Annotated in this window: 49 protein-coding genes and 3 pseudogenes (2 of these 52 running past the window's edge); 22 read left to right on the top strand and 30 right to left on the bottom strand. The window is 71.3% G+C overall.

Annotated elements, in window-relative coordinates; all coding sequences use genetic code 11:
- The 3 genes in view from ACZ60Q_RS23455 to ACZ60Q_RS23465 are tightly spaced (at most 51 nt apart) and all read right to left on the bottom strand, a layout consistent with a single transcriptional unit that may run on beyond the window.
- A protein-coding gene (locus tag ACZ60Q_RS23455) for a 3-oxoacyl-ACP reductase (RefSeq protein ID WP_469637886.1) crosses the window boundary here: on the bottom strand, window positions 1–105 show its 5' portion. 681 nt of this gene lie to the left of the window's left edge; the window shows 105 of its 786 coding nt (coding positions 1–105); it begins with the start codon at window positions 103–105; its stop codon lies beyond the left edge, outside the window.
- Window positions 106–110: 5 nt separating this feature from the next.
- Window positions 111–1,493, bottom strand: coding sequence for an aldehyde dehydrogenase family protein (locus tag ACZ60Q_RS23460; RefSeq protein ID WP_469637889.1), 1,383 nt, complete (start codon window positions 1,491–1,493; stop codon window positions 111–113).
- A 51-nt stretch (window positions 1,494–1,544) separates the two neighbouring features.
- Window positions 1,545–2,909 (bottom strand): glutamine synthetase family protein, encoded by a 1,365-nt coding sequence (locus ACZ60Q_RS23465; protein ID WP_469637892.1) that lies wholly within the window; start codon window positions 2,907–2,909, stop codon window positions 1,545–1,547.
- Window positions 2,910–3,192: 283 nt separating this feature from the next.
- On the opposite strand from ACZ60Q_RS23465, the gene ACZ60Q_RS23470 reads away from it, so the two are divergent.
- The 3 genes from ACZ60Q_RS23470 to ACZ60Q_RS23480 all read left to right on the top strand — a co-directional run bounded on the left by ACZ60Q_RS23470 (window position 3,193) and on the right by ACZ60Q_RS23480 (window position 6,379).
- Window positions 3,193–3,882, top strand: coding sequence for a FadR/GntR family transcriptional regulator (locus ACZ60Q_RS23470; protein WP_469638319.1), 690 nt, complete (start codon window positions 3,193–3,195; stop codon window positions 3,880–3,882).
- A gap of 182 nt (window positions 3,883–4,064) precedes the next feature.
- Window positions 4,065–5,534 (top strand): ethanolamine permease, encoded by a 1,470-nt coding sequence (gene eat / locus ACZ60Q_RS23475; protein WP_469637895.1) that lies wholly within the window; start codon window positions 4,065–4,067, stop codon window positions 5,532–5,534.
- Window positions 5,535–5,635: 101 nt separating this feature from the next.
- A complete protein-coding gene (locus tag ACZ60Q_RS23480; protein ID WP_469637898.1) occupies window positions 5,636–6,379 on the top strand; it encodes a gamma-glutamyl-gamma-aminobutyrate hydrolase family protein in 744 nt (247 codons plus the stop codon).
- Between the two features lie 54 nt (window positions 6,380–6,433).
- Here the strand turns inward: ACZ60Q_RS23480 and ACZ60Q_RS23485 are convergent, their stop codons facing one another.
- The 3 genes from ACZ60Q_RS23485 to ACZ60Q_RS23495 form a co-directional block, all read right to left on the bottom strand.
- The gene (locus tag ACZ60Q_RS23485) at window positions 6,434–7,204 is read right to left on the bottom strand and encodes a hypothetical protein (protein ID WP_469637901.1); all 771 of its coding nucleotides are present in this window, start codon (window positions 7,202–7,204) and stop codon (window positions 6,434–6,436) included.
- Window positions 7,205–7,343: 139 nt separating this feature from the next.
- Window positions 7,344–7,925: a TerD family protein gene (locus ACZ60Q_RS23490; protein WP_469637904.1), complete on the bottom strand. Its 582-nt coding sequence runs from the start codon at window positions 7,923–7,925 to the stop codon at window positions 7,344–7,346.
- A 70-nt stretch (window positions 7,926–7,995) separates the two neighbouring features.
- The gene (locus tag ACZ60Q_RS23495) at window positions 7,996–8,571 is read right to left on the bottom strand and encodes a TerD family protein (RefSeq protein ID WP_032792079.1); all 576 of its coding nucleotides are present in this window, start codon (window positions 8,569–8,571) and stop codon (window positions 7,996–7,998) included.
- Between the two features lie 261 nt (window positions 8,572–8,832).
- Here ACZ60Q_RS23495 and ACZ60Q_RS23500 point away from each other — a divergent pair, with 261 nt between their 5' ends.
- From ACZ60Q_RS23500 to ACZ60Q_RS23515, 4 genes are all read left to right on the top strand, one after another.
- Window positions 8,833–9,264 carry a BlaI/MecI/CopY family transcriptional regulator gene (locus ACZ60Q_RS23500; protein ID WP_469637907.1) on the top strand — a complete coding sequence of 144 codons (432 nt, stop codon included), beginning with the start codon at window positions 8,833–8,835 and terminating at the stop codon, window positions 9,262–9,264.
- 2 nt (window positions 9,265–9,266) lie between these two features.
- On the top strand, window positions 9,267–10,199 hold the full coding sequence (locus ACZ60Q_RS23505; protein WP_469637910.1) for a M56 family metallopeptidase: 933 nt from the start codon (window positions 9,267–9,269) through the stop codon (window positions 10,197–10,199).
- Between the two features lie 330 nt (window positions 10,200–10,529).
- On the top strand, window positions 10,530–11,969 hold the full coding sequence (locus tag ACZ60Q_RS23510) for a hemolysin family protein (protein ID WP_469637913.1): 1,440 nt from the start codon (window positions 10,530–10,532) through the stop codon (window positions 11,967–11,969).
- Window positions 11,966–13,000: a hemolysin family protein gene (locus tag ACZ60Q_RS23515; protein WP_469637916.1), complete on the top strand. Its 1,035-nt coding sequence runs from the start codon at window positions 11,966–11,968 to the stop codon at window positions 12,998–13,000. Before ACZ60Q_RS23510 ends, ACZ60Q_RS23515 begins: the two co-directional genes overlap by 4 nt.
- On the opposite strand, the gene ACZ60Q_RS23520 is transcribed toward ACZ60Q_RS23515, so the two are convergent.
- Complete coding sequence (locus ACZ60Q_RS23520) at window positions 12,997–13,230, bottom strand: twin-arginine translocase TatA/TatE family subunit (protein ID WP_469637919.1); 234 nt, start codon at window positions 13,228–13,230, stop codon at window positions 12,997–12,999. The two genes, ACZ60Q_RS23515 and ACZ60Q_RS23520, sit on opposite strands and share 4 nt — an antisense overlap.
- A gap of 460 nt (window positions 13,231–13,690) precedes the next feature.
- On the bottom strand, window positions 13,691–15,124 hold the full coding sequence (locus tag ACZ60Q_RS23525; protein ID WP_469637922.1) for a geranylgeranyl reductase family protein: 1,434 nt from the start codon (window positions 15,122–15,124) through the stop codon (window positions 13,691–13,693).
- A gap of 400 nt (window positions 15,125–15,524) precedes the next feature.
- On the opposite strand from ACZ60Q_RS23525, the gene ACZ60Q_RS23530 reads away from it, so the two are divergent.
- Complete coding sequence (locus ACZ60Q_RS23530; RefSeq protein ID WP_469637925.1) at window positions 15,525–15,710, top strand: hypothetical protein; 186 nt, start codon at window positions 15,525–15,527, stop codon at window positions 15,708–15,710.
- 33 nt (window positions 15,711–15,743) lie between these two features.
- Here the strand turns inward: ACZ60Q_RS23530 and ACZ60Q_RS23535 are convergent, their stop codons facing one another.
- Window positions 15,744–16,442, bottom strand: a complete 699-nt coding sequence (locus tag ACZ60Q_RS23535) for a DNA polymerase ligase N-terminal domain-containing protein (protein ID WP_469637930.1) — start codon at window positions 16,440–16,442, stop codon at window positions 15,744–15,746.
- Here ACZ60Q_RS23535 and ACZ60Q_RS23540 point away from each other — a divergent pair.
- Window positions 16,402–16,506, top strand: a pseudogene (locus ACZ60Q_RS23540) (aldo/keto reductase); the annotation flags it as partial. The gene ACZ60Q_RS23535 and the pseudogene ACZ60Q_RS23540 overlap by 41 nt on opposite strands.
- Before the next feature lie 42 nt (window positions 16,507–16,548).
- Here the strand turns inward: ACZ60Q_RS23540 and ACZ60Q_RS23545 are convergent.
- The 4 genes and pseudogenes from ACZ60Q_RS23545 to ACZ60Q_RS23560 all read right to left on the bottom strand — a co-directional run bounded on the left by ACZ60Q_RS23545 (window position 16,549) and on the right by ACZ60Q_RS23560 (window position 19,258).
- Window positions 16,549–17,733 (bottom strand): serine/threonine-protein kinase, encoded by a 1,185-nt coding sequence (locus ACZ60Q_RS23545; protein WP_469637933.1) that lies wholly within the window; start codon window positions 17,731–17,733, stop codon window positions 16,549–16,551.
- Window positions 17,734–17,998: 265 nt separating this feature from the next.
- Window positions 17,999–18,323, bottom strand: a pseudogene (locus ACZ60Q_RS23550) (HAD-IA family hydrolase); the annotation flags it as partial.
- Window positions 18,324–18,339: 16 nt separating this feature from the next.
- Complete coding sequence (locus ACZ60Q_RS23555) at window positions 18,340–18,843, bottom strand: Lrp/AsnC family transcriptional regulator (protein WP_469637935.1); 504 nt, start codon at window positions 18,841–18,843, stop codon at window positions 18,340–18,342.
- 91 nt (window positions 18,844–18,934) lie between these two features.
- A complete protein-coding gene (locus ACZ60Q_RS23560; protein WP_469637938.1) occupies window positions 18,935–19,258 on the bottom strand; it encodes a hypothetical protein in 324 nt (107 codons plus the stop codon).
- Window positions 19,259–19,566: 308 nt separating this feature from the next.
- Between ACZ60Q_RS23560 and ACZ60Q_RS23565 the strand changes: the two genes are divergently transcribed.
- From ACZ60Q_RS23565 to ACZ60Q_RS23615, 11 genes and pseudogenes are all read left to right on the top strand, one after another.
- On the top strand, window positions 19,567–21,072 hold the full coding sequence (locus ACZ60Q_RS23565) for an FUSC family protein (protein ID WP_469637940.1): 1,506 nt from the start codon (window positions 19,567–19,569) through the stop codon (window positions 21,070–21,072).
- A gap of 412 nt (window positions 21,073–21,484) precedes the next feature.
- Window positions 21,485–23,278: an acyl-CoA dehydrogenase family protein gene (locus ACZ60Q_RS23570; RefSeq protein WP_469637942.1), complete on the top strand. Its 1,794-nt coding sequence runs from the start codon at window positions 21,485–21,487 to the stop codon at window positions 23,276–23,278.
- Between the two features lie 210 nt (window positions 23,279–23,488).
- A pseudogene (locus ACZ60Q_RS23575) lies at window positions 23,489–23,809 on the top strand (3-hydroxyacyl-CoA dehydrogenase family protein); the annotation flags it as partial.
- 114 nt (window positions 23,810–23,923) lie between these two features.
- Entirely contained in the window at window positions 23,924–25,246 is a 1,323-nt protein-coding gene (locus ACZ60Q_RS23580) for an MFS transporter (RefSeq protein WP_469637945.1), read from the top strand.
- Window positions 25,247–25,425: 179 nt separating this feature from the next.
- Entirely contained in the window at window positions 25,426–26,613 is a 1,188-nt protein-coding gene (locus tag ACZ60Q_RS23585; RefSeq protein ID WP_469637948.1) for a lipid-transfer protein, read from the top strand.
- Window positions 26,614–26,616: 3 nt separating this feature from the next.
- On the top strand, window positions 26,617–27,072 hold the full coding sequence (locus tag ACZ60Q_RS23590; protein WP_469637951.1) for a MaoC family dehydratase N-terminal domain-containing protein: 456 nt from the start codon (window positions 26,617–26,619) through the stop codon (window positions 27,070–27,072).
- Complete coding sequence (locus ACZ60Q_RS23595) at window positions 27,069–27,464, top strand: MaoC/PaaZ C-terminal domain-containing protein (RefSeq protein WP_469637954.1); 396 nt, start codon at window positions 27,069–27,071, stop codon at window positions 27,462–27,464. The genes ACZ60Q_RS23590 and ACZ60Q_RS23595 overlap by 4 nt, the downstream gene beginning before the upstream one ends.
- 26 nt (window positions 27,465–27,490) lie before the next feature.
- Window positions 27,491–28,294: an SDR family NAD(P)-dependent oxidoreductase gene (locus ACZ60Q_RS23600; protein WP_469637957.1), complete on the top strand. Its 804-nt coding sequence runs from the start codon at window positions 27,491–27,493 to the stop codon at window positions 28,292–28,294.
- Between the two features lie 37 nt (window positions 28,295–28,331).
- Complete coding sequence (locus ACZ60Q_RS23605) at window positions 28,332–29,489, top strand: acyl-CoA dehydrogenase family protein (protein WP_469637960.1); 1,158 nt, start codon at window positions 28,332–28,334, stop codon at window positions 29,487–29,489.
- A 93-nt stretch (window positions 29,490–29,582) separates the two neighbouring features.
- Window positions 29,583–30,731, top strand: a complete 1,149-nt coding sequence (locus ACZ60Q_RS23610; RefSeq protein WP_469637963.1) for a CaiB/BaiF CoA transferase family protein — start codon at window positions 29,583–29,585, stop codon at window positions 30,729–30,731.
- Window positions 30,732–31,004: 273 nt separating this feature from the next.
- Window positions 31,005–31,808 (top strand): SDR family NAD(P)-dependent oxidoreductase, encoded by an 804-nt coding sequence (locus ACZ60Q_RS23615; RefSeq protein WP_469637966.1) that lies wholly within the window; start codon window positions 31,005–31,007, stop codon window positions 31,806–31,808.
- 86 nt (window positions 31,809–31,894) lie between these two features.
- Here ACZ60Q_RS23615 and ACZ60Q_RS23620 read toward each other — a convergent pair whose 3' ends face one another.
- The 14 genes from ACZ60Q_RS23620 to ACZ60Q_RS23685 form a co-directional block, all read right to left on the bottom strand.
- Window positions 31,895–32,806, bottom strand: a complete 912-nt coding sequence (locus tag ACZ60Q_RS23620; protein WP_469637969.1) for an acyl-CoA thioesterase — start codon at window positions 32,804–32,806, stop codon at window positions 31,895–31,897.
- Between the two features lie 16 nt (window positions 32,807–32,822).
- The gene (locus ACZ60Q_RS23625; protein WP_469637972.1) at window positions 32,823–33,989 is read right to left on the bottom strand and encodes a thiolase family protein; all 1,167 of its coding nucleotides are present in this window, start codon (window positions 33,987–33,989) and stop codon (window positions 32,823–32,825) included.
- Window positions 33,990–34,016: 27 nt separating this feature from the next.
- Window positions 34,017–35,174: an acyl-CoA dehydrogenase family protein gene (locus tag ACZ60Q_RS23630; RefSeq protein WP_469637975.1), complete on the bottom strand. Its 1,158-nt coding sequence runs from the start codon at window positions 35,172–35,174 to the stop codon at window positions 34,017–34,019.
- 58 nt (window positions 35,175–35,232) lie between these two features.
- A complete protein-coding gene (locus ACZ60Q_RS23635) occupies window positions 35,233–36,309 on the bottom strand; it encodes an alcohol dehydrogenase catalytic domain-containing protein (RefSeq protein ID WP_469637978.1) in 1,077 nt (358 codons plus the stop codon).
- Window positions 36,310–36,340: 31 nt separating this feature from the next.
- On the bottom strand, window positions 36,341–37,807 hold the full coding sequence (locus ACZ60Q_RS23640) for an aldehyde dehydrogenase (RefSeq protein ID WP_469637980.1): 1,467 nt from the start codon (window positions 37,805–37,807) through the stop codon (window positions 36,341–36,343).
- A gap of 50 nt (window positions 37,808–37,857) precedes the next feature.
- Window positions 37,858–39,723 carry an alkyl/aryl-sulfatase gene (locus ACZ60Q_RS23645; RefSeq protein ID WP_469637983.1) on the bottom strand — a complete coding sequence of 622 codons (1,866 nt, stop codon included), beginning with the start codon at window positions 39,721–39,723 and terminating at the stop codon, window positions 37,858–37,860.
- A gap of 46 nt (window positions 39,724–39,769) precedes the next feature.
- The gene (locus ACZ60Q_RS23650; protein ID WP_469637986.1) at window positions 39,770–40,909 is read right to left on the bottom strand and encodes an acyl-CoA dehydrogenase family protein; all 1,140 of its coding nucleotides are present in this window, start codon (window positions 40,907–40,909) and stop codon (window positions 39,770–39,772) included.
- 47 nt (window positions 40,910–40,956) lie between these two features.
- Entirely contained in the window at window positions 40,957–42,657 is a 1,701-nt protein-coding gene (locus tag ACZ60Q_RS23655; RefSeq protein ID WP_469637989.1) for a class I adenylate-forming enzyme family protein, read from the bottom strand.
- 185 nt (window positions 42,658–42,842) lie between these two features.
- Window positions 42,843–44,081 carry an MmgE/PrpD family protein gene (locus ACZ60Q_RS23660; protein WP_469637991.1) on the bottom strand — a complete coding sequence of 413 codons (1,239 nt, stop codon included), beginning with the start codon at window positions 44,079–44,081 and terminating at the stop codon, window positions 42,843–42,845.
- A 14-nt stretch (window positions 44,082–44,095) separates the two neighbouring features.
- Entirely contained in the window at window positions 44,096–44,869 is a 774-nt protein-coding gene (locus ACZ60Q_RS23665; protein WP_469637994.1) for a citryl-CoA lyase, read from the bottom strand.
- A 23-nt stretch (window positions 44,870–44,892) separates the two neighbouring features.
- The gene (locus ACZ60Q_RS23670; RefSeq protein WP_469637997.1) at window positions 44,893–45,792 is read right to left on the bottom strand and encodes an SDR family oxidoreductase; all 900 of its coding nucleotides are present in this window, start codon (window positions 45,790–45,792) and stop codon (window positions 44,893–44,895) included.
- Window positions 45,793–45,818: 26 nt separating this feature from the next.
- Window positions 45,819–47,081, bottom strand: a complete 1,263-nt coding sequence (locus ACZ60Q_RS23675) for a CaiB/BaiF CoA transferase family protein (RefSeq protein WP_469638000.1) — start codon at window positions 47,079–47,081, stop codon at window positions 45,819–45,821.
- Complete coding sequence (locus ACZ60Q_RS23680; RefSeq protein WP_469638003.1) at window positions 47,078–48,253, bottom strand: acyl-CoA dehydrogenase family protein; 1,176 nt, start codon at window positions 48,251–48,253, stop codon at window positions 47,078–47,080. Before ACZ60Q_RS23680 ends, ACZ60Q_RS23675 begins: the two co-directional genes overlap by 4 nt.
- A 96-nt stretch (window positions 48,254–48,349) precedes the next feature.
- Window positions 48,350–49,093, bottom strand: coding sequence for an IclR family transcriptional regulator (locus tag ACZ60Q_RS23685; protein WP_469638006.1), 744 nt, complete (start codon window positions 49,091–49,093; stop codon window positions 48,350–48,352).
- Between the two features lie 101 nt (window positions 49,094–49,194).
- Between ACZ60Q_RS23685 and ACZ60Q_RS23690 the strand changes: the two genes are divergently transcribed.
- Window positions 49,195–50,115, top strand: coding sequence for a LysR family transcriptional regulator (locus ACZ60Q_RS23690; RefSeq protein WP_469638009.1), 921 nt, complete (start codon window positions 49,195–49,197; stop codon window positions 50,113–50,115).
- Between the two features lie 118 nt (window positions 50,116–50,233).
- Window positions 50,234–51,394: a TetR/AcrR family transcriptional regulator gene (locus ACZ60Q_RS23695; protein WP_469638012.1), complete on the top strand. Its 1,161-nt coding sequence runs from the start codon at window positions 50,234–50,236 to the stop codon at window positions 51,392–51,394.
- A 456-nt stretch (window positions 51,395–51,850) separates the two neighbouring features.
- Here ACZ60Q_RS23695 and ACZ60Q_RS23700 read toward each other — a convergent pair whose 3' ends face one another.
- The 3 genes from ACZ60Q_RS23700 to ACZ60Q_RS23710 form a co-directional block, all read right to left on the bottom strand.
- Complete coding sequence (locus ACZ60Q_RS23700; RefSeq protein WP_469638015.1) at window positions 51,851–52,114, bottom strand: hypothetical protein; 264 nt, start codon at window positions 52,112–52,114, stop codon at window positions 51,851–51,853.
- A 14-nt stretch (window positions 52,115–52,128) separates the two neighbouring features.
- Window positions 52,129–56,151 (bottom strand): coiled-coil domain-containing protein, encoded by a 4,023-nt coding sequence (locus ACZ60Q_RS23705; RefSeq protein WP_469638018.1) that lies wholly within the window; start codon window positions 56,149–56,151, stop codon window positions 52,129–52,131.
- 215 nt (window positions 56,152–56,366) lie between these two features.
- Window positions 56,367–56,877 carry the final stretch of a hypothetical protein gene (locus ACZ60Q_RS23710; protein WP_469638021.1) on the bottom strand. 560 nt of this gene lie beyond the right edge of the window, so 511 of the gene's 1,071 nt are visible here — the last part of the coding sequence; the start codon falls outside the window, past its right edge; the stop codon is at window positions 56,367–56,369.

Raw genomic sequence — 56,877 nt, forward strand, 5'->3', positions numbered from 1 at the left:
GGCGGCCAGCCGCCGGGCGGTGGCCAGGCCGATGCCGCTGCCGGCCCCGGTGACGACGGCGGTGCGGCCGACCAGGCGGCGGCAGACGAAAGAAGTGTCGGTCATGGTGCTCAGGCCTCCGTGCTGATGAAGACGTTCTTGGTCTCGGTGAAGGCGGCCAGGGCGTCCGGGCCCAGCTCGCGGCCCAGCCCCGACTGCTTGTAGCCGCCGAAGGGTGTCGAATAGCGCACGCTGGAGTGCGAGTTGACGGAGAGGTTGCCCGCCCGAAGACCCTGGCCCACGCGCAGCGCGCGGCCGACGTCCCGGGTCCAGACCGAGCCCGCGAGTCCGTAGTCGGTGGCGTTGGCGAGGCGCAGCGCGTCCTGTTCGTCCTCGAACGGCAGGACCACCGCGACGGGCCCGAAGACCTCCTCGACCGCCACCGGCGCCTCGGGCGAGACCCCGGTGAGGACGGTCGGCGGATACCAGAACCCGGGGCCCTCGGGAGCCGTTCCGAGGAATGCCCGGACGCCGCCGGCTTCCCGGCCGCCGTTGACGAGCCCCCGGACCCGGTCCCGCTGGACGGCCGAGATCAGCGGCCCCATCTGGGTCTTCTCGTCGGCCGGGTCGCCCACCACGACGGCGGACACGGCCGGGACGAGCAGGTCGAGGAAGCGGTCGTACACGGACCGCTCGACCAGGATCCGGGTGCGGGCGCAGCAGTCCTGCCCGGCGTTGTCCAGGAAGGACATCGGCGCGGCCGCCGCGGCGGCCTCCACATCGGCGTCGGCGAAGACGACGTTGGGGCTCTTGCCGCCCAGCTCCAGGGTGAGCCGCTTCACCCGCTCCGCGCAGCGGGTCATGATCTGCTTGCCGGTCCGGGTGGAGCCGGTGAACACGATCTTCGCGACGCCCGGATGCTCGACCAGGGCGCTCCCGGCCACCGGCCCCTCGCCGGGCAGTACCTGGAACAGCCCTTCGGGAAGACCTGCCTCCAGGGCGAGCCCGGCCAGCCGGAGAGCGGTCAGCGGTGTCGTCTCGGCGGGCTTGAGGAGGACGGCGTTGCCCGCCGCGAGGGCCGGGGCAAGACCCCAGGCGGCGATCGGCATCGGGAAGTTCCATGGGGCGATGACCCCGACGACGCCCAGGGGCTCCAGGACCGTGAAGTCGATGCCGCCCGCCACCGGGATCTGCCGGCCCAGGAGCCGTTCGGCCCCGCCCGCGCTGTAGTCGAGGAGATCGCGTACGTTCCCGGCCTCCCACCGGGCGTTGCCGATGGTGTGTCCGGCCTCGCGGACCTCCAACCTGGCCAGTTCCTCGATGTGTTCGTCGACGACGACGGCGAAGCGCCGCAGCAGACGCGCCCGGTCGGCGGGCGCGGCGGCGGCCCAGCGTCGCTGGGCCGCGGCGGCACGGCTGACGGCGGCGTCCACATCGGCGGCGGAGGCCGCGGGGACGGTGGCGACGACCTCGGCGGTCGCCGGGTCGAGAACGTCCAGGGTGGGTGGTGACACGTACGGACCCCGATCACGGAAGCTGGTGGTGGTGCGGAGATGTTCTGGCTGTCAGAGGCGTTCGAAGGAGCGGCGCAGCTCCCAGTCGGTCACCGCGGAGTCGTACGCGGTCAGTTCGACGCGGGCCATGTTCAGGTAGTGCGCGACGACCTCCTCGCCGAACGCCTCCTTGGCGATGGGGCTGGCCTCCCACAGCTCGGCGGCCTCGCGCAGGGTCGTCGGCACCTGGTCGTAGTCCCCGGTGTAGGCGTTGCCTGTACAGGCCTCGGGCAGCGGCAGCCGCTGCTCGACCCCGTACAGTCCGGCGGCGACCAGTCCGGCGACGGCCAGATGCGGGTTGACGTCGCCGCCGGGCAGTCGGTTCTCGAAGCGCATCGAGCGCCCGTGGCCGACGACCCGCAGGGCGCAGGTGCGGTTGTCGACGCCCCAAGCCACGGCGGTGGGGGCGAAGGAGCCGGGCTGGAAGCGTTTGTAGGAGTTGATGGTGGGCGCGTAGAGGAGGGAGAAGTCCCGCAGCGCGACGAGCTGGCCGGCCAGGAAGTGCCGCATCAGCTCGGACATGCCGTCCGGGCCCTCGCCCGCCATCATGTTCGCGCCGTCGGCGTCGGTCAGCGAGAGGTGGATGTGGCAGGAGTTGCCCTCGCGCTCGTCGTACTTGGCCATGAACGTCAGTGAGACGCCCTCCTGGGCCGCGATCTCCTTGGAGCCCGTCTTGTAGACGGCGTGCTGGTCGCAGGTGGTGAGCGCCTCGTCGTAGCGGAAGACGATCTCGTGCTGGCCGGGGTTGCACTCGCCCTTGGCGGACTCGACGGTCAGCCCGGCCTCCTGCATCTCGTTGCGGATCCGGCGCAGCAGCGGCTCGATGCGGCCGGTGCCGAGGATCGAGTAGTCGATGTTGTACTGGTTGGCCGGGGTCAGCCCGCGGTAGTCGCGGTCCCAGGCCTCCTCGTAACTGTCCCGGAAGACGATGAACTCCAGCTCCGTGCCCACCTGTGCCGTGCAGCCGAGCTCCGCCAGCCGGTCGAGCTGGCGGCGCAGGATCTGACGCGGGGCCGCCACGACCGGACTGCCGTCGTGCCACGCGAGATCCGCGATCAGCAGGGCGGTTCCCCGGTGCCAGGGGATGGGGCGCAGGGTGGCGGTATCGGGGATCATGCCGAAGTCGCCGTAGCCGTTCTCCCACGAGGACATCGCGTAGCCGTCGACGGTCCGCATCTCGGTGTCCACGGCCAGGAGGTAGTTGCAGCCCTCGGTGCCGTGCTCCAGCACCTCGTCGAGGAAGAACCCGGCCGCGAACCGCTTCCCCTGGAGCCGGCCCTGCATGTCCGGGAAGGCCAGCACCACGGTGTCGATCGACCCGTCCGCGACCCGTGTGCGGAGCTCGTCGACGCCGAGCGGGGGTGTGCGGTCTGCCACGGGATGCCTCCTTGGGTGAACCGGGAGGCATAAGGTATGACAGAGAACCATTGCTTGGGAAGGGGATCCGCCAGTGGCCACGAGGGGAAGAGCGGACGACACCCGTTCGGCGGCAGGAACGGCAGGAACGGCAGGAACGGCAGGAACGGCAGGAACGGCAGGAACGGCAGGAACGGCAGGAACGGCAGGAACGGCAGGAACGGGGGGAGTGGCCGTGGCCGACAGGGCGGCGGCCGACGCGGCCGGGGGCGGGAGCGAAGCGGCGACCGGCCGGCTGGACTCCATGCTGCGGCCCGTCCGCGCGGGCAACGGATTCGAGGAGGCGCTGGAACAGCTCCTCCAGCTCCTGCGCCTGGGTCTGGTCCCGCCCGGCGAACGGCTGCCCTCCGAACGTGAGTTGTCCCAGCATCTGAGGATCAGCAGGGTGACCCTGCGCGAGGTTCTCAAGGTCCTCCAGGACCAGCACATGGTCGAGAGCCGCCGAGGCCGCTACGGAGGAACGTTCGTCCTGCCGCGCACCGCGGCCCCCGACGGCAGCGACGGGCTGCGCCGCCGCATCGCCGCCGTCGACGTGGAGGACACCCTGCTCTTCCGCGAGGTGCTGGAGGCCGGAGCGGTGGGCCTGTGTGCCGAAAGGCTCCCGGCGGACGGCGGGGCCAGGCTGCGGGCCGCGCTCGACGCGACGCGGGGCGCCCGGCTGGAGGACTACCGCCGCCAGGACACCCTGCTCCACCTCACGCTCGCCGAACTCTCCGGATCCCGCACGCTCGCCGCGCGGTACGCCGCGGTCCGGGCCACCCTCAATGAACTGCTCGACTGCATCCCGCTGCTGGTGCGCAACCTGGAGCACTCCCAGCAGCAGCACGCTGCCGTGGTCGAGGCGGTGCTCGACCGGGACGCGGACGCGGCCCGCGAGATGATGCGCGAGCACTGCGGAGGCACGGCGGCCCTGCTGCGCGGCTTCCTCGCCTGAGCCGGACCCTGATCGACGCGACGTCCCCGGACGGGTGTCGGTGTCCGGCGCCGAAACGCATCCGTAACCTCTCTTCAACGCACGCCCCTTGCCATGTGCTCTCCTGTTCCACAAAGGTGTGCCGACGAACCTTTGATCGAAGCAGTTCCAACGATGACGTAGACACACATCTGGAGCGCCTCATGGCTCAGGGAACCGAAACATCCGCCGGCCCACCCGGTGACGCGAGCCCGGGGGTGTCCGGCACGGACGCGTATCTGCACCGCAGGACCCTGCGCCGGGGCAGCGCGGGCTGGCTGCTGCTGACCGGCCTCGGCGTCGCCTACGTCGTCTCCGGCGACTTCTCCGGCTGGAACATCGGCCTGTCCAAGGGCGGCTTCGGCGGACTCGCCGCCGCCATGGTCCTGATGGGCGTCATGTACGCGTGTCTGGTCTTCGCGCTGGCCGAACTCTCCGCCATCCTGCCCACGGCGGGCGGCGGTTACGGTTTCGCCCGGCGGGCGCTCGGCACCTGGGGCGGCTTCCTCACCGGCACGGCCATCCTCATCGAGTACATCCTCGCGCCCACCGCGATCGCGCTGTTCATCGGCGACTACGTCGAATCGCTCGGCCTGTTCGGCCTCACCTCCGGCTGGCCCGTCTACCTCGCCTGCTTCGTGATCTTCATCGGTATCCACCTGTGGGGAGTCGGCGAGGCGCTCCGCTTCAGCCTGGTGGTGACCGCCATCGCGGTGGCCGCGCTGCTGATCTTCGCCGTCGGCGCGTTCACCGAGTTCGACGCGAACCGCCTCAACGACATCCCGGCGGACACCTCGGCCTTCGGCTCCTCCTCCTGGCTGCCGTTCGGACTCCTCGGGATCTGGGCGGCCTTCCCCTTCGGCATGTGGTTCTTCCTCGGGGTGGAGGGCGTGCCGCTCGCCGCCGAGGAGGCCAAGGACCCGGTCCGCTCGATGCCGAGGGCCCTGGCCATCTCGCTCGTCGTGCTGGTCTTCCTGGCCGTCATCACCTTCATCTCCGCCACCGGCGCCCAAGGAGCCAACGCCATCAAGGAGGCGGGGAACCCGCTCGTGGTGGCCCTGCAGGGCGCCGGCGAGCCGACCGCCCTGAGCCGCTTCGTCAACTACGCGGGCCTCGCCGGACTGGTGGCCTCGTTCTTCTCCCTGATCTTCGCCGGATCCCGCCAGCTGTTCGCCCTCTCCCGGGCCGGCTACCTGCCGCGCTTCCTGTCGCTGACCAACCGCCGCAAGTCCCCCTACCTCGGGCTGCTGATCCCCGGGATCATCGGATTCACGCTGGCCGCCTGGAGCGGCAACGGCGGCCGGATGCTGAACGTCGCCGTCTTCGGCGCCACGATCAGCTACGCCCTCATGGCGCTCTCCCACCTGGTGCTGCGCCGCCGCGAACCGGAACTGCCGCGCCCCTACCGCACCCCCGGCGGCGCGCTCACCTCGTCCGTGGCCTTCGTTCTGGCATGCTCGGCCCTGGTGGCGACCTTCCTGGTGGACCGCGACGCGGCGTTCATCGCCCTCGGCGTGTACGCGGTGGCGCTGGCCTACTTCGCCTTCTACAGCCGTCACCGGCTGGTCGCGGGAGCCCCGGAGGAGGAGTTCGCCGCACTGGCGGCGGCCGAGGCCGAACTCGCCCGCGACTGAGCCGGCCCGGGCGAGGGGCTCCCGCCTCCGCAGGCGTAGGGAGCGGGAGTCCGCCCCTGACAGCGACCATGTGATCACCCCGACCCGAAGGAGCCCGTTCCATGTCCCGGCCCGTCATCGGCATCAGCACCTACCAGGACCCGGCCCGCTGGGGTGTGTGGGAGATGCCCGCGGTGCTGCTGCCCGCCGGCTATCCCCGTCTCGTCCGTGCGGCGGGCGGGCTTGCCGTGCTGCTGCCGCCGGACGACGCGCGGGACGCGGCCCGGGACACCGTCGCCGCCCTGGACGGGCTGGTGATCGCCGGGGGAGCGGACGTCGAACCGGCGCGCTACGGGGCGGTCGCCGATCCCCGTACCGGCCCCCCTGCCCGCGAACGCGACTCCTGGGAGCTGGCGTTGATCCGGGCGGCGATCGAACGGGAGGTCCCGCTGCTCGGTATCTGCCGGGGCATGCAGCTGCTGAACGTCGCCCTCGGCGGCACCCTGCACCAGCACCTGGACGACCACACCGGCGGCCTCGGGGTCTTCGGCAGCCACCCGGTGACCCCGGTGCCCGGCACCGCGTACGCGGACGCCGTTCCGGAGACCGCCGTGGTGCCCGCCTACCACCACCAGGCGGTCGACCGCCTCGGCAGCGGCCTGGTGGCCTCCGCCCACGCCCCCGACGGGACCGTGGAGGCCCTGGAACTCCTCGGGCACGGGAGCCTGGTGCTTGGTGTGCAGTGGCACCCGGAGATGGGCGAGGACACCCGGGTCATGGCCGCCCTGGTCCGGGCCGCCCTGGTCCGGGCCGGCCAGGGCGACGCCTTGGCCGCCGCCGAAGAGCCCGTACGCGCCCTGCCCTGACCGCCGTGTTCCGGCCCGGTGGGGGCGGACAGCCTCGCGGAGGCCGTCCGCCCGTCAGCGGCGCGGGTCGGAGCCCCCCGGATCGGGCCTGCCGGAGCCATCGAGGCCGGGACCGGAGAAGTCGGGGCCGGAGAAGTCGGGCCCCGCGAACGCCGGCGAGCTGAACCGGGAGCCCTGCCCGTCGTCCGGGTCGGACGGGGGCGCCGCCGCCTTGATGAGCTGCTGGAGGAGGAACGGCCTGATCCCGCGGTCACGCAGCGCCGTGAGCCATGCCTCACGGGCATCCTCCAGAGCGGGCGACCGGTCGGGCACGGCTGTCGTGCCGTCCGCCGAAGGCTTCGCCGCCGTGCGGTAGAGGGCGACGACGCTGACCAGGGCTGCGACCGCCGCGACCACCAGACTGATCCAGCCGACACCGACGAGGGTGCCTGCCAGGGCGGGCAGCGCCTCGGCGAGCCGCAGACCGTAGCCCAGTAGCAGGAACGTCGCCGCGGCCGAGGCGGCGAGCACCGGCGTCAGCACCCCGAGGACCGCCAGTACCCCGGCCCCCGGCCGTTCCTGATCGCCCGGCCCGGAGAGCGGAGGCATCCCGGCGTCCTGCCGCCCGCCCCGGGACCGCCGCCGCAGGGCCGCGTACCGCCGGTACTCGGCGTCGGCGGCGGGAGTCGTGCGTGCCACGGCCGCCAGGCCCAGGACGCGCAGTCGGCCGCCGACAACTCCCGAGCGTTCGAGCAGGCGTTGGATCTCCGGGGAGGCGATCACCTCCTCGAGTGCGCGTCCGTAGTCGGATCTGTCCTCGTCCCCGAGCCGGGAAGGTCTGCCCATGCTGTCCCTCGGTCGACACAGGTGTGCCGACACCTGTGTGGTGGGTTGTCCGCCCGCCGCGCCGCGGGGGTGCGCATGTGCCGCGTGCGCACCCCCGCGGCTGTCCGGGGAGGCGTTCGAGACGTACTCGAAGGGTTCTCTAGAGGTGCTGCGTGACCGCGGGCATGAGGTCCTGGAAGGTCCGCCCGTCCGCCGCCGCGCCGATCGCGGTCATCTGCCAGCCCGATCCGGACCGCTGGACCTTGGCCATGATCTGGGCGGTGTGCCGCCCGCCGCCGGTCAGGGTGTACCGGGCCAGCTCCTGGCCGTTGCTCTCGTCGACCAGACGGCAGAAGGCCGCCTCGACCTCCTCGAAGGTCTGGCCGGTGAACGAGTTCACCGTGAAGACGATCTGGTCCACATGGACCGGCACGCGTCGCAGGTCGACGACGATGGACTCGTCGTCACCGCCCTGGCCCGCCCCGCCGACCCGGTTGTCCCCGGTGTGTTGGACCGAACCGTCGTCACTGGTCAGGTGCTGGAAGAAGACCACGTCCTGCGGGGCCTGGCCCGCGAAGAGCACCGCCGAGGCGTCCAGGTCGATCTCGCGGGCGGTCAGCCGCGCCAGGAATCCCTTACGGGGAGCGGACTTCCAGCCCAGACCCATGCGTACGAGGCCGAGTTCGCCGCCGCCGGACTTGGTGAGGCTGACCTGCTGGCCCTTGGTGAGGTTGATCGTCATCGTTCCGCCTTCGGTGACTGGGTGCCTGGGGTGACTTCGGTAGGGGCGTGCGCGTCCGGATCCCGGCGGCTCAGAGGCTGACGCCGAAGTCGGCGACGATGCCGCTCAGGCCGGATGCGTAACCCTGCCCGACCGCGCGGAACTTCCACTCGGCGCCGTGCCGGTACAGCTCGCCGAAGACCATCGCGGTCTCGGTGGAGGCGTCCTCGCTCAGGTCGTAGCGCGCGATCTCCGCGCCGCCCGCCTGGTTCACCACCCGGATGTACGCGTTGCGCACCTGGCCGAAGCTCTGACCCCGGCTCTCCGCGTCGTGGATCGAGACCGGGAACACGATCTTCGCGACGGTCGCGGGCACCGAGGCGAGGTCGACCTTGACGATCTCGTCATCGCCCTCGCCCTCACCGGTGAGGTTGTCGCCGGTGTGCTCGACCGACCCGTCGGGGCTCTTGAGGTTGTTGTAGAAGATGAAGTGCTCGTTGGACAGCACCTTGCCCGCCTCGTCGCAGAGCAGCGCGCTCGCGTCCAGGTCGTAGTCGGTGCCGGTGGTCGTGCGGACGTCCCAGCCGAGACCGACGAGGATCGCGGTCAGCCCCGGGGCCTCCTTGCTCAGCGAGACGTTTCCGCCCTTGGCGAGGCTCACGCCCATGATGTTCTCCCTTGTGCGGTGACGGGTGTTCACGTGGTGGCGGCCACGCCACGGGTGACGGCGCGGACACTCTGGCGACCACAAGAAAATCTACAGCACTGTAGATTTTCGGGGCCAGGGGGCGGGCGGCCCGGCCCCGGCCGGTGGGCGGTACCTCCGCCGGCTGGATACGATTTCCCGACACCCGGCAGGCGAAACGCCACCGCCGGGCGGCCGAACGGAGAAAGCCGGGCGGACGGACAGGGAGAGAGGGGTCGGGCCGTGGACGCCGAAGGAGCCGGTGGCGAGCGGGAATCGCCCGCCCGCAGGCGTGGCCAGGGCGAGCTGGAGGCCCAGGTGCTGTCGGTACTGGGCGGGGCGAACGAGCCGGTGACCGCCGCCTGGGTGCTGGAGCGGCTCGGCGCGGGCCTGTCGTACAGCACCGTGATCACGATCCTGACACGTCTGCACGCCAAGCAGGCGGTCACACGCACCGGACGGGGCCGCCCCGTCCTGTGGGAGCCGGTGGCGGACGAGGCGGGGCTCGCCGCGCTGCGGATGCGCCGGCTCCTCGACAAGCAGAGCGACCGCGACGCGGTGCTCTCCAGCTTCGTCTCCGTCCTCTCCTCGCACGACGAGGACCTGCTGCGGGCCCTGCTCGCCGAGAGCGGTCCCGACGGCACCGGCACGTCCTCGGACCGGCCGGAGCGCTGACGATGGGCGTCTTCGTCTACCTGCCCCTCGTGCTGCCCCTGACCGCGTTGCCGATCGCGCGCCTGGCCGAACAGCACCTGCACCCCCGCAGGGCCGCCCGGCTGCTGACCACCGTCGCCGTGATCCTCGCCTCCTGCAGCCTGGTGTGCCTCGGTCTGCTGGTGGTGGTGGGCACGGCCCAGCTGCCCGGCAACCCGCTGCCCGACGGCTGGTCCGACGCCGAGGTCCGCGAGGCCGTGCCGCACGACGCGTTCGCGGGCAAGGCGTCCATCCTCGCGCTCGTCGTCGTGACGGCGGCCTGCGGACTCACCGTCCACCGTCACTACCGCTTCCGGGCACGGGCCCACCGGGCGCTCGCGGGCCTGCCGGGCGGCGATGTCGCCGTACTGCCCGACGACGTCCCGTACGCCTACGCGCTCCCCGGCTCCCCGGGGCGGGTGATGGTCTCCACAGCTCTCCTCGCCTCCCTCGAACCGGCCGAACACCGGGCGCTGTTCGCCCATGAACGCGCCCATCTGGCGGGCCGCCACCACCGGTTGCTGCTCGCGACCCGGCTGGCCGGATGTGTCAACCCGCTGCTGTGGCCGCTGCTCGGGGCCCTGGTCTACAGCACGGAGCGCTGGGCGGACGAGGAGGCGGCCCGGGTCACCGGCGACCGCCGGCTGACCGCACGCGCGGTCGGCAAGGCGGCGCTCGTCTCCCGCCCGGTGCCCGGCGGCGCGGCCTTCGCCGCCTTCGCCGCGGCGGGGCCGGTACCGCGACGGGTGGCGGCGCTGCTGGGCCCGGTACCGCCGGACCGGGGCTGGCCCCCCGCCCTCACCCCGGCCGGAGTCGCCGCGCTCGTCGCCGCGGCGGGCACGACCGTCTCCGCGCTGTCCGCGCTGAACGCGGCCGTCGCGCTGTTCCTCGTCCTGGAGGCGGCGACACCGCTGTAGCCCACGGCCCGGGCGCCCCTCGGGCGAGCATCCGGTCCGCGTGGCGAAGATCCGCCCGACGCCTGTCGCTACAGGGCTGTAGAGTTCATCAGCCGCGGAACGCGGGCCCCGTCGACGGCGTTTCTCCACCCGCCCGGCATGCAGAATCATGCCCGGGTGCTCACCTCCCGCCGGAGTGCGTCCCACTCGATTCCATGGCTGGAGAACCCAGCCGGACAGGAGCCACGCGTTGTCCGCCAGTCCGGGCCCCTCAGGGCCTGACCCCCACCGTCACCGACCCGCGGCCCCCGGCGGGGCCGCCCGCCGCCTCCCGCGCGGGGCGGGTGGCCGATGACCTCCGCCCTGCTCGGTCTGCTGGCCGTGTTCGTCCTCACCGCCGGGACCGGCTACTTCGTGGCCCAGGAGTTCGCGTACGTCTCCGCGGACCGGCTGACCCTAGGCCGGGAGGCCGCGGCCGGGGACAAGAGGGCCGCCCGCGCGGTGAGGGTGCTGGAGCGGCTCTCCTTCATGCTGTCCGGCGCGCAGCTCGGCATCACCGTCACGGGACTCGTCGTCGGCTTCCTCGCGGAACCGTCCGTCTCCGCCCTCCTGCGGCCCGCCCTGAGTGGCACGGGCCTGACCGACGGACTGGTCTCGGGTATCTCCGTGGTGCTGTCGTTCGTGGTGGCGACCGTCATCCAGATGGTCCTCGGCGAACTCGCCCCCAAGAACCTCGCCCTGGCCGTGCCCGAGTCCATGGCGAAGTCCCTCGCTTCCTCCACTCTCATCTATCTGCGGATCGTTGGCCCCGTGGTCCACGTCTTCGACGGCGTCGCCAACCGGCTGCTGCGCCGCATCGGCATCGAACCGGTCGAGGAGCTCCACCACGGCGCGACCCTGGAGGAGCTGGGCCACCTCATCGGCGAATCCCGCGAACAGGGCGAACTCCCGGCCGCCACGGCCGAACTCATGGACCACGCGCTGGAGTTCTCCGAACGGAACCTCGGCGAGGTGATGATCCCGCGCGCCGACGTGGCGTTCGTCCGCAGGGACGCCCTCGCCGCCGAGGCCGTCGAGCTGATCGCCCGGCACGGGCACTCCAACTACCCGGTGCTCGGCGACCACCCGGACGACCCCGCCGGAGTCCTGGGCGTGCGGGAGCTCATGCGGCTGCCCGCCGACGACGTCGGGCGCACCACCGTCGGCTCCCTGGCCCGCCGCCCCCTCCTGCTGCCGGAGCTCCTCAGGCTTCCGGCGGCGGTCGCGCAGATGCGCGAGCGCGACGACGAGTTCGCCGTCGTCCTGGACGAGCACGGCGGCCTGGCCGGGATCGTCACGTACGAGGACATCGCCGAGGAACTCGTCGGGGACATCGCCGACGAGTCCGACACCGTCGTCGAACTCGCGGTCGCCGACGGCTCCGGCTGGATCGTGGACGCGGGCCGCCGCCTCGACGAGGTCGAGGAGGCCACCGGCGTCGTCCTGCCCCAGGAGAGCGACGACTACGACACCTTGGCCGGACTGATCATCGACCGGCTCGGACGCTTCCCCACCGTGGGCGACCGGCTCACCGTCGGCGCGGTCCGGATCGAGGTCCGCACCCTCGACCGGCACGTCGCCGAGTACGTCCGCATCGAACCCACGGGACCTACCGGGCCCGCCGGACCCACGGGACCTATCGGGCCCGCCGGCCCCTCTGAGCCCGCCGGCCCCACTGAACGCACCGGACACACCGAACGCACCGGACCCGGCGAACGCACCGGACCCACCGAACAGGAGCCGCAGGCATGAGCTTCCCCATGGCGCTCTTCGTGACGGTCCTGCTTCTCATCGGCAGCGGATTCTTCGTCGCCGCCGAATTCGCCCTGGTCGCCTCCAAACGGCACCGCATGGAACAGGCCGCCGCCCGGGGGCAGCGCGGGGCCAGGGCCGCGCTCGACGGGATGCGCGAGCTGTCGCTGATGCTCGCGGGGGCCCAGCTCGGCATCACCATCTGCACCCTGGGCCTGGGCTCCGTGTCCAAGCCCGCGATCTCCCACGAACTGGACCCGCTGCTGGAGCGGCTCGGACTGCCCGAGGCCCTCAGTTACGGCATCGCCTTCGCGCTGGCGATGATCGTCGTCGTCTTCCTGCACATGGTGATCGGAGAGATGGCCCCGAAATCCTGGGCCATCGCCCACCCGGAGCGCTCCGCGATGCTGCTGAGCCCGGCTTTCCGTGCCGTGGTGGGCGCCGTACGCCCGCTGATCCGGCTGCTGAACGCGATCAGCAACGCCCTTGTGCGGCTGTGCCGGGTCGCCCCGCGCGACGAACTCGCCTCGGTGCACAACCGCGACCAGCTCACCCATCTGATCGAGGAGTCCGAGCGCCTCGGGCTGATCAGCAAGGGCGACTCCGGACTGATGACCCGGTCCCTGACCGAGCCGGGGACTCCGGTCTCCACCCTCCGGACCCCCGTGGAGCGCATCGCGACGGTCCCGGCGGACGCCGGCCTCGAACAGATCCTGGCCACCGCCGCCGAGGCAGACCGCACCCGTCTGCTGGTACGGGACGGGGAGGAGATCCTCGGATCGGTGCACGCCCGGGACGCCCTCGTGGCCCGCGCCGGAGGCCGGAACGTCCTCGCCCGCGACCTGGCCCGTCCCGTTCCGGAACTGGCCCCGGACGCTACCGCGGCACACGCGGTGGAGCAGTTGCGCGAACGGCGTTCCACGATCGCCGTCGTACGCGACGCGGAGGGCGGGCTCACCGGACTGGTCAGCCTGGACGACCTGCTCGCCCGGCTGCTGCACCCGCCGACGCCCCCCGAGGACGCCCTTTAGGCGTCCCGCCCGCCCTGGTTGTCCCGCTGGGACCGCTCGGCACTCTCCCCGCGGATGACGTGGGGAGAGTGCCGAGGGCCATCGCCGTCCTCGTCCTTGAGTGCCCGCTTCTCGCTCTTGAGGATGCGCGCGGCCTTTCCGGCCGACCTCGTGAGGTCCGGCAGCCGCTTGACGGCCAGCACCGCCACGATCACCAGGAGAAGGATGGTGAGTTCGCCGATCCCGAACATGGTCGCTGCTTTCTCTGGGGCGGAGCGGACGCTGAGCCGGCCCGGCCCCTGACGGGCCCGGCGTACTCAATCTACAGGGCTGTAGAGCAACTGTGTCCGGGGCCGGTGATCGGACGACACCCTCAACCGCCGGGCAACAGCCGCACGGTGGCGCCAGGGAGAGGGGTCCACCCGTGCCCGTGGCGCCGGGTGGACCTCCGGTTCACGGTCGACGAGAGACGCCACCAGCGTCCGGGCCTCGGCGGCCGGCCCCTCCCGGCTCTCCTCGGCAGCGGGGAACGCCGCCGTCTCGATGTCGCCGGCGACCGGGCCGCTTCACGACGGCGTGATCCGTGAACGCGGCGTCGAGACCGGCCGGATCGAATCCGCGAGCCGGTTCCGGAGGGCGAGGCGGGCGGGTCGATGAATCGACAGGTCCGCGGGATGACGGGCCGCGCGCGACTTCTGTCCCCGCCGGCTGTCAGCGCTTGCCGGGCCGGCCGCCGCGCAGGCCCGGATGCGGGCCCGGACGCAGGGCCGGCCTCGGGGCAGGGACGAGGCGAAACGCCGTGTTGAGGACGTGGTCGATCACATCGCGCGAGGGCTTGTCCGTCAGGTCGGTGAGCAGTCGGGCCAGCGTGTTGAGGAGGAACGGCGATCCCATGACGTACCGGTTGAGCACCGGTTGAAAACCCGAGCGGCTGAAGATCAGGTCGGCGGCGGTGTTGCCCAGCCGGTAGTAGCGGCCCCAGCGGCGGTTCATCTCCACCGGGTAACCGCGCAGCACCTGTTCGCGGCGGGGCCCTCGGGGGTGGGCCAGGGCGAGGGCCGCGGTCCCGGCGGCGACCTCGCCCGCCTCCATCGCCTGCGCGATGCCCTCGCCGTTCCAGGGGCTGACCATCCCGCCGGAGTCGCCGACCAGGAGAAGTCCTCGCGCGTACAGCGGATGGCGGTTGAAGCCGAGGGGCAGGGCGGCGCTGCGGACCGGGCCCTCCGCGTTCTCCTCGCGCAGTCCCCACTCCTCCGGGGTCCGGGCCAGCCACTGGTCCAGGGTGGTGCGCAGGTCCGCCTTGCCGTGCCACCGGTGGGGAAGCGCCCCGAGCCCGACGTTGACCCGGCCGTCTCCCATCGGGAAGATCCAGCCGTAGCCGGGAAGGTACGGGCCCCCGTCCGGGAATCGGAGGTCGGCCCACAGCTCCAGGTACTCCTCCTGGGACCGTTCGGGGCTGCGGTAGTAGCGCCGGGCGGCCGTCGCGATCTGCCGCCGGGGATCCCGCTCCAGACCCAGCGCCAGGGCGAGGCGGGCGGATGCCCCGTCGGCGGCGATGACGACCGGCGCGCGGAAGTCGACCGCCTCCGGGACGTCCGGGGAGTCCGAGGAGGCGGAGACCCCCGTGACCCGGCCCGCCCGGTCCGTCAGCGGGCGCTCCGCTTTCCAGCCGCTGTACAGCCGGGCCCCGGCCGCCACGGCGTGCCGGGCCAGGATGTCGTCGAAATCGTGCCGGCTGCGGGAGAGCCCGAAATCCGGATAGCGGCCCAGCGCGGGCCAGTCGATGTGCACCCGGTGCTCCCCGGCCACCCAGCGCATACCGCGGACACGCGTCCAGCCCGGTGCGGTGATGTCGACGCCCATCCGGATGAGCTGGTGCACCGCGCGCGGGGTGAGACCGTCGCCGCACACCTTCTCCCGGGGGAAGCGGGCCTTCTCCAGCAGGATCACGTCCACACCGGCCCGCGCCAGGTGATACGCGGCCGAGGAGCCGGCGGGTCCCGCCCCCACCACGATCACCTGGGCGTCCTCACCGTTACGGGGCACCTCCCGCGCGTCTTCGGTACGGGTCACCTTCCGGGCGTCTCCCGTAGTGGGAGCTTGCCGTGCGTCCGTCGTTGTCGGGTCCGGTGGCAGTTCCCGCATCACAACCCCTTCGTCCCAACGGCCGTTGCTCCTGCCGGGGCGGCGGCGGCCCAGGGCAACATCATCGATCAGGACGGGCCGGGGCGGTACCGGCGTCGGAAAACTTCAGGCGACCGGGTGAACCGGCCGTCCACGCTCCGTCGGTGACCGCCCCGCCGGGCGAAACGATCATCGACGCCCTCGACCGGGCCGACGCCGCTCTGCTCGCTCGGCGCCGCTGCCTTCCCGCCGGAACTGCTCGGCCGGATGGTCCCGCACACCGCACACCGCACACCGCACATCGCGCACCGAACCCCGCACCCCGGATTCGGCACCTGGGCCTCACCCTCCTCGTCGAACGTGTGGACACCCCGGACACCCCGGACGCCGTGGGCGGGGTCGGGTCGGGCATCTTGCCCTGGTGGCACGCCTGTTGCCCGATTCCCCGGACACCGTTGCCGCCCACGAACGCCCGGCGGCCCAAGCCCTGTTGGGCCACTGGCTCGGCCTGGCCGGTAGCACCGCCGAGGGTGGGTTCCGCGCCCGGCCCGACCGGCGGCCCCTCTGCGCGGACGTGCTCGCCGAGATCTCCGGCACGGGGGCCTGACGGGCCACACGAGCGTCACCCGAGGATGTGCGGTCAGCCCCCGGGCCCCCGGGACGCCGCCGCGGCGACCTGGTGCAGCGTGCGCCCCGTACGGGCGGACCGGGCGTGGTACGGGTCGGGGGAACCGGGCCTGCCGCGAACGGCGAGGTGGTCGTCGGCCTTGATCAGCAGCCATGCCTCGTGGCCGCCGCTGTCCGGCTCGTCGCCCTTCTGGATGCGGGTCAGCGCGAACTCGCCGTGCAGCTTCGCCCCGTACAGCCAGAACGTCGCATGGCCGAGCGTGAGGGACTCGGCGAAGGGGACCGAGCCGCCCTGTCCGTCGTGCCCGAGCGGCCGGTAGGTGCCCTGGTCCCAGACGATGACCGTGCCGCTGCCGGATTCGCCCCGGGGGATGACCCCTTCGAACTCGCGGTACTCCAGAGCGTGATCCTCCGTCGGTACGGCGAGCCGGCGGTCGCTGGGGTTCTCCGAGGGTCCGCGCGGCACCGCCCAGGACTTCAGTGCTCCGTCGACCTCCAGCCGGAAATCGAAGTGCGGGCGTCGCGCGTCGTGGATCTGCACGACGAAGTGGGGTCGCGGTGTGCCGTCGTTCTCCACGTCGTGCTCCCTTCGTGGCTCCGGCCGGTCTCGCCGGTCCGTGTCTCCACTGTGCGGCTGCCCGGGACGAAGCGCACGATGAGTCGTCAGCCTTGACGCGGCGGCGGCTGCCCCGCCGCCGCTGCCGCAGTCCATGCTGGACGCGGTGCGGGATCTGTACGACCGGTCGATCCGCGCGGAGGTCCACGACCGCTGGTGACGAAGGGCGGCACCGGAGCGGGCGGGGAGGAGCGGGCGGGACTCAGTCGTCCTGCTCGTCGTCCCCGCTCTGCCGGCCGCCGTCCTGCCGGCCTTGTTGGTCCTGCTGCTGTCCGCCGCCTTCGCGGACGTCCTGCGAGGGGCCCGGGGAGGGACTCTGATCCGGCGTTCCGGCAGAGCTGGAGTCCGGGGAGAAAAGGATCATTCCTAGATACACGGCGGCCAGGAACGTCGCCGTGCCCGCGATGAGGCTGGCCACCCTGGGCCGACGCCGTATCGCCTCACGGGTGCTGCGACGACGGGCCGGAGCCGACCGGGTCGGCGCCTGCCGTCTTCGCCCCGTGGGCCCCGGAAGCCGGTACGTCGTCGGGCCGACCGGCGCCGGGGGCCCGGCGGGGGAGGGCCCCGGTGCCATGGGGGCGGACGCCCGGTGGGACGTGGGCGTCTGCATGGGGAGGGGCTCCGGCCGGCCGCGCCAGGCGTCGGTGCGGAACCAGTCGGAGACCTGCTGCGCGGTGGGCCGCTCCTCGGGCTGCTTGGCCAGCAGGCCGAGGAGATAGGAGTCGAAGGCGGCGGAGATCTCCACGCCGCGCTGCCGCAGCGGGACCGGCGGGGTGTCGACATGCTGATACAGCGTGGCGGTCGCGGTGTCGGACTTGAACGGCGGCTGCCCGAGAAGCAGTTGATAGACGACGCAGCCCAGGGAGTACATGTCGGAAGCGGAGTCGGCGGTACGTCCCAGCGCCCGCTCGGGGGCCAAGTAGAGGCTCGTGCCGACGATGTGACCGGCCGTCGTCAGCGCGGTCGAGGGATCGTCGACGAACTGGGCGATCCCGAAGTCGCCGATCTTCACCGAGCCGTCCGCGTCCAGCATCAGGTTGCCCGGCTTGATGTCGCGGTGGACGATGCCCTGGCGGTGCGCGGCGGCCAGCCCGGCGGCCGCCTGGCCCGCGATCAGGGCGACCTGTTCGGGATGGACCCGCTCCTGGGCGGCCAGCAGGTCCCCGAGGCTCTGCCCCTCGACCAGCTCCATCACCAGGAAGAACCGGTCCTCCCAGGCGCCGAAGTCGAACACGGCCACCAGGTGCGGATGGCTCAACCTGGCGGCGGTCTGCGCCTCCAATCGGAAGCGGGCGGTCGACGAGGCATCCGCCTGGTCCCCCAGCAGCAGCTTCACGGCCACGGCGCGCCCCAGCACCTCGTCCGTGGCGCGCCACACCTCGCCCATGCCGCCACGACCGATGGGGGATACCAATCGGTACCGACCAGCTACCAGCACCTGTACACCTATCTCGAATTGTGGCCCGCTCCGGCTGCCGGCCCCCGTGGTTCCCGGTCTCCGGCGGAGTCCTGGGCGGAGCGGCGAACGACATCATCAGGATATCGGTCCGGCGGAGCCCCGATGCCCCGACGGCCCTTTCGCCGGGCTCTGCTGACGGCCCGATACCCCTCCTCGCCCGCCCCGGCGCCGGGAGCGCCCGCCGGACCCCGGTTCAGCCGAGCAGCCGGTGGTACGCGACATCGGCCCTGAACGCCGACTGCCCGCCCGTGAACAGCAGGTCGGCGGTCTCGAACGCCGGGTCGGACGCGGTCCCCGGCACGTATGGGGACGGCGAAGCGCCGCATGCCCGCCGCGTGGCCGGCCGCCGCTCCGGGCGGGGCGTCCTCCAGCCCCACGCGGTCCGCCGGCTCCGCCTCCATCCGCTGTGCCGTCTCCAGGAACTCGTCCGGCTCCGGCTTGCCGTGCGCGACCTCCTCGGCGGAGACGTACAGCGGGATGTACGCGTCGATCCCGGTCCCCGCGAGGACCGCCCCGAGCACAGGAGGGTCACCCCTACCCGGGTGCGGGACCCGACCGGTCCCGGTCGCCCGCCGCCCGCCCCACGGATTCCACCAGCGGCAGCACCCGGTGCGCCACCCGCTCGCGCAGCGCCACATCGGTCCGCGTCCTGACGACCCCCGGGAGCTGGATCAGCCGCTGGATCACGTCTTCCAGGTGCCCGGCGTCCCGGGCGACGACGCGGGTCAGCAGATCGCCTCCGCCCGTCGTCGAGAACGCCTCGATGATCTCGGGCACGGCCGCCAGAGCGTCGCCGACCTCGACCAGATGCCCCTGCGTGACCTCCAGGTGGACGAAAGCGAGCACGGGATGGCCGAGCGCGGCGGGGGAGAGGGTCGGCCCGGTACCGGTGATCACCCCGTCGCGCTCCAGCCGGTCGAGCCGGGCCTGCAGGGTGCCGCGGGCCACGCCGAGGATGCGCGCGTACTCACGGACGCTGGTTCGCGGCTGCTCGATCAACAGGCGCAGGATCCGGGTGTCGAGAGCGTCCACCGTCATGATCCGCAGATCTCCTTCCGAGCCGTCCGGTGCGGCCCCGACTGTACCCAGGGCGAGGGACCCCGCGGCGCCGAGGCCCTACGGCGGCGCGTCAGCCGTAGGGAGACGACAACCAGACCATCAGCGCGGCCGTCAGGACGAACTGGGCCATGGCGGCGCCCCAGTACCGTCCCCAGCACAGGGCGGGCACCACAGCCGCCAGCACGCCGCCGCTCCCCACCAGCTCCACCATCGGAACGGCGGCTTCCGTACCGTTGTGCGCGGCGGCCCAGCCGCCCATGCCGACCACGAGCCAGGCGTAGCCGCCGACGAGCGCGTCGAACGGCAGAAGGGCCAGGAACACCAGGAGGTTCGCCGCTCCGCTCCGCGGTTCACGCTCGTCCCGGATTCCGTCCGCGCGCATGTCCATGTCCATGTCGGCATCGTGCGCCGCCCGCACCGTCCGGGGATGAGTACGCGTACTCATCCCCCTCGCCCCGCACCGGAACCCAGCCGTCCGGTCCCCTGCGTGCGGCGGTCGGGGAGCGCTGCCCGTTCCGAGTGGTCCGTTGGCATGCTATTGGTTGAGCGTTCGAGAGATATGTTGGGCCATTGGTACATAGTTATCCTTTCGATTTGATCCAAGAGCCCGATAGATGCTGCAATGGATCCATCGATGGCGCTGCGGACTTCCGCGGCGCCTTTTTCATGCGAGTTCTGCGGAGACGCGGAAGGGGCGGAAGCGTGCTGAAGAGGGTGCTCGTGGCGCCGGACCCGGGGCGGGTGCGGCTGCGCTTCGCCGGCCGTGGCGTTCTCGGCATCAGCCTCGCGGTCGCGCTGTGCGGCCTTGCCGGGCACTCGCTGGTGGCGGCCATCACGGGCGGCCTGGCCGCTCTGCTGGCCCTCTTCACTGTCACGGATGCGGACGTCCGTGCTCAGGGCCTGACCACCGCGCTGTTGCCGGCGATCGGATTCCCGGTGCTGGCGCTCGCGAGTGGATTGCATGATGTTCCGCTGGTCCGGGACCTGGCTTTCCTGGCAGTGATCGGTGCGGGAGTCTTCGCGCGACGGTGGGGACCTCGAGGGAACGCTCTCGGGATCTTCGCGTTCATGATGTTCTTCATCGCCCAGTTCCTGCACGCCACTCCCACCCAGTTGCCCGAGCTTTTCACCGCTGTCGTTCTTTCCCTGCTGGTCTCCTCGGCGGTCCGTTTCGGTCTGTGGTGCTTCGAGCGCCGCTATCCGCCCGCGGTTGTGCCTGCTCCGGCGGGAGGGCGGGGTCTGGAACGTGTGACGACCCGCCAAGCGATACAGGCGACTGTGGCGTGCGCGTTCGCTCTGGGGGCGGGGCAGGTGTTGTCGCAGGACCGCTGGTACTGGGCGGTGGGCACGGCCTGGTGGATTTTCGTGAACACCGCGTCGCGCGGTGAGACCCTGGTGCGCGGATTCCGCCGGGTTCTGGGCACCGTTCTGGGAATTCCCGCCGGATTGCTCATCGCGATTCCCCTCCACGGCGACCTCACGGGCACGGCGATCCTGGTGGCGCTGTGCGTCTTCGGGATCTTCTACACGGCCGCCGTGTCGTACTCCTGGATGATCTTCGCCGTCACCTTGATGGTCTCCCTTCTCTACGGACTGCTCGGGGTCCTGAACCCTGGGCTGCTGGTGCTGAGGCTGGTGGAGACCGGGGTCGGGGCGATCGGGGCTGTCTTCGCGGTGCTGCTGGTGCTTCCCGTCACCACGCACGCGACGACCCATTCCTGGATCCAGCGCGCACTGAGTTGTGTTCACGCGTGCACCGCCCAGGCCGCCGCACGTCTTGCCGGCACCCCGGGCGCCGACCCCGAGCCCCACATCGCTGAGCTCGAACTCCTGCTGGGGCGGGTACGGCTCTCCCTCGCGCCCCTGGTTCACCCACTCAACCCGCTGCGCGCCCGCAAGGCTCGCGCCCGCAGAGTCCTGGCCCTGCTCGACGACTGCGCCCGCGAGGTCCGCAGCCTGGCTCTCGTCGCCGCCGACCCCGACGCCTCGCACGACGCCCGCCTCGCGGCTGCCTGCTGGCGGGTCCAGTCCGCAGTCGAGATCCTCACCGCGCCCCGGCCCGGGGCGATCGCCACAGCGCCCGTCCCCGCGCATCGCTCCACTGCGGCAGAGCCTGCCCTCGCCCACCTCCACGACCTGGAACATGCCCTCGCCGAACTCGTCAGCCCGCTGAGTCACGCTCCTTACGCGGCGTCGACCAACGCCTGAAGTGCGGAGTCAGGGGGGCATGGGCACACATCGACCACGCACACGCCGTGCTCGGAGAAGGTGGTGCGGCACAGCGGGCTGACGAAACCGCGCTCGCCTTCCCGGCCGTGCGGACTCCGATGGCGTCCGGGGTTCCTGGCTCGATGCCGCGCGGAGGGAAAAGGCTCCCTACGCTTTCCCGCGGGATGTGGTGAGCCCTTCGTATGGTTGACCCGCCCAGGGGCGCCGGGTGTGGTTCACATCGCGTTTCGAGCCGGAGCGACCCGCCCGGGCCCTGACCGTGATCGCGCCCAACGGCCACCGTGTGGGTGGAAGCGAGGGACGGAGCGGGCGGCTACCGTGTTTTCGACCAGCTCAATCGTGTTGATCATCACTCCGTCGGACGTGATCGATCAGGCTAGTTTTCTCGAGTGTGACTGCCTCTCAGATTCCGAATATCGCACCCGCCTTCGCCTCGCCTGTCTCCGCCGCGCTCGCCGAAGTCTTGTTCGCCGGTCAGCTGGGCACAACCCACGACCGGTGGAGGAACCTCTTCAGCTCCTCCCCGTTCCGTTTCCAGGAGGGGCTGACCCACCGAGAACGCATAGACCTGAGCTACGACCGGCTCCGGCTCGTCAACGAGGCGGCAGAGGCTCCCTATGTCCTCGCGAACAATCCGGTCGAACTCACCGCCGTCCACGAGTGGGCGGGTACGGTCGACCCGGGCATGGCCACTATCGTCGCCATCCACTACAACCTTTTCCTCGGGAGCCTGGCGGACCACGAGGCGGCCGGGCGCGACCTGGGCGAGTACGTCCGCGCGGACCGCATAGGGACGTTCCTCTGTACCGAGGTTGCCCATGGCAATGACGCCGCGCATATGGAGACCACGGCGACGTTCGACCGGGCGGCGCGTGAATTCGTGCTGCGCACCCCGCATGCCGGGTCGCAGAAGTTCATGCCCAACACCGGCCCGGCCGGAGGGGCGAAGGGGGCCGTCGTCGCGGCCCGCCTGATCGTCGACGGCACCGACCACGGCGTCTTTCTGTTCCTGGTGCCGCTCAGCGACAGCGAAGGCAGCCCGTTGCCGGGTGTGGAGGTACGGCTGCTGCCCCAGACGGCCAGCAGCCCCGTCGACCACTGCGCCACGACGTTCCACGATGTCCGCCTCCCGCACAGCGCTCTTCTCCAGGGCGACCACGGCCACCTCACCCCGGACGGCGAATTCACCAGCACGCTCGGCAGCCCCCGTCGGCGGTTCCTCCAGTCCATCGGACGGGTCACGATGGGCAAGCTCTGCATGACCGCCCACAGCCTCGGCGTCATGCGTCACGCTCTCGACGTCGCCATGCGCTACGCCCATGTCCGGGTCACCTCGGGCATGACGAACGGGCAGCGCGTGCCGCTGATCGCCCACCGAGGCCACCACACGCCGCTGCTCGACGCCACGGCGACGACCTACGCCGCCACGCTGCTCCAGCGGTCGGTCGTGCGGCAGTGGGACCAGGCGACCGGCGGGGAACGCGAGGCGTACGAGCGGCTGACGGCGATCAGCAAGGCCTGGATCACCTGGCGGGCCCGCGCGGTCATGACCGAGTGCCGCGAGCGGTGCGGCGCCCAGGGCCTGATCCAGGCCAACGGCATCGCGCTACAGCTCGCCTCCATCGAGGGCACGATCACGGCCGAGGGCGACAACAAGGTCATCATGGAGAAGGCCGGGGGCGAGATGCTGCTCGGCGGCGTCGACCTCAAGCCGGAGAGCGAGCTCGCGCCCGAGGACCGGGAGCTGACCGACCCCCAGTACCTCCAGGACCTCCTGGCCGACATCGAGCGCATTTCCCACACCCGTGCGAAAGCCCGGCTCCGGCAGCGCGCCGCATCCCCGCTGGCCCGCTGGAACGCGACCGTGACTCCCGCCGTCGCGCTGGCCGACGCCCACGTCCACCGGCTCGCCGCTGAGTCCCTGCTGACCGCCGCTGATCAGGTTCCCTCCGGGCTTCCGGCGGACCTGCTGCGCGGGCTGCACGCCCTGTTCGCCCTGCGCCGGGTCGCCGCGCACAGCGGAGACCTGCTGGCACGCGGGCGGATGACGGCCCATCAGGTCGAGGACCTGCCCGACGCGGTCGACACGGTCCTCCGCTTCCTGGAGCCCCACGCGCTGCCCCTCACCCGCGCCTTCGCCATACCCGAGGCGATACTGGAGACACACCCGATGCTCAGCGCCTGACCAGCAGGACAGAGGAAAGCAGGCCCCCTGGCCACCGGTCAGGGGAGGCGGCCGGAAGGACGGGCAGAGGTAGAGGGCCCGGTGCGTCGTGTGAGTGAACGCGTCGCCGGAGCTCAGGGCGTGGCAGGACCGATCGCCGTGGTCGCGTACGCGGCGTGCTGCGCGACCTCGAGGGAGACCCCCCACTCCGGCCCGCCGGTGCCGCATCCCGCCGTGCGCATCCTGGAGTCCGGTGTCGCCTCCGACGACGACAGCGACATCGACAGCAGCAGCGACAGCGACAGCGACATCGACAGCGACAACGGGATGGTCCTCGGCCGCGCCCACCCCATGGGTCCGCTGCGACGGCTCGACCTCATCGGGCTCGGCACCGCGCGGGCCATCGCGGAGTCGATGTACGAGGAGTCGGAGAGCCCCTGTGTGCCCCCGCCGCCGCTACTGCGTCGCACGGTGGCCGCGGGCACGCTCGGACGGAAGACGGGGCGAGGCTTCCGTGTGCATGACGGGATAGGTCAAGTTAATGACTGGTAACCCATAGTCAGGAATCTGATCGTTATCGAGCGAAACGACCTACCCCTTGTTTGGTCAGGTTAGTGGTGTTTCACTTCACGGGCTGTCCAGGCAACGTCGCAAGGAGGCCCCCGCATGGCCGTTGATCAGCATGCCCAGTCCGGTTCCGTTCCCGTCGGGGAGGTGACCGGCTCGCCGGCCGCCATCAGCAGGAAGGCGTGGGTGGTTCTCGCCCTGCTGGTCTGCCTGATGCTCGTCAACTACGCCGACAAGGTCGTCGTGGGGCTCGCCGGGGTGGACATCAAGAGGGACCTCGGACTCGACGACGCCCGGTTCGGAGTCATCCAGAGCAGCTTCTTCTGGCTCTTCGCCGTCGGATCCGTTCTCGGGGGATGGCTCGGAGGCAAGGTCAAGGCGCGGTGGCTGCTGGCCGGTATCGCCGCCGTGTGGGCGCTCAGTCTCGCCCCGCTGGCGGCGCAGGCGAGCTTCACCATGATCATCGCCTGCCGCGTGCTGCTCGGTTTCGCCGAGGGGCCGACGACGGCCCTGGCGATGCAGGTGGCCCACTCCTGGTTCCCCGCCCACAAGCGGGCCGTACCGAGCTCGATCGTCGTCGCGGGGGCGGGTATCGGCCCGCTCGTCGCGGCGCCCGTGCTCACATGGGTGATCGCCGAATACTCATGGCACATGGCGTTCGGGGTCCTCGCGGCCTTCGGGGCCGTCGTCGCGCTCGTGTGGCTGCTCGCCGGCGAATCCGGGCCGGAGGCCGCGTCGGCCGGTCACGGAGCGGCGGAGGTCACCGTGACGCTGCCCGACCGAGTGCCGCTGGGGCGGCTTTTCCGTACCGGCACGCTCATCGGCATGATGCTGCTCTTCTTCGTCGCGTACGCCAACACCTCGGTGAAGGTCAGTTGGCTCCCGCTCTACCTCCGGGAGGGGCTCGGCTATGACGCGAAGACGGCGGGCGACCTCGTCGTCCTTCCCTACCTCGGCAGCGCCGTCGCGGTGATCGTCGTCGGTGTGGTCTCGCGAGCCCTGACCAAGCGTGGGGTCGCCAACCGCGTGGCGCGAGGCATCCTGCCCGCCGCGCTGGTCCTCGCCTCCGGCGTATGCACCGTCGGCTTCTCGGCGCTGGACCGGGGCGCGCCGCAGATGGTGCTCCTGGTCCTCGGCTCGTGCCTCAATTCCGCGGGATACGGCGTTGCCTTCGCCGGTCTCGCCGACGTCGTACCGGCGAAGCAGCGAGGCGTCGTGTTCGGCATCGTCACCGGCGTCTACAGCCTCGGCGGTGTCATCGCCCCGATCGTGATCGGCCGTCTGGTCGCCTCCGGGGACTCCGTCGCCGCCGGGTACGGCGACGGCTTCCTGGTCCTCGGCGTGACGATGATCATCGGCGCGACCGTCGCCCTCCTCCTCAGCCACCCGGACCGGGACGCGGCCCGACTGGCCGCCGCCTGACCCGGCCTCGCGGCCCTTCGCCCGCCGTACGGAAGCTCCCGTACGGCGGGCGTGTTCGTGGTGAGCGCAACATCACATAGCCGGACGTCGAGTGGCGCCGTTTCTTGTCCGGCACTCCTTGACAGCAGGCGCAACGCAGAGAAAAGTGAAGGAGCGCTAACCGAGGAGCTGGAGGATTCATGAGCCGCAGAGTGCTGGTGGCCGGAGTGGGGATGGTTCCGTTCGCCAAACCCAGTGCCGCCAAGACGTACGACGAGATGGGCGCGGGCGCGGTACAGGCGGTGCTCGCGGACGCGGGACTGCCGTACAGCAAGATCCAGCAGGTGTACGCCGGGTACGTCTACGGCGACTCCACCTGCGGCCAGCGCGTGGTCTACCGCTTCGGCAAGACCCGCGTGCCGGTGATCAACGTGAACAACAACTGCGCGTCGGGTTCCTCCGCGCTGTGGCTGGCCCGTCAGGCAGTCGAGAGCGGAGCCGCCGAGTGCGCGCTCGCCCTCGGCTTCGAGCAGATGCCGCCGGGCGCCCTCGGCGCGAAGTGGCAGGACCGGCCCCTGCCCCTGACCGACTTCATCGCCGGCCTGGGGGACGTCTACGACGTCGACCCGGACCTTCCCGTGACCCCTCAGTACTTCGCCGCGGCCGGCGTCGAGTACATGGAGAAGTACGGGATGGCGGCGGAGACCTTCGCCAAGGTCTCGGTGAAGGCCCGGACGCACGCGGCCAACAACCCGTACGCCGTCTTCCGCGATCCGATCACGCTGGACGACGTCCTCGGCGCGCCCCGGATCGCCGGGCCGCTGACGCGACTGCAGTGCTGCCCGCCCACCTGCGGCGCCGCCGCGGCCATCGTCTGCTCCGAGGAGTTCGCGGCCCGCAACGGCCTCACTTCGAAGGTCGCCATCGCCGCGCAGACGCTCCAGTCCGACGCGGCCGACCTCTTCGACAAGAGGAGCGCGATGTCGCTCGTCGGCACAGACGTCACCCGCGCCGCCGCGCGCGAGGTGTACGAGAAGGCCGGCGTCGACCCGCGCGACATCAAGGTCGTCGAGCTGCACGACTGCTTCACCGTCAACGAGGTCCTCACCTACGAGGGGCTGGGCCTGTGCGCCGAGGGCGGCGCCGAGGAGTTCATCCTCGACGGCGACAACACCTACGGCGGCCGGGTCGTCACCAACCCCTCGGGCGGCCTGCTGTCCAAGGGCCACCCGCTCGGCGCCACCGGGCTCGCGCAGACCGCCGAGATCACCTGGCAGCTGCGCGGCGAGGCCCGGGCCCGCCAGGTCGAAGGCGCCACGCTCGGCCTCCAGCACAACCTCGGCCTCGGCACCGCCGGCGTCGTCACGCTCTTCGAGAAGGTGGGCTGACCCATGGCCGTCGACCCTGCCGTCATCGGCAGCCGCACACCTGAGTTCGAGACCCTGGCCGAGCGCGGCCGTCTGCGGTTCTTCGCCCGGGCCACCGGCCAGACCGAGCCGGTCTACACGGACCTGGAGGCCGCCAAGGCCGCCGGACACCGCGACCTGCCGGTCCCGCCGACCTTCCTCTTCTGCCTGGAGATGGACCACCCGCAGCGCGGCCGGTTCCTTACCGACCTGGGCATCGATATCCGTACCGTCCTGCACGGCGGCCAGGAGTTCACCTACCACGCCCTGGCCTACGCCGGAGACACGCTGACCTTCTGGACCGAGGTCAGGGACGTGTACGTGAAGAAGGGCGGCGCCCTTGAGTTCATCGTGCGCGCCACCCATGTGACCCGTGACGGCGAGCCCATCGCCACGCTCACCAGCACGACCGTCGTGCGCGACCCGAAGGCGGGCAAGTGACCACCTCCACGCTCAACCCCGGCGACTCGCTCACCATCCAGGCCCCCGAGGTCACCAGGACCGCGCTCGCGCTGTACGCGGGTGCCTCGGGAGACCACAACCCGGTCCACATCGACATCGACGCCTGCGAGGCCGTCGGCATCCCCGATGTCTTCGCCCACGGCATGCTCTCCATGGCCTACCTGGGCCGGCTCATGACCGACTGGGTGCCGCAGGACCGCATACGCACCTTCGCCGTGCGGTTCTCAGCGATCACCCCCGTGAACGCGACGCCCGTCTGCGCCGGCCGCGTCACGCGTGTCGAGGACGGCCTGGCCCACCTCGACCTCACGGTCTCGCTTCCCGACGGCACGGTGACCCTGCGGGGGTCCGCCGTCGTCACCGCCAACTGATGTACACAGTAAGGACGTAGCACATCATGGGAACCCTGGACGGCAAGGTCGCCCTCGTCTCCGGCTCCGGCCGTGGCATCGGCCGTGAGGTCGCGCTCAAGCTCGCTGGTGAAGGCGCCGGTGTCGTCATCAACGACCTGGACAAGGAGCCGGCACAGGAGACCGTGGCGGACATTCTCGCCGCCGGCGGCAAGGCTGTCGCCTGCGTCGGCTCGGTCGTCGAGGACGGCTTCGCGGACCGCTTCGTGAACACGGCCATCGACGCGTTCGGCGGCCTCGACATCATCGTCAACAACGCCGGCTACACCTGGGACACCGTCATCCAGAAGATGACCGACGAGCAATGGGACGCCATCCTCGACGTCCACCTCAAGGCCCCTTTCCGCATCCTGCGCGCGGCCCAGCCGTACATCAGGGCCACCCCGACCGACTACCACCGCAAGGTCGTCAACGTCTCCTCGGTCTCCGGCCAGTACGGCAACCCCGGCCAGGCGAACTACTCCGCCGCCAAGGCCGGCGTCATCGGCCTGACCAAGACGATGGCCAAGGAGTGGGGCCGCTACAAGGTCAACGTCAACGCCGTCGCCTATGGCTTCATCCTGACCCGGATGACCGAGGCCACCGCCGAGGACGAGGCGTTCGTCGAGATCGAGGGCCGCCGGATCAAGGTCGGCGTCAGCCCCCGGATCGCCGCCGCCGTCTCCCGTACCAACCCCTTCGGCCGGCCCGGCACGCCCACCGAGGCGGCGGGCGCGATCTACCTGCTCTGCACGCAGGAGGCCAACTACATCTCCGCCCAGGTCGTCACCGTCGACGGCGGATCCCGCTGATCCCTCGGGACCGGCCGCACAGAAGGAGCACCGCATCATGAAGCGCACCGTCTACGACGAGGACCACGAGGCGTTCCGGTCCGTCGTCCGGGACTTCATCGCCAAGGAGGTCTCCCCCCACTACGAGCAGTGGGAGGAGGACAACCGCGTCCCGCGCGAGCTCTACCGCAAGCTCGGCGACCTCGGTGTGATGGGCTTCGGCATCCCCGAGGAGTACGGCGGCCCGGGGGAGACCAGCTACAAGTACCAGACCGTGATCGCCGAGGAGGTGGCCCGTGCCGCCGTCTCCTTCGGCCACTACACGGTGACCACCGGCATCGTCCTGCCGTATCTGCTCAACATCGCCGACGAGGAGCAGAAGAAACGCTGGCTGCCGGGCATCGCCTCCGGCGACATCTGCCTGTGCATCGCGATGACCGAGCCCGGCACCGGCTCCGACCTCGCGGGGATCCGCACCAAGGCGGAACGGTCCAAGGACGGCACGCACTACGTTCTCAACGGCGCCAAGACGTTCATCACCGGCGCCCTCAACTCCGAGCTGTGCGTGGTCGTCGCCCGCACCTCGCCGCCCACGGAGCAGGACCGCCGCTTCGGTCTGACGCTCCTCGTCGTCCCGACCGACAGCGAGGGCTTCGGGTACGGGCGCAAGCTGGGGAAACTCGGCCTGCGGGCCAGCGACACCTCGGAGCTGTCCTTCACGGACGTCAAGGTGCCGGTGGAGAACGTGCTCGGCGAGATCGACAGGGGGTTCTCGTACCTGGGGCAGAACCTGGCCCGTGAGCGTCTCTCGATCGGTGTCGGCGGCGTCGCCACCGCGACCGCGGCCATCCGATTCGCCACCGACTACGTGCGGCAGCGGCAGGTCTTCGGAAAGCCGGTGGCCGCCTTCCAGAACACCAAGTTCGTACTCGCCGAGTGTGCCGCCGAGGTCGAGGCGGCCCAGGCCCTGGTCGACAAGGGCATCGAGCTCGACGACCGGCACGAGCTGTCGTCGGCCGACGCGGCGAAGATCAAACTGTTCTGCACCGAGGTCGCCGCCCGCGTCATCGACAAGTGCCTCCAGCTGCACGGCGGTTACGGATACATGCTGGAGTACCCGATTGCCCGTCTCTACGCCGACACGCGCGTCTCGCGCATCTACGGCGGCACCAGCGAGGTCATGAAGACGATCATCGCCAAGGACCTGGGCCTGTAGGTCTCCGTCCCCTCGAACCGCCGGCCGCCCCGCATCCGCTCCGGGAGCGGCCGGCTCACCCCCATGCCGTTTCGCGAAGAAAGGTCGAAACACGTGACCGCCGCATCCCCCACCGCAGCAGGCCCGCTCGCGGGCCTCCGTGTCATCGAGCTCGGCGGCATCGGCCCGGGCCCCTTCGCCGGCATGCTCCTCGCCGACCAGGGCGCCGACGTCATCCGCGTCGACCGCCCCGCCGAGGCCGGCACCACCTCCAAGCACCCGGTCCTGCACCGCAACCGCCGCTCGGTCACCCTCGATCTGAAGGACCCGGCGAGCGTCGAAGCCGTACGCAGGATCGTCGACACCGCGGACGCCCTCATCGAGGGGTTCCGCCCCGGCGTCACCGAACGCCTCGGCCTCGGCCCCGATATCTGCTCGGCACGCAACCCCAAGCTCGTGTACGGCCGGGTGACCGGCTGGGGTCAGGACGGACCCCTCGCCCAGGCCCCCGGCCACGACATCAACTACATCGCCGTCGCCGGCGCCCTCGGCGCGATCGGCGGCGCCGACGACAACCCGCCCGTGCCGTTGAACCTTGTCGGAGACATGGGCGGCGGCGGCATGCTCCTCGCCCTCGGCATCACCACCGCACTCCTCCACGCCCAGCGCACCGGCCAGGGCCAGGTCGTCGACGCGGCGATGACCGACGGCACGGCGATCCAGCTCTCCCTGATCCACGGACTGCTCGCCGTCGGCCGCTGGACCGACCGGCGTGCCTCCAACCTCTTCGACGGCGCCGCGCCCTTCTACCGCACGTACCGCACGTCAGACGGACGCCACATGGCCGTCGGCAGCGTCGAGCCGCAGTTCTACGCCGTCCTGCTGCGGGTCCTCGGACTCGCCCACGACCCGCTGTTCGCGAAGCAGCACGACAAGGAGGCCTGGCCCGCCATGTGCCTGCGCCTGGAAGAGGTCTTCGCGGGCCGCCCGCGCGAGGAGTGGACCGAAGCCTTCGACGGCACCGAGTCCTGCGTCACCCCCGTGTACGGCCTGACCGAGGCCGCCCACCACCCGCACAACGTCGACCGCGGAACGTACGTCACCGAGAACGGCCTGCTCCAGCCCGCGCCCGCCCCGCGCTTCCGGGGGACCCCCGCCGCCGCCCCGAGGCCCGCGCCGGTGATCGGTTCCCACACCCGCGAGGTGCTCGGGGAAGTCGGTCTCGACAGGGTCGCCATCGACGCCCTCGTCCCTCGCGTCTGACCGGCCGCCGACCCACGTCTCCCGGGAGGGACCCGTGCGGCCCACCTGTCCCCGCACCTCGCCCCGCGCGACCAACGCGACCGGGTGACCACTGGGTTCGGGGACCGGGTCCGGACCGCCGAGCGGGTCACAAGGCCCCTCGCGGCGTGGAGTTCACCGAGGCGTTGCCCCTCTCCGCAGCCGGAAGGCGCTCAAGCGCGCACCCCGCGACCGGCCCCGGGACGAAACCACCACCAACCTGCCCTGAACACACCACATCCGAAGGAACACATCATGGGAACTCTGGACGGCAAGGTCGCCCTCGTCTCCGGCTCCGGTCGAGGCATCGGCCGTGAGGTCGCACGCAAGCTCGCCTCCGAGGGCGCGAGCGTCGTCATCAACGATTCGGACAAGGAGCCCGCGGAGGAGACCGTCGCGGACATCATCGCCGCGGGCGGGAAGGCCGTCGCCTGTGTCGGCTCCGTCGTCGAGGACGGCTTCGCCGAGCGGTTCGTGAGCACCGCGACCGAGACCTTCGGCGGCCTGGACATCATCGTCAACAACGCGGGCTACACCTGGGACGGTGTCATCCAGAAGATGACGGACGAACAGTGGGACACGATCCTCGACGTTCACCTCAAGGCATCCTTCCGGATCCTGCGCGCGGCTCAGCCGTACATCAGGGCCAACCCGACCGACTACCACCGCAAGGTCGTCAACGTCTCCTCCACGTCGGGCTTCTACGGCAACCCGGGCCAGGTCAACTACGCGGCCGCCAAGGCCGGAATGATCGGCATGACCAAGACCCTCGCCAAGGAGTGGGGCCGCTACAAGGTCAATGTCAACGCCGTCGCGTTCGGCTTCATCCTGACCCGCATGACCGAGGTCACCGCCGCCGACAACGCCACCCTGGAGATCGACGGTCGGCAGATCAAGGTGGGCCTCAACCCGGAGAAGGCCGCCATGGCTGGCAAGATCATCCCGCTGGGTCGTCCGGGCACGCCCAAGGAGGCGGCCGGCGCTGTCCACATGTTCTGCACCCAGGACTCCGACTACGTCTCCGGCCAGTGCCTGGTCGTCGACGGCGCCAGGGTCTGATCCACGCCGGGTAGCGGCTGAGGGCCCCGTCGACCGCTTGAACCCAAGCCGGACGGGGCCCTCAGCCGCCACCCGGCTATCCCGGATCAGAGAGCGCGGTCGCGAGGCTCACGGAGCGGGCGGAGCACCGCCTCCTGGACAACGCTGGCGATCAGCCGGCCGTCCTGGCTCCACACATCGGCGAAGGCCAGCGCCCGGCCGTCGACCGAGGAGGGGCTGCGCTGGGCGAAGAGCATCCACTCGTCCGCACGGAAGGGCCGATGGAACCACAGGGCGTGGTCGAGAGAGGTGAGATAGACCTTCGACGGTTCGCCGCGCAGGGGGCGCGGGCGTTCCACGGCAAGGGCCGCGGTCGGCGCGAGGAAGAGGTCGGAGGCGTACGCGAGGGAGCAGTCATGCACCAGCGGGTCGTCGGCCAGCTGACCCGAAGCCCGGATCCAGAGCTTCTGTTCGGTCGCTCCCTCGGCCGTGTCCCCCGGCTCCGAGGGGACGCGCCGCATCTCCAGGGCGTCGCGGTACTCCTGCCGGCCGAAGTCCTCCGGATCCGACGCAGCCCACAGGTCGAAGAGGTCGGGCAGAGTGTCCGGCGAGGGCACGGTCGGCATCAGCGGCTGCCGGTCGTACGCCTGCTCCTCGGCCTTGAAGGACGCGGAGAGCGTGAAGACGAGCCGGCCGTCCTGTACGGCCGACACCTGGCGCGCGCAGTACGAACCCCCCTCGCGCAGCCGGTCCACCTGGTACGTGATCGGCCGGACGGTCCGGCCGCCGCGCAGGAAGTAGCCGTGCAGTGAATGCACCCGTCGTCCGTCGGGGACGGTACGGCCGGCCGCCGCCAGTGCCTGGGCCGCCACCTGGCCGCCGAAGGCGCGCAGCGGCAGACCGGCGTGGCACCAGCCCTGGAACACATCGGGTTCGACGTGCTTGAGAGCCAGGAACTCCGAGAGGCCGAGGCCGGTGTCCGTGTGGGTGTCGGTGTCCGACGGTGTGGTGATCGGCATCGAGAGGCCTCCGCGCTCAGAGCAGTTCGAGGATCGTGGCGTTGGCCATGCCGCCGCCCTCGCACATGGACTGCAGGCCGTAGCGGATTCCGTTGTCCCGCATGTGATGGACCAGCGTGGTCATGATGCGCGCGCCCGATCCGCCGATGGGGTGGCCGAGGGCCATCGCACCGCCGTTGGGGTTCATCCGCCCGTAGTCGGCGCCGGTCTCCTTCAGCCAGGCGAGCGTCACCGAGGCGAACGCCTCGTTGATCTCGTACACGCCGATGTCGTCGAGCGACAGACCGGACCTCCTCAGCGCCTTGGCCGTCGCGGGGACGGGGCCCCCCAGCATCGTGACCGGGTCCGTGCCCGCGAGGACCGCCGTGTGAATACGGGCCATCGGCGTCCAGCCCTGGGACCGGGCGAACTCGCCGGTCGTGACCAGCAGGGCGCCGGTGCCGTCGGAGACCTGGGAGGCGTTTCCCGCGGTGATCGGGCCGCCGTCGTCGAACGCCGGCTTCAGGGCGGCGAGCGTCTCCGGGGTGGAGCCGCGGCGCACCCCCTCGTCGGTGTCGAAGACACGGCCGGTGCCGTCCTCGTCGGTCACGTCGATCGGCGCGATCTGGTCCTTGAACCGGCCCTCGTCCATGGCGAGGACCGCGCGGGTGTGCGAGTCCAGGCCGTGCTGGTCCATCTCGGTACGGGTGATGCCGTACTCGTCGGCGATCATCCGGGCGCCCATGCCCTGATGGAAGCGGAGTCCGCCGTACCGGGCCCACACGTCCGGGCCCATCGGCTCGCCGAAGCGGCCGTCGAGCCTGGTCGTGCCCAGCGGGATGGCGCTCATGATCTCCACGCCACCGGCGACAGCCACGTCGTACTGACCCGAGATGACACCGGCGGCGGCCTGGTGGACGGCCTGCTGCGAGGAGCCGCACTGCCGGTCGACGGTCACGCCCGGCACGGACTCGGGCCAGCCGGCCGCGAGCACCGCGGCCCGCCCGACGCATCCGGTCTGCATGCCGACGGCGCCGGTGCACCCCCAGATCACGTCGTCCACGAGGGCCGGGTCGAGACCGGTACGCTCGACCAGCGCGTTCAGGACGTGGGCCGAGAGCGAGGCCGAGTGAAGCCGCGCCAGTGAGCCGTTGCGCTTGCCGACGGCGGTGCGCACCGCGTCGACGATCACTGCGTCGCGCATGGGGTTTCTCCTTCTTGCGGGGGGTTTCTAGAGCCCGAGGTCCTTGGCGATGATGGATTTCATGACCTCGCTCGTCCCGGCGTAGATCCGGCTGACCCGGGTGTCGGCGTACAGGCGCGCGATCGGGTATTCGAGCATGTAGCCGTAACCGCCGTGCAGTTGAAGGCACTTGTCGATGATCCGACCCGCGGTCTCGGTGCAGAACAGTTTGGCCTTCGCCGCGTCGGCGGGGCTGAGTTCGCCCGTCGCGTGCAGTTCAAGGGCCCGGTCGCTCATCGCCCGTGCCGCCTCGGCCTCGGCGGCGCACTCGGCCAGGACGAACTTGGTGTTCTGGAACGCGGCCACCGGCTTGCCGAAGACCTGCCGCTCCCGAACGTAATCCTGGGCGAAGCGGATCGCCGCGAAGGCGGTCGCGCTGCCGGTGAGGGCCGCGCCCAGCCGCTCCACCACGAGGTTGTGGGTGAGGTAGGCGAACGCCGCGCCCTCCTCTCCGAGGAGGTCCTCGACCGGGACCCGGACATCGGCGAAGGACAACTCCGCCGTGTCCTGGGCCCGCAGACCGATCTTGTCCAGCTTGCGGCCGACCGAGAAGCCCGCCGAAGCGGTGTCCACGCACAGGATGGACAGACCGGCGCGCCGGTTGGCGGAGTCGTCAGGGGAGGTCCGGCAGACGACGAGCACGAGGTCGGCCCGGGCGCCGCCCGTGATGAACGTCTTGGCACCGTTGAGGACGTAGTGGGTGCCGTCGTCCGAGAGCCTCGCGGAGGTACGGATCCCGGCCAGGTCCGATCCGGTGCCCGGCTCCGTCATGGCGATGGCGGTCATCATCTCGCCGGAGAGGAAGCCGGGCAGCCATCGCCGCTTCTGCTCGTCGCTGGCGAACTCCAGCAGGTAGGGCAGGACGAGGGCGGTGTGCACGACGTCGGCGCCGAATCCGACGCCGGCGTGCGCGCACTCCTCGCGGATCACCGCCTGGTACCGGAAGTCGGTGACCCCCGCGCCGCCGTGTTCTTCGGGGACCTGGATGCCGAAGACCCCGAGCTCGCCGAGCCTGCGGTACAGGCCACGGGGTACGTGCCCGTCCTGCTCCCAGTCGGCGTAGTGCGGGACGACCTCCTCGACGATGAAATCCCGGATGGTCGAGCGGAAGTCCTCGTGGTCCTCGGAGAACACGGTGCGGCGCATGGCGGGGCACCCCTTCTTGCGGTGGAGGGATACGGAGGGAGCGACAGGAGCCGGTGGCTCAGGCGATGTCGATGATCGTGCGCAGAGCCTCTCCGGTGTGCATCTGGCGGATCGCCTCGTTGACGTCCGTCAGCGGTACGTGGTGGGTGATCATCGATTCCAGGTCGATGCGGCCGGCCCGCCACAGGTCGAAGATCCGCGCGTATGTGCGGCGGATGTCGTCACCGCCGTAGAAGGAGGGGAGGACCTTCTTCTCGTTGAGGACCAGCTCGGCCATGCTGAGGTCGGTCATGTCCGTACGGGAGCCGGCGCCGACCAGGCAGACGGTGCCGCCCAGACGCGTGGCGTCGTACGCGGCGCGCAGGGTGCCCGCCTTGCCGACGGCCTCGAAGGCGTAGTCGAAGCCGAAGCCGCCCGTGACGCGCTGGGTCACCTCGGTCAGCTCCTCCGGGGCGACGGCCTCGGTCGCACCGAACTTCAGCGCCGACTCCCGGCGGCTCGCCGTCGGGTCCACCGCGATGATCTGCGCGGCGCCCGCGACCTTGGCCCCCTGGAGGATGCTGACCCCGACGCCACCGAGACCGATGACGACGACCGAGGAACCCGGGCGCACCTCGGCCGTGTTGAGCGCGGCGCCGATGCCGGTGGTCACTCCGCAGCCGACGAGGGCGGCGATGTCGTACGGGACGTCGTCGGGGATCGGGATCGCCGCGTATGCCGCGATCACCGTCTCCTCGGCGAAGGTGCCGGCGCCGAGCATGCCGGGAAGGATCCTCCCCTCTTCCTGGAAGTTCGGGTTCGCGAGGTTGCCGTAGCCGCTGCGGCACAGGTGGCCGTCGCCCGCCTTGCAGGAGGGGCACCGGTCGCAGGGCGGCATCCAGCAGACGATGACGCGGTCGCCGGGCTTGACGTGTGTCACGCCCTCGCCGACCTCGACGACCTCACCGGCACCCTCGTGACCGGGGACGAACGGCGCAGGGTGCGTCAGCACGCCGTTCATCGCGGAGAGATCGGAGTGGCACAGGCCCGCCTTGTGCATCTTGACACGGACCCGGCCGGGGCCGAAGGAGACGGACTCGACGGTCGTGACGTCCAGCGTCGCGTCGCCGGTCGCCCGGAGTATCGCTGCGTGCATGATGGTGCTCCTTGTGGCGTGGGACGAAAAGTCAGGCCGAGGCGGGGCTGGGGCTGGGAAGGTTGACGGTCTTGTACTCGAAGTAGGCGGACAGGCCCTCGGGGCCGAACTCCCTGCCGATGCCCGAGTTCTTGTAGCCGCCGAAGGGCGCGGCGAGGTCGAGGCGGAAGCCGTTGACGGTGATCGTGCCGGTGCGGATCCGGCGAGCGATGTCGGTGGCGCGCTCGGTGTCGGCGCCGATCACGGCACCCGAGAGACCGAAGTCGGAGTCGTTGGCGATCCGCACGGCGTCGTCCACGCCCTCGTACCGGATCAGACAGACGACCGGCCCGAAGATCTCCTCGCGGGCGATCCGCATGTCGTTGGTGACTTCGCCGAACAGGGTCGGCTCGACGTACCAGCCGGTGACCATGCCCGTGGGTACTCCGCCGCCGGTGAGGAGCTTCGCGCCCTCCTCCTGGCCGATCCGGATGTAGTCGAGATTCCGCTCCCGCTGGTTGCGCGTCACCATCGGGCCGACCACGGTCGAGGGGTCCGACGGGTCGCCGACCTTGAGTGCGGCGAACGCGGCCGTCAGAACGGAGGCCACCTCGTCGTAGCGGGAGGCGGGTACCAGGACCCGGGTGAGCGCCACGCACGCCTGCCCGCTGTTGGCGGCGCACGTGCCGCCGACGATCGCGGGCACGGCGACCCCGAGATCGGCGTCTTCGAGCAGGATCGCGGCGGACTTGCCGCCGAGCTCCAGCGAGACCCGGGTCAGGTTCTGGGCAGCCGCCGCCATGATGGCCTTGCCCGCGCCGACCGAACCGGTGAACGCGACCTTGTCGATGCCGGGGTGTGCCACCAGGTAGGCACCCGTCTCACGATCGGCGGGCAGCACGCTGAGCACACCCTCCGGCAGTCCGGCCTCCGCGCAGACGTCGGCCAGCCAGTTGGCGTCGAGCGGGGTCTCGGGCGACGGCTTGAGGATGACGGAGCAGCCGGCGAGCAGCGCCGGAGCGAGCTTGCCCGCGATGGTCAGCTGAGGAACGTTCCAGGGGGTGATCGCGGCGACGACACCGACCGGCTCCCGGCGTACGAGCACCGGACCGCCGGTGCCCCGCCGCTCGGTCTCCTCCACCAGCTGCTCCGCGGCGGCGATCGCCACCCCGAAGACGCCGACAGCGGAGAGGGCCTGGCCGCGCACCGAGAACAGCATCGGGGAGCCGTTCTGCAGGGTGACCAGCTCGGCGAGCTCCTGGTGGCGGGTGGCGAGGGCGTCCTTGATCCGGGTGACGACCTCGATCCGCTCGGCGAGCGTCCTGCGCGGCCACGGACCGTGGTCGAACGCCTCGCGGGCGGCGGCCACAGCCCTGTCCACGTCCTTCGGGGTGGCGTGCGGGACACGACCGACGACCTGCTCGGTCACCGGCGAGACCACCTCGATGGTCCCGGTGCCCGCGGGCTCGATCCATCGCCCTCCGATGAAGAGGGAGGTGTGTTCCACGATCTCGGTCATGTGCGGCTCCTCGTTGAGGTCTTGGTCCGGGCGGGGTGCGGGGAAAGGGCTCAGGGAAGGGCGATCGGGAAGTGCGGCGGCGGTTCCTCCAGCAGGCCGTACAGCCTGGTGAGCACGCTCGCGTCGCCCTCGGTGGACACCGCGCCCGTGCCGATGCCGTCGGCGAACGTCGTCTTCTTCGCCAGGATCAGATTCAGGAAGGCCCGATCCAGGCGGAGGGTGAGCTGCGGCGCCTGACCGCCCGGCGCGTCGCCCCGTATGGGGGTGAGGACTCCGTTGCCGACGAGCAGCGTCCACACCTCGTCGGTGTCCGGGAACTCCCAGCGCAGCAGCAACCGGTGCGCGGCGGCGCGCGGGCCGTCCAGCCGGACCGCCATGGACTGGAAGATCTGCCCTGTGCCCAGACCGGCGAGCATGTCGAGGCTCTGGTGGTGCGGTTCGCTGCCGGCCGGGCCGTCGGCACCGGCCCGCAGCTCCTGGGCGCCGGTGAGGTAGAAGTTGCGCCAGACACCGTTCTCCTGCGCGAATCCCAGTGCTTCGAACGTCCGCGCCTGGAGTTCACGCGCCTCGGTGTGCGAGGGCTCGGCGAAGAGGACGTGGTTGAGCACCTCCGCCACCCAGCGCAGATCGCCCTGCTCGTACGACTCCCGCGCCTTGGCGACGACGGCGTCCGTGCCGCCCATGAACTCGACGTAGCGGATGGCCTGCTGGACGGGTGGGTGCTGCCACAGATGGGCCGGGTTGCCGTCGAACCAGCCCATGTAACGCTGGTACACCGCCTTGACGTTGAGGCTCAGCGAACCGTAGTAGCCGCGGATGTGCCAGGCCGCTCCCACCTCGCCGGGGAACGACTGGATCTCCTCGGCGATCTCCGGGCCGGTCAGCCCGCGGTTCATCAGCCGTACCGTCTGATCGTGGAGGTAGGCGTACGCGTCGCGTTGCTGGGTCAGGATCTCCAGGACCTCCTCATGGCCCCAGGTGGGCCAGTTGTGCGAGCCGATGAGGATCTCGGTGTCGTGGAAGAGCCGCACGCACTCGGTGATGTACGCGGCCCAGGCGCGGGCGTCGCGCACCAGCGCGCCCCGCGGGGTGAGGGTGTTGTGCAGCGTGTGGTTGACCATCTCGGCGATGAGCAGCAGCTTGTGGTCGGGGAAGTAGAAGTTCATCTCCGACGGTGCCTCGGAGTCCGGGGCGAGCTGGAAGACGAACCGGATCCCGTCGAGGACCAGCTCCTGACCGGTCTCCGTGACCGTGACGGTCGGCGGGACAAGCCCGATGGTGCCGGTCGACAGGCCCTGCGCGATGCCGAAACCGACGGTGCCCTCCGGGCCGGGCGGCAGGGACTTTCCGTACATGTAGACGGCGCGTCGACGCATCGCGGGGCCGGCGAAGACGTTCTCGCTGACCGCGTGCTCCATGAACCCCTCGGGTGCGACGATCGCGACCTCGCCCGCTGTGACCGCCTCGGCCGTCGTCACCCCCAGCGCGCCGCCGAAGTGGTCGCCGTGGCTGTGTGTGTAGACGACGGCCTTGACCGGACGGCTGCCCCGGTTGCGGCGGTACAGCTCCAGACCGGCGGCCGCGCACTCCTTGGAGACAAGCGGGTCGATCACCACGACGCCCGTCTCGCCCTCGACGATCGTCATGTTGGAAACGTCGAGTCCGCGTATCTGGTAGAAGCCGGGCGCGACCTCGAAGAGGCCCTGCGCGGTGTTGTGTCCGGCCTGGCGCCACAGGCTGGGGTCGACCGACGCGGGGCAGTCGTCCTTGGTCAGGAAGTCCCAGCGGTCGTTGTCCCAGACGACGCGGCCCTCGGCGTTGCGGATGACGCAGGGCTCGAGCCGGTCGATCAGGCCACGGGTCGCGTTGACGTGGTCGGTCCGGTCGTCCCAGTTCGGTTCCGGTGCGGTGGTCATGCTGATATGTCCTCGTCCGGTCGGTGCCAATAGGGTGGAAGTCCGATCAGCCGCGGAGCAGAGCGCGGCCGATGATGAGCTTCTGGATCTCGCTGGTGCCTTCGTAGATCCGCATGACGCGGACGTCGCGCGAGATTCGCTCGACCGTCGCCTCGCGCATGTAGCCCATGCCGCCGTGAACCTGTACGGCCCGGTCGGCCACCCGGCCGGCCATCTCGCTGGCGAAGAGCTTGGCCGTCGACGGGCCGATCTTGGTGTCCTCGCCCGTGTCGTACCTGCGGGCGACGTCCAGGACCAGCGCCCGCGCCGCGTCCAGTTCGGCGCGGCTCTCGGCGAGCAACGCCTGCACGAGCTGGAAGCGCCCGATGGGCTCGCCGCCCTGCTTGCTCTCCCGGGCGTACGCGACCGATTCCTCCAGCGCGCGGGTGGCCTGTCCGACGCAGAGCGCGGCCACATGCACCCGTCCCTTGGCGAGGGAACGCATCGCGGCGCTGAAGCCCCGGCCGGCCATGCCGCCGACAACGGCCGAGTGCGGGGCGCGCACCTTGTCGAAGAAGACCTCGGAGGTCCAGGCGCCGGCCTGACCGGTCTTGGCGTCCTTGGGGCCCACGGTCAGGCCCGGAGAGCCCTGCTCGACGAGAAGGCAGGAGATCCCGTCCGTCCCCTTCGCGCCCTCGTCGGTCCGGGCGAAGACCATGAACACGTCCGCGACGGCGGCATTGGTGATGAATCTCTTCGCGCCGGAGATCTCGTACGAGCCGTCGCCGGTGTCCACAGCGCGTGTGGTCATGCCCGAGGGGTCGGAACCCGCCTCGGCCTCGGTCAGCGCGAAGGAGGCCACGGCCCCCTCGGCCAGGCGCGGCAGCCACGTCTCCCGCTGCTCCCGCGAGCCGTAGTTGACCAGCACCTGCCCGGCGATGCCGATGTTCGTTCCGAACATCGACCGGAACGCGAGACTGGTGTAACCGAATTCGAAGCAGAGCCGGGCGTCCTCCTCGACGGTGGCGTTCATACCCCCGTACTCCTCCGGGAGCGTGTAGCCGAACAGGCCCATGTCGACGGCCTTGCGCCGGATCTCCGCCGGAACCTCGTCGTTGCTCTCGATCTCGCGCTCGCGCGGGACGACGTCCTCGCGCACGAAGCGGCGGACCGCTTCCAGGACTGCCTTGAACTCTTCGGCTTCCACGGGTGTTTCCTCATCTCGGACAGGCGGGAGGGACGGCGGCAGGGGAATCAGGCGAGCTCGTCCCGGAGCCGCTGCCGCAGCCGGGACTTGAGGATCTTTCCGGTCGGGGTCAGCGGCAGGCTGTCCACCACGTGCAGCTCACGGACCTTCTGGTACGGCGCGACCTGCGCGGCGACGTGCCCCATCACCTCGACCAGGAACTCCCCTCCCCGCGCCGCCTCGGCCTCGGCGCCCGGGCGCAGGACCACGAACCCGACCGGGATCTCACCGAGTTCCGGATGCGCCCGGCCGACCACCGATGCCTGGGCGATCGCCGGATGAGAGCAGAGAAGCTCCTCCAGCGGCTGCGGGTAGACGTTGTAGCCCTTGTAGATGAGCATGTCCTTGGCTCGGCCCACCAGGAACAGGAAGCCGTTCTCGTCGAAGCGGCCCATGTCGCCGGTACGGAGCCAGCCGTCGACGAACTGCTCGGCCGTCAGCTCCGGTTCGTCCTGGTAGCCGTCGGTGATCTGGGGCCCGCGCGCCCAGATCTCACCGGTCGTGCCCTGGGGCAGCACGGTGACACCGTCCTCGGCCCGGATCGCGACCTCGGTGTTGGCGATGGTGACTCCCACACTGCCGATCGGCGTTTCGATATCCGCGCCGGGAGGCGACATGGTCAGGCCCATGGTCGCCTCGCTCAGCCCGTAGCCCTCGGTGACACTGGCCTGGGAGAAGACGTCCCGCAGCTTGCGCAGGGCGGTCGTGTCGATCGGTGCCGCGCCCGACGTGATCATGCGTACGGAGGAGACGTTCCGCTTGTCGAGCTCGGGGCTGCGCAGCATCCCGTAGTACATGGCGGGGGAGCCGGACAGATGGGTCACGCCGTAGTGCTCGATGTCGCGGATGAACTGATCGGCGTCGAAGCGGCCACCGGTGATGACCGAGGTGGCTCCGAGCAGGGTGTTGGCGTTGTGGCTGACCAGGCCGAGGCCGTGGAAGAGCGGGGCGATGGCGATGTTGAAGCCTTCACCGGGAACGACGGTCCTCGGCGCCGGGTCGTCGATGCGCTCGACCCGGATGCCGCCTTCCTCGTCGATGAAGGGCAGCGACGCGGCGCGCCAGCAGCTGGTCTGCAGGACGTTGGCGACGAGGTTGCGGTGCAGGACACGTACGGCCTTGGTCAAGCCGGTGGTGCCACCGGTCAGCTGGAGGTGCGCCACGAGCTCGGGGTCGACGCTGTAGTCCTCCAGCGGGCCGGCGAGCAGCAGGTCGGCCAGCGGGAGCGATCCCTCGGGCAGGACGGCGTCGTCGGGAGCCGGTCCGGCGGCCGTTCCCGGCACGTGGACGGTCAGGGTGATCGCCTCCGGCGCCGCCTCGACCAGCGCGACCGCGTTGGCCGGGTGGGTGAAGACCGCCTTGGCGCCGCAGCCGGCGAGCTGGTCGCGCAGTGCGCCGACCGGCTGGGCCGGGTTGATCGGCGCCACCGGGAGGCCGGCGCAGAGCGCGCCGTAGTACGCCACGATGTACCAGTACGTGTTGGGCATGTGCAGCGCGACCGCGTCCCCCGGGACGAGACCCCGCTCACGCAGTCCGCCCGCGACCCGGCGGGCGGCCGAGTGGAGCTCGGCGAAGGTCAGCGACTCCTCACCGTCGAGCAGGGCGACGCGGTCCGGGTACGCGCGGGCGGCGCCGGCCAGCAGGGCGTCGGCACCGGCCTTCGGGATGTCGAGGGACGGCGGCATGTTCTTCGGCCGAACGTGGGTCACGAGATCTCCTGGCGGGTTTCGCGGGTTTCGCAGGTTTCGCGGTGAAGGAGCGCTGCGCGGGCGTGGCTCGCGACGGGCTGGGGCGGATCGCGCATGTGTGAATCGTCGGTAACTTCAGTGATCTCAGTTGCCGTGCGGAAACGCGTCGATGATGCCGGTTCAGTCGACTGCGACCAGGCAATAAGTTAATCATTGCTAACCCCGCTGTCTAGGGTTTGGGTGTTGCGCGGATGGGCGGCTGCCAACAGCTCGCGAGCGGACGACCAGGTCAGACCGCCCAGCAGCCCCGGTACGTCGGTGCCGCACGCGGCGAACTTGCTCGCCAGGTCGGCGGCCCCGGGGGGCCGCAGGGGCGAGCCGGGCGGCTGTGCGAGGCTCGTGTGCAGCTGCCTGCCGTCGCCGAGCTCCAGGCGGATGTCGACCGCCCCCGACAGCAGCCCGTCCCCGCCGGGGACACGAACGGTCTCCGTCATGTCGACCAGGCGCCGGGCCTCCGGTCGCCCGACGGCCTCGTCCGTGAACGAGGTGAAGTCCGGGAAGCGGTCGAGCAGCGTCGCGGCGACGGCGTACGGCATGCTGAACTTGCCCTCCAGGCCGGTCCGCGGCCGGTCGTGGATCAAGGGCCGCATGGACGCCTCCGGTGTCGTGACGACGATCCGCTCGATGCCGACGTGATCGACATGCCCGTGCCGCTCCCCGAGCGCGCGCAGGGCGGCGATGGGACGCTGCATGGCGTAGCAGCAGGGGTGGAGCTTGACCGCGAGACCACCGGGGACCGCCGGGCCACTCGTGTCGACCTCGCCGCCCGCCCCGCCGACCAGCTCCAGCCAGGCGTCCAGGGCGCGAGGCTCGGCGCTCGCCCCGGCCAGGGCCAGACGGGCCGCCCGTACCCCCGCCTCGGCCGCGAAGCCGACCTGCAGGGACTTGGCGTGCGTGCCGAACGCCGCCTGGACACCACCCGCCGCCGGCAGGGCCAGCGCCATGGCCGTCGCCAGCTGCTCGGGGGAGAGGCCGAGAGCGACCCCGGCGGCGACGGCGGCCGCCGGCGCCCCCTGCGTACAGGTGGCGTGCCAGCCGGCCGCGTAGTGCGGCCAGCCGAGAACCGTGCCGAGCCGCGTCATCACACCGGCTCCGGCCAGATAGGCGCGTGCGGCACCACCGGTCGCGAGGGCCGCCGCGACGACGACCACGCTGACATGGCTGGTGGACTCGATCTGTACGTCGTCGAAGTCGAGGACGTGACCGACCGCCGCCCAGCGGGCCGCGTCGGGAAGCGGTGTGGCCAGGCCGGCCACCTCGTGATCACGGGCGGCCAGGGTGACGGCGAGCGTGTCCCGCAGCGAGCGGTCGGCGAGGGCGAGATCCTCGGCGTCCGGCCGGTGCGCGTGCGCCCAGCGGGCCAGTCTGTCGGCGAGAGCGACCATGGTCGTCGTCCGGTTCAGCGCTGCGGCCGGTAGTCGGTGTGGTGCTCGACGTGTCGGTAGAGCGCCTGGGCGGTGCTGTCGGCGGTGCCGCGCGCGGCCTCCTCGGCGATGTGACCCACCAGGCCGACGGCGCGAGCGGCCACCACGACCGTACGGACCTGCTGCCAGACGAACCCCAGGTCGGAGAGGACCGCGCCGAAGGTACCCGCCCCGTTGAGGGTGATCATCCTGCCCCGACGGCGCTCCATCCCGGCGTGCACCGCCTGAAGCAGCAGACCGTGCCGCCCGAGCATGCCGCACTCCTCCGCCAGCTCGAAGAAGCGGGCCGTACGCGGGTCGCGGGGTCGGTGGGTGGGGTGGCCGAAGCCCGGAACCCTCTCACCGCTCTTCTCGTACGCCTCGAGGACAGTGGCCGCGGTCTTCTCGGCGTCCTGCCCCTCGGGAGCGGCGGCCAGAGCGTCCTGGAGGGTCCGCGCGGTCAGCTCCATGGCGCCGAGGTACACGCTGCCCGCGCCGAGCAGGCCGGCCGCGACGGCGGCCTGGGTGGCTTCGGGGGCGCCGAGCCAGGTGAGACGGGCGGCGAGGGAGCTGGGCGTGAAACCGTGTTCGGCGATGCCGACCATGAGGGCGTTGAGCATCCTGGACTCGTTCTCGGCGGGCAGCCGGCCGCGTGCGCCGAGGAAGACGAGGTCGGCCAGGTTGGCGTGGCCGATGATCTCGGAGCACAGGTCGTAGCCGTAGATATCGATCGAGTCGGCGGTGGAACTACCGATGTGCGTGGTGTACATGGCGGCCTTTCAGGAGCAAGGGGTCAGACGGAGGGGACAAGCGGGGGAGGGGAGGAGGGAAGACCGGCGAGGGCGGTGTCGAGGGCCTCGCGGGTCCAGCGACCCTCGTTCTGGTGCGTCTCGCGGACGGTCCAGCCCTCGTACACGTCGATCCGCCCGCCGCGGATCATCAGCATCTGGCCGCTGACCTGACACTCCCCGGCGGCCAGCCAGGCAACCAGCGGGGAGACGTTGGCGGGGTCCCAGGCGTCGAACTCGCCGACGCGCGCCGCGAGTTTCTCGGTGAGCCCCGGCGTGTCGAGGGTCATGCGGGTGCGGGCGACGGGGGCGATCGCGTTGACGCGTACGCCGTACCGCTCCAGTTCCCGCGCGGCGACGACGGTCATCGCGGCGATACCGGCCTTGGCGGCGGCGTAGTTGAGCTGTCCTGGATTGCCGCGCAGGCCGGATCCCGAAGACGTGTTGATCACCGACGCGCGGACGACACGACCGGCCTTCACCTCCGCCCGCCAGTGGGCGGCGGCGTGGTGCAGCGTCGCGAAGTGCCCCTTGAGGTGGACCGAGACGACCGAGTCCCACGCGGCCTCGGTCATCTTCACGACGGTGGCGTCCCGGGTGATGCCGGCGTTGTTGACCAGGATGTGAAGTCCGCCGAAGGCGGAGACGGCGCGGTCGACCAGTGCTCCGGCCGCGTCGAAGTCGTCGGCCCTGCCCGTGTCGGCGACCGCCTCGCCACCCGCGGCCCGGATCTCGGCGACGACCTGGTGCGCCGGACTCTCGTCCGCGCCGAGTCCGTCGCCTCCGACGCCCGGGTCGTTGACGACGATCCTGGCGCCCTCGGCGGCGAGCAGCAGGGCGTGTTCCCGCCCGAGTCCGCGCCCGGCGCCGGTGACGATCGCGACGCGCCCGTCGAGGCTTCCCATGGTGTCTCTCCCTCGGTCGTTCACGTTCACGCGATGGACGGCGGGTCGGAGGAAGGCGCACCGACGGCTCCGGCCGCGCGCAGCCGGGCGATGTCGTCGTCGCCGTATCCGGCCTGCCGCAGGATGTCGTCGGTGTGCTCGTCGAGGAGCGGCGCCCGTCGTACGGTCGGCTCGCCGCCGCCCGCGAACCGGATGGGGGTCGCCGCGATGGTCACCGGCCTTGCGAGGCCCGGGTGTTCGACCTCCTGGAGCATGGCGCGGGCCTTGAGGTGCGGGTCCTCGAAAAGCGAGTCGGCCGTGTTGACCGGCCCGAAGGGGACCTTGCCGCCCAGCAGGTCCGCCAGTTCCGTACGGGTGTGGCGGCCGGTCCACTCGGCGACGAGGCCGAGTACCTCCGCCTGTCGGGCCACCCGATCGGTGTTACGGGCGTAGCGCGCGTCCCCACCCAGCGCGGGCCGGCCCATCGCCTCGCACAGCAGCCGCCAGTGGTGGTCGGCGGGCGCGGCGGCCAGGGCGACGAAGCCGTCGCGCGCCGGGAAGAGGCCGAAGGGGCACAGCAGCGGGTGCGCGTTCCCCTCCGGTCCCGGTACGGCGCCGGTGTACGCGTACTGGTAGACGATCCGCTCGCAGGCGGCGACCACGGCGTCGTACATCCCCACGTCCACGAACCGGCCCCGCCCGCTGTTCTCCCGCTCGCGTACGGCGGCAAGGGTGCCGACGGCGGCGAACAGGGCGGGCACGATGTCGCCGAACCCCGGACCGGTCTTCACGGGCGGTCCGCCGGCCGGGCCGGTGATGCCGAGCAGCCCGCCCATGGCCTGGGCGACGATGTCGAAACTGGGCCAGTCCTGGATCGGGCTGACACCCGTGCGGGGATCACCGAACCCGCGTACGGCCGTGTAGACCAGCCGCGGGTTGAGCGCGGCGAGTTCCTCGTAGCCCAGTCCGTTCCGCTCCATGACACCGGGCCGGAAGTTCTCCACCAGGATGTCCGCCGCGGTGGCCAGCCGGCGGATCACCTCACCACCCTCCGGTGTGGTCAGATCGACGACCAGGCCCTGCTTGTTGCGGTTCACGCTCTGGAAGTAGCCGCCGTAGGCGCGGAGTTCATCGCCCTCGGCGTACGGTCCCTGATCGCGGATCATGTCGCCGAACGGCGGCTCGACCTTGAGGACGGTGGCGCCCAGGTCGGCGAAGACCATCGTGCAGAACGGGCCGGCCAGCATCCGGCTCAGGTCGAGGACGGTCAGCCCCGTGAGGGGACCGGCGGGCGGCACGGCCGTGGTCATCGGCCGAGCAGAGTGTCGGAGATGATCTTCATCTGGATCTCCGACGTGCCTTCGAAGATCTTGGTGAGACGGGCGTCGCGCCAGTACCGCTCGACGGCGAAGTCCGTGGTGTACCCCGCGCCGCCGTGGATCTGGATGCCCTCGCTGGTGACGCGCTCCGCCATCTCGGTCGCGTGCAGCTTCACCATGGACGCACGGAGGTTGGAGGGGTGTCCGGCGTCGTGGTCCGCGCAGATCCCATGGAGCAGGGCCCGTGACGCCTCGATCCGGGTCGCCATGTCGGCGATCTTGAAGCGGATGGCCTGCATGTCGCCGATCGGCCGGCTGAACTGCGTACGCTCCTTGGCGTACGCGATCGAGTCCTCCAGCGCGCCCCGGGCGAGGCCGACGGCACGGGCGGCCGTGTGGATCCGGGCGATCACCAGGTCGCCCATGGCGACCTGGAAGCCATGGCCCTCCTCGCCCACGGTCATCCCGGGCTCGACGCGGGCGTCGTCGAAGGACAACTCCCAGGTCTTCCAGCCGTGATACCCGATCTTGCGCACCGGAGTACCCGTGACTCCGTCGGGGAGGCTGCCGCGCCCCTTCGGCATCAGGAAGCTGGTGATGCCGCGCGAACGGTGTGCCGGGTCGAGGGGTTCCGTACGGGCGAAGACCTGGAGGTAGTCCGAGCCGTCGGCGAAGGTGCACCACATCTTCTGTCCGGTGATCCGCCAGCCGCCGTCGGCCTCGCGCTCGGCGCGGCAGCGCAGGTTCGCCACATCGGAACCGGCCTCGGCCTCCGACAGCGCGAAGGCGCTCAGGAACTCTCCGCGCGCCATTCTCGGCAGATACGTGGCCTGCTGTTCGGCACTGAAACCGTGGGCGAACTGCTGCCCACGTGCGATCAGGCTGGCCACGCTCATCCAGCCGCGCGCCAGCTCCTCGACGATCAGCGCGTACTCGGACACACCGAGGCCCAGGCCGCCGTGTTTCTCGGGGACGAGGATGCCGAAGAAGCCGAGGTCGGCCATCCTGGCGCGCAGTTCCATGGGGATCTCGCCCTGCACCGGGTCGAGTTCGTTCGCCACCGGCAGGACCTCCCTGGCGACGAACTCCCGTGCCAGGTCTCGTATCGCCAGCCGTTCCTCGGTCATGAACGTGCCCTGCCGGGTCTCGTTCCGCGTGCTCATCCGTCCGCGTTTCCTTGTCCGTAGTGGTGAGGGTCAGGTGTGGTGGTCCGTTGCCGGCCGGCCCGCTCCCGGGCTCGTGGTCAGCCGGTCAGCCGGTCAGCCGGTCAGGGCGGCTGCGATGGTGGCCGCCGTTTCGCGCAGCTGCCGCGCCCACCACGGCACGCGCCGGGTGTCGAACCGGCTGTCGGGCAGGGAGAGCCCGATCCCGGCGACCGGCAGGCCGAAGGGGTCGATGACGGCGGTGCCCACGGCGCACACGCCGTCCCGGTTCTGGCCGTGGTTCACCGCGTATCCCCGCGCTCGCACCTCGGCGACGCGCCGACGGAGCTCGACCGGAGCGGTGACGGTACGGGCGGTCAGCCGGGGGACCGGCTCGGCGAGCACCCGTTCCACCTCCTCGTCCGGCATCAGGGCGAGCACGGCGAGACCTGTGGACGTGGCGGTGACGGGGGAGGTGGCGCCCAGCCGGTTGACCGTACGGACCGGATGACGGCAGTCGATCCGCTCGATCAGGACCATGCGGTACGGACCGTCCGGGACCTGGAGGGTGACCGTCTCCCCGGTGAGCTCGCCCAGCGCCCGCATGGGCCCGAGGGCCGCCCCGCGCACGTCGCTTTCGTCGCGGGCCGTGCTGCCGAGGGTGAGCATGCGGGACGTGAGCGCCCAGCGGGTCCGCTCCTTTCCCGCGGTCCGGAGCCAGCCGGCCGCCGACAGCGCCTGAACCAAGCGCTGGACCGTCGACTTCGGCAGCTCGCAGATGCGGGAGATCTCGCCGACCCCGATGGGCTGGTGCTCGGCTACCGTCTCCAGGACGCGCAACGCGCGATGAATGGCCTGCATCGGGTCCTTCTTTCGCCCGGTGGTCCGTTGCACGGCACGCTATGCCGCCCAGCGGTACCGGTGAAGCCTGGAGATTCCTTCAGATGTGATAGGTAATACCTATGGAACGGCGTCATCTCAGCTATTTCGTGGCGGCCGTGGAAGCGGGCAGCATCTCGGCGGCGGCACGGAGGCTTCACCTCAGCCAGCCCTCCGTCTCCCAGGCCATCCACGAGCTCGAACGCGAACTGCGCACCCCGCTCGTCCTCCGGGGCCGGAAACTGACCCTCACTCCGGCGGGCCGCGCCCTGCTCGGCCCCGCCCGGCGGACGCTCCGTGCCTTCGACAGCGTCCGGACGGCCGTCGAGGAAGTGGGGCAGCTGGCGACGGGTCAGCTCGATCTCGCGATGGTCCCCGCCCTGGCCGTCGACCCGGCCGTCTCACTGATCTCGGAGTTCCGCCGCCGCTACCCGGGCGTACGGGTGAGAGTGCGGGAGGCGGCCAACGGCGCCGAGGGCTTCGCGTCGCTACGGCGGGCCGAGGCGGAGCTGCTGCTCCACGACCACCCGGCGCCGTACCCCAAACACCGCGCGGTGCCGGTCGCCCCCAGCCCCCTCATGGCGGTCTTCCCGCCGGGCACCGCGCTGCCGGACGCCCCGGTCGGCCTCGCGGAGCTTTCGCGCCACGAGGTCGTGATGGGCGCCGCCGCCGAATCCGCCATCGGGACCTGGATCTCCGTCGAACTCGCGGCGCGCGGCCTGCCGCCGCTGACCGTCGCGGTCGACACCGCCCACCGCGACGCCGTCGTCCCGTTCGTCCTCGCCGGCGCCGGCGCCACGGTCCTGCCCGAGCCGGGCGCGCGGGCGGCCGGAGCGCTCGGCGCGGTGATCAGGCCCGTGGACTTCTCCGTACCGCGCCACTGCTCGCTGTTCCACCGGATCGGCGAGCTCTCACCGGCCGCGCGCGCCATGCTCGACCTCGCCGAGGAACGGGCGGAGGAGCCGCGACCGTCGTCGTACCGGGCAGAAGTTAATTCTTGCTAACGCTATATGACCAGTTCCTTCCCCAGTGACGCCTGCAGTAGTGTGGACGGCAAGTGATCAGTGGATACCTTCCCGGCAGCAGGGGCGGAGTGGAATGCGGACAGAGGAGCCGACTCGGGTGACGGCGCGCAGACCTCCCGACCGCAAGGCGCGGATTCTCGCGGCCGCCGCCGACCTCTTCTGCGAGCGCGGCTACCACAACGTGTCGGTCGCGGACGTCGCCATGGCGGTCGACATCACGGCCCCCGCGCTCTACCGGCACTTCAAAGGCAAGCCCGGTCTGCTTCTGAGCGTGGTCACCGCCACCATCGACAAGATGTCCGCCGCCGTGGATGCGGCGCCGGACCTGGAGTCGTACCTCCGTGCCGTCGCCTCCCACAGCGTGGACCGACGTGGCGCCGCGGTCCTGTGGCAGCGCGAGGCCAGAAATCTGCCCGAGGCGAACCGCGAGGAACTGCGGCGGGCCCTCAGCGACATCGCAGGCCGTGTCGGCTCCCTCGTCCGTGCCGCCGTTCCCGAACTCCATGCCGGCGACGCCGAGCTGATCGCCTGGGCGGTCCTCTCCGTCTTCGGCAGCATTTCCGGACACCGGTTCTCCCTCCCCAGGCGCCGCTTCGAGCAGCTGATGTACCGACTCGCCGACGTGGCCGCCCATCAGCCGTTGGGCACCCCGGCCGCGCGGTCGCAGGACCGTGCACGGCCTTTGTCGGCATACGCCGGACTCGCCGTCTCCCGACGCGAGGAGATCCTCAACGAGGCCATCCGCCTCTTCGACGAACGCGGCTTCCAGTCGGTGAGCACCGACGACATCGGCCAGGCCGCCGGTGCCTCCGGGCCGAGCATCTACAAGCACTTCCCGAGCAAGACGGACCTGCTCGTCGCAGCGGTGGCCCGAGGTGGCGAACAGCGCAGGGCCGGCACGGCCGAGGCCCTCGCCCGCGCGGCCACCCCGGAGGAGAGCCTGACCGGGCTGCTCCGCTCGTACATCGAATTCGCCCAGCGGCACAGCCACTTGATCGGCCTGCTCATCGGCGAACTCGACCAGCTCCCGGAGAAGGAACGCAAGGCGTCCCGGCAGGCCCAGCGCGACTATCTCGCCCTGTGGGCACGGATTCTCGACGAGGTGACGCCCGGACTCGACGCGGCCGAGGCAAAGATCACCGTGTGCGCGGTCCTCACCGTCGTCGACAACGCCGTCCGCACCGGCCGCCTGGGCGAGCGCCCGGACCTGGCCGACCGCCTCGCCGAGATCGGCAGGGGGCTGCTGCGTTCCCCGTGACGCTCCTCCGGTGAGAGCTCGGACATCGAGCCGCGCGCCTTGGTTCCGGCCCTCTCCCGTGCCGTGAAGCGGCCGATGACGGGCGGAGAAACCATCGGACACCGGCCGTGTGTCCGGGAAGGTGGTCAGCCCGATGTCTCGCTCGCCGCTGCTTCGATCAGAGCGACGACGGCCTGCGGGCGGGGAGGCCGGAGAGGCATGGCTCGCGTCGAGTTCCCTGCCGTGCCGACTCCGGCGGTCTGCTGCGCCGCGGGCCTTGGCCGCGCGGGGACCTGGACGAGTCCTGGCAAGCCGACGCCGACCGAGAGCTGCTGCACCACGGCTGGTTGGAGGCCGACATCGCGACGCCGGCGTCGGGATCGGCGCACGCGGGGTACACGAGGTGAACGCTCCGACGCACACCGGAGGGCGGCACCTCTGTGTGGGGTGCCGCCCTCCGCCGTACGGCTGTCCGTGCTATCCGCCGATGCCCTCCCTCAGAGAGCGGGCGATCGCCCTGTCGTCGTCCAGAGAGCTCAGCCGGACGGGGTCGCGCTCGTCGTCCAGGACCACGGCCCGGACGACGGTGTCGACGGACGACTCCTGGTCACCGTCCGGCCAGTGCGGGTCCTTGGCGTTGTCGATCAGACCCGCGGTGCCGTCGGGGAGTACCACGTCCAGGCCCCAGGGGCGTACCGCGAGGACACGCACGTCGTATTCGTGGTGGAGCATCGACGACATTTCGGTCAGTCTCCTCACGGCTTGGGAATCCAGGTGCGGTCGACGGTGAGGCCGTTGAACTCGGCCAGCCTCGAATAGGGGATCTCCCACTCGACTCTGGGTGTCCCACCCGGTCCCTTCCAGTCGTAGCGCTTGGCGTCCTTCGCGAACTGCACCAGGAACTTCATGTCCATGTCGTACCGGTACATTCCGGAGGCGTAGGGACCGCGCCCCCAGTATTCGGCCGCGACACTCTGCTCTCCGAAGTAGATCAGATCGTTGCCGCCCTCCACCCGCGAGGCCGGGTTCGGGCCGTGCAGCTTCTCGTAGGCCACGTCCACGGTCTTCGGAGTCCGGTAGATGGGGAACGTGCAGTCCGTGTCCGGCTTCGGCTTGTCATCGGCCCGCGCGGAGGACCGTTGGACGGTCGACGCCTTCGAGGTACCGGATGTGCCGCCGCCGGAGTCGCGGTCGCAGGTGGCTCCCAGCCGGTCCAGTTTCTCCTTGGCGTCCGCCAGCTTGCCGGTGAACGTGTCGACCTTCTTGCGGGCCTTGTCGACCTTCTCCAGGAACCCCTTGATGCCCCAGACGGCCTTGCTGACTCTCGGCAGTTTGCTCCCGATCTTCACCAGCTTGACCGGACCTGCGTTCTGCACGACGGCCCAGATGCAGATCCCGATGTCCGGGTCGTCGATACACTCCTTGATGTCCTCCGCGAACAGCTCCACCAGGATGTCGGCGCCGTTGTCCTTCAGGTAGTCGAACAGGTCCTGGCCGGAGAGCTCCCGGGCCAGTGCCAGTTCCTCCTCGCTCAGACCGGCCTGCTCCAGTGCGTACTCGGTGGAGAGCTCGAGGACCAGCCGCCGCAGGGCCTCGGTGCCGCTGCCGGGGTCACCGCCCCCGCCGCCGGGCTGCGGATCGGTGTACTTCGGGTTCTTCTTCGCGGCGTCGGCCAACGCCTTGCGCTGTTCCTCGCGTTCGGCCTCCTCGGCCCGCTCCGCGGCCCTTTTGGCCTCTTCCGCGTGGGTGCCGGCGTTCTTGGCGGCGGCTTCGGCGGACTTGGCGTGTTCCTCGGCGGAGGTGGCGAGGCGGGCGGCGTCGGCCGCGTCCTGTTCGGCCTGCTCGGCCAGCCTCTGTGCGGCAGCGGCCTCCCTTTCCGCGAGGTTCGCGGCGCTGACGGCGGCTGCCGCCTGGTTCTCGGCCTCGGTGGCGGCCTTGCGGGCGCGGGTGGCCTCGACCTCCGCCCGTGTGGCGGCGTCCCGGGCCGCTGTGGCGTCCGCGTACGCCTGGTCGGCGGCTTCGCGGGCGGTCCTGGCGTCCGCCTGTGCCTGGGCGTCCGCCTGGGCCGCCCGGGTGCCGGCGGCGCGTGCCTTGGCGGCGTCGTCCGCCGCCGCAGCGGCGGAGACGGCTGCGCGGGAGGCGGAGCGAGCCGCGTCGGCGGTGGACCGGGCGGCCTGAGCCGCGGCCGTGTAGGCGGGCGCCACCTGCGCGTTCGCCTTCTTGGCCGCCTCCTCCGCGGCGGTGGCCGCCTTGATCGCCTCAGCGGCCTTGGCCTCAGCAGAGGCGACCTGCTCGGCGCCCAGGGCCAGCGCAGCCCTGGCCACCGCGACAGCGAAGTCGGCTCCGACATCCGTCCCGGAGAACGGGGCGGCCAGACTGATGGCGGTGTCGGCCGGGGCAGCGATACCCGCGGCGGTGGAGCGGGCCGCAGCCGCGGCCTGAACCGCGATGGTCGACTGGAGCTGGGCCATAGCAGCCTCGCGGGTCGCTCCGTCGGCCTCGTCGCGCGTGCGGTGGGCCGACTGGAGTGCGCCGTTGGCCTCGATCGCGGCCAGTCCGGCCAGGCGGGACGCCTCGTGGGCGGCGTGTCCGGCGCGGGCTTCCTGCGCGGTCGCCTCCAGCGCCTTGGTTCCGGCGCGCTGGGCGGCGGCGTGGGTGGCCGCGGCCTGCGACTGGGCCCGGCCCGCGGCGGCGTCGGCCGCGGCGGCTGCCGCCTCGGCCCGGTCGGCGGCGGCGTCCGCCCGTGCGGCGTGCGCGGTGGCCTCGGCGGCCGCGGCACGGGAGCGGGCGGCGGCGCCCTGGGCTTCGATCGCGGCGGTGCGCGAACGGGTGGCCGCCGCGTTGGCCGCGTCCGCTGCGGTGCGTGCCCGGGAGGCGGCTGTGGCCGCTCCATCGGCCTCGTTCCTGGCCTGTACCGCCTCCGCCCGCGCGGTCTGGGAGTGCTCGGTGCCCTGAGTGGCGGCGGCAACCGCTTCCAGAGCCCGCGCCCGGGCGTCTTGCGCGCGGTGGTCGCGTTCGGCCTGGGAAGCCTGCTCGCGCGCCTGGCGCGCGGTGGTCTCGTTGGCGCGGGCCAGCGTGTCGGCCGTGGCCGCCTTCCCCTCCGCCTCGGTGGCGCGGCCTCGGGCGGCCGAGGCGTCGCCCGCCGCGACCTGCGCCTCCGCGCGGTGGGCCGAGGCGGTCCGGGCCTCGGTGTCGGCGCGGGTACGGGCTTCGGCCGCGGTGACGGCCTCCTGCTCGGCGCGGGCGCGCGCCTCGGCCGACAGGGTGCGCTCCCGCTCGGCCACGGTCCGCTGCGCGGCCGCGATCTTCGCTTGGTTCTGGGCCTCCACCCGGGCGTCACGGGTCTTCTGGGCGTGCTCCCAGGCCTTCTTCTCCGCCGCCTCGGCGTCGAGGCGGGCCTGTCGGCTCTTGGTGGCGGCGTCGGCGGCTACGTTGGCCTGGGACTCGGCCTGCTTGGCCATGGCGGCGGCGGCCTTGGCGTGCTCCTGGGCGTTGAGGCGCCAGGCTTCGGCTTGCTTGGCGTGCAGCTCGGCCTGGTTGGCCGCGTTCAGGCCGGCCGCATGGGCGGCGGTGGCATCAATGGCGTGCCGGGCGGTCTGCGCCGCGCGCCAGGCAGCGTCGGCCGCCGCGGCGATGCCCGTGGCGACCTGCGACCACTGGATACCGTGGGTGAGCCCGGTCTCCACCAGGATGTCGGCCTGTACTTTGGCCTGCCCGGCGGCGACCTGCGCCTGCTTGGCGGCGGTGTCGGCGAAGCCGACCTGCCGGGTCGCCTCGTTCTTGACCGCCGTGTAGTCCGACAGCCGCTTGCCCGCCTTGTCCGCGGACAGCATCCGGTCCGCCTCCCGGGATGCGGCGGCCGACAGGCTCATCGCGTTGGAGGCGTTCTTCAGGGCGCGTACGGCATCCCCGTGCACGGCGATGAGCTTGGTCCGGGCCTCGGCGGCGCGAGCGGTGTTCGCGGCCAGCTTGCGCAGCCGTTCCGCCGCTTCCAGAGCCTCCTTCTGTTCCTTCTCCCGGGCGGCCCGCTCGGCGGCGTCCTTCTCCGCCGCGACCAGGTAGCCCTGGTCGAGGAACGCCGCGATCACCTTGTCGTCCTCGGAGGCCAGGGCGAGTTGGGCGCCGCGCTTGACCTCGGGTCCGCCGGAGGCCGCGAGCATCTCGACCCGCTTGCGGTTCTCCTCCGCCCGTTTACGGTCGTTCTCCTCAGCGGTCCTGTCGCGCTGCCGGGCGATTTCCGCGCCGAACGCGATGAAGCCCGCGCGGTCCTGGGCCGTACCTTTCAGGACCCGCTCGACCTCGGCGTTGAAGTGCTGGCCGCCGGTGCCTCGCATGGCCTCGATGACGGTGCGGTTCTCGGCGTCGGCGGCGTTGCGCTTGTCCTGGGCCCGCTGGCGTGCTTCGGCTTCTCCGTGCTCCAGGAAATCGCGGATGGCGTTGGGGTCGCTGCTCTCCAAGGCCTTCCTGGCGGCTTCCCTGACCTCTTCTTCCTCGTCGAACTCGGCGTAGTCCTCGACCAGCCGCCGGTCGGCGTCGGAACTGAGCCGTTCCAGTTCCGTCTGCGGAGCCGCCGGCGGAGCGGTGTTCGGCTCCGGTGCGGTGAGCAGCGCGCCGAGTGAGGCTGCGGACACCGCGGGCCGCTGCGGGGCCGCGGCCTGCGTCGGAGTGGCCAGCCCGCCCAGTACTACCGTGGCCACCAGCATGGTCACGGTTTTGACGACGCCCGCCCGCAGGCGACCGGTCCGTCTTCCGGCTCGCGGCCGGAGTGTCCCTCTCATGGGAATGCCCCCTCGATACGTCGGGGCCAGGGAATGGACCCCGATCAGTGGAATGGACCAGCGGGCCCACCGGCCGCTGGGGTGAGACGCCTTCGTCGGCCGGCGGCATGATCGGCCGAGGCGCGCAGCGGCCGAGGAGTTCGGCGGGCCAACTCGCGTACACGGGTGGCCCGCCGAACTCCTCGGCGAGCCACCCGGCTACCGGTCGGCAGCGCTCACTGCGATACCCGGTTCGCACCGTCCTCGGCCTGGCGCAGGATGTCCTGCCAGAAGACGGCGGTCCCGGAAGCGTCCTGCTCCTCCTTGGACCAGGCGGTTCCGTTCGCGCCGGCGGGGGCTGCGAGGCGCTTTCTCAACTCGTCCGCCGCGCTCTGGGCCAAGGCCTGCACGCCCCGCCAGGTCTCGGCCTGCCGGGCCGCACGGTCCCGCTCCTCCAGCCACGCCGATTGGGTGCCCTGGGCTTGCGCGGCCACCGCCCGCCAGGCCCGTTCGGCCTCGGCGCGGGCAGCTGCGGCGTCCGACGCGTCGCGCAGAGCGTCCTCGGCCTCGGCCGCGGCCTTGAGCAGCAGCGTCAGCGTTCGGTGGCGCAGCGCCTCGGACTCGGCGGTCCGCAGCCGGTGGCCCTCCAGGTCCAGTGCCCCGCCGCTCACCCAGCCGAAGCCGTAGAACTCGCGGATGTCCTCGTCCCCGGCGCCCGGCCGCAGAGCCCACTGCGCCGCCACCCGC

Source organism: Streptomyces sp. NPDC104313, from assembly GCF_055583985.1.

Coding starts and splice junctions, on each gene's coding strand:
- ACZ60Q_RS23470 (WP_469638319.1), top strand. CDS start 3,193: ATGCTGCGGCCCGTCCGCGCGGGCAACGGATTCGAGGAGGCGCTGGAA.
- eat (WP_469637895.1), top strand. CDS start 4,065: ATGGCTCAGGGAACCGAAACATCCGCCGGCCCACCCGGTGACGCGAGC.
- ACZ60Q_RS23480 (WP_469637898.1), top strand. CDS start 5,636: ATGTCCCGGCCCGTCATCGGCATCAGCACCTACCAGGACCCGGCCCGC.
- ACZ60Q_RS23485 (WP_469637901.1), bottom strand. CDS start 7,204: ATGGGCAGACCTTCCCGGCTCGGGGACGAGGACAGATCCGACTACGGA.
- ACZ60Q_RS23490 (WP_469637904.1), bottom strand. CDS start 7,925: ATGACGATCAACCTCACCAAGGGCCAGCAGGTCAGCCTCACCAAGTCC.
- ACZ60Q_RS23495 (WP_032792079.1), bottom strand. CDS start 8,571: ATGGGCGTGAGCCTCGCCAAGGGCGGAAACGTCTCGCTGAGCAAGGAG.
- ACZ60Q_RS23505 (WP_469637910.1), top strand. CDS start 9,267: ATGGGCGTCTTCGTCTACCTGCCCCTCGTGCTGCCCCTGACCGCGTTG.
- ACZ60Q_RS23510 (WP_469637913.1), top strand. CDS start 10,530: ATGACCTCCGCCCTGCTCGGTCTGCTGGCCGTGTTCGTCCTCACCGCC.
- ACZ60Q_RS23515 (WP_469637916.1), top strand. CDS start 11,966: ATGAGCTTCCCCATGGCGCTCTTCGTGACGGTCCTGCTTCTCATCGGC.
- ACZ60Q_RS23520 (WP_469637919.1), bottom strand. CDS start 13,230: ATGTTCGGGATCGGCGAACTCACCATCCTTCTCCTGGTGATCGTGGCG.
- ACZ60Q_RS23525 (WP_469637922.1), bottom strand. CDS start 15,124: ATGCGGGAACTGCCACCGGACCCGACAACGACGGACGCACGGCAAGCT.
- ACZ60Q_RS23535 (WP_469637930.1), bottom strand. CDS start 16,442: ATGGACTGCGGCAGCGGCGGCGGGGCAGCCGCCGCCGCGTCAAGGCTG.
- ACZ60Q_RS23545 (WP_469637933.1), bottom strand. CDS start 17,733: ATGGGCGAGGTGTGGCGCGCCACGGACGAGGTGCTGGGGCGCGCCGTG.
- ACZ60Q_RS23555 (WP_469637935.1), bottom strand. CDS start 18,843: ATGACGGTGGACGCTCTCGACACCCGGATCCTGCGCCTGTTGATCGAG.
- ACZ60Q_RS23560 (WP_469637938.1), bottom strand. CDS start 19,258: ATGGACATGGACATGCGCGCGGACGGAATCCGGGACGAGCGTGAACCG.
- ACZ60Q_RS23580 (WP_469637945.1), top strand. CDS start 23,924: ATGGCCGTTGATCAGCATGCCCAGTCCGGTTCCGTTCCCGTCGGGGAG.
- ACZ60Q_RS23585 (WP_469637948.1), top strand. CDS start 25,426: ATGAGCCGCAGAGTGCTGGTGGCCGGAGTGGGGATGGTTCCGTTCGCC.
- ACZ60Q_RS23590 (WP_469637951.1), top strand. CDS start 26,617: ATGGCCGTCGACCCTGCCGTCATCGGCAGCCGCACACCTGAGTTCGAG.
- ACZ60Q_RS23600 (WP_469637957.1), top strand. CDS start 27,491: ATGGGAACCCTGGACGGCAAGGTCGCCCTCGTCTCCGGCTCCGGCCGT.
- ACZ60Q_RS23605 (WP_469637960.1), top strand. CDS start 28,332: ATGAAGCGCACCGTCTACGACGAGGACCACGAGGCGTTCCGGTCCGTC.
- ACZ60Q_RS23615 (WP_469637966.1), top strand. CDS start 31,005: ATGGGAACTCTGGACGGCAAGGTCGCCCTCGTCTCCGGCTCCGGTCGA.
- ACZ60Q_RS23620 (WP_469637969.1), bottom strand. CDS start 32,806: ATGCCGATCACCACACCGTCGGACACCGACACCCACACGGACACCGGC.
- ACZ60Q_RS23625 (WP_469637972.1), bottom strand. CDS start 33,989: ATGCGCGACGCAGTGATCGTCGACGCGGTGCGCACCGCCGTCGGCAAG.
- ACZ60Q_RS23630 (WP_469637975.1), bottom strand. CDS start 35,174: ATGCGCCGCACCGTGTTCTCCGAGGACCACGAGGACTTCCGCTCGACC.
- ACZ60Q_RS23635 (WP_469637978.1), bottom strand. CDS start 36,309: ATGCACGCAGCGATACTCCGGGCGACCGGCGACGCGACGCTGGACGTC.
- ACZ60Q_RS23640 (WP_469637980.1), bottom strand. CDS start 37,807: ATGACCGAGATCGTGGAACACACCTCCCTCTTCATCGGAGGGCGATGG.
- ACZ60Q_RS23645 (WP_469637983.1), bottom strand. CDS start 39,723: ATGACCACCGCACCGGAACCGAACTGGGACGACCGGACCGACCACGTC.
- ACZ60Q_RS23660 (WP_469637991.1), bottom strand. CDS start 44,081: ATGGTCGCTCTCGCCGACAGACTGGCCCGCTGGGCGCACGCGCACCGG.
- ACZ60Q_RS23665 (WP_469637994.1), bottom strand. CDS start 44,869: ATGTACACCACGCACATCGGTAGTTCCACCGCCGACTCGATCGATATC.
- ACZ60Q_RS23670 (WP_469637997.1), bottom strand. CDS start 45,792: ATGGGAAGCCTCGACGGGCGCGTCGCGATCGTCACCGGCGCCGGGCGC.
- ACZ60Q_RS23675 (WP_469638000.1), bottom strand. CDS start 47,081: ATGACCACGGCCGTGCCGCCCGCCGGTCCCCTCACGGGGCTGACCGTC.
- ACZ60Q_RS23680 (WP_469638003.1), bottom strand. CDS start 48,253: ATGAGCACGCGGAACGAGACCCGGCAGGGCACGTTCATGACCGAGGAA.
- ACZ60Q_RS23685 (WP_469638006.1), bottom strand. CDS start 49,093: ATGCAGGCCATTCATCGCGCGTTGCGCGTCCTGGAGACGGTAGCCGAG.
- ACZ60Q_RS23690 (WP_469638009.1), top strand. CDS start 49,195: ATGGAACGGCGTCATCTCAGCTATTTCGTGGCGGCCGTGGAAGCGGGC.
- ACZ60Q_RS23700 (WP_469638015.1), bottom strand. CDS start 52,114: ATGTCGTCGATGCTCCACCACGAATACGACGTGCGTGTCCTCGCGGTA.
- ACZ60Q_RS23705 (WP_469638018.1), bottom strand. CDS start 56,151: ATGAGAGGGACACTCCGGCCGCGAGCCGGAAGACGGACCGGTCGCCTG.